The organism is Acinetobacter sp. WCHA39 (assembly GCF_002165385.1).
GTDB lineage: Bacteria > Pseudomonadota > Gammaproteobacteria > Pseudomonadales > Moraxellaceae > Acinetobacter.
Genome location: NZ_NHRP01000004.1, coordinates 115,344 through 168,594 on the forward strand (window position 1 = coordinate 115,344; position 53,251 = coordinate 168,594).

Genomic DNA, 53,251 nt, shown 5'->3' on the forward strand with positions numbered 1-53,251 from the left:
TTGATGAAATAAAGCAGTACGTTCAGGATGATGTAAATGGTGTAGCATGAAAAAAGCTAGATGCTCAGGGAAAGCTTTCTCTGTATCCTGAATCATTTCGAGCAGCATTCGTTCATTACGAATAATCAGCAACATATACAATTCATCTTTGCTCTGAAAGTGCTTATATAATGTGCCTTTAGCAAGATCTAATTCCGCCGCTAAAGCGTCCAAAGTCATGCCTGCTTCACCATTTTCTAATAGGAGTTGCTCAGCGATCTGAAAAATTAAGGCTTCTCGTGCTCTAAACTGAGCTTGGCGATCCATTTTCACGTGATAACTCTCTTTGCTAATACAACTAAACCGTTTACTTCAAACGAAGAAGATTCTCAAAATTCTGTGTGGTAATCATACCTATTTCTTCAACTGACTTGTTATATACATCCGCTAACGCCTTTGCAACATAAGGCACATATTTAGGCTCATTGGTTTTACCCCGATAAGGCATAGGTGCTAAATATGGGCTATCCGTTTCAATTAACAACCGATCAAGCGGCACTTGTTTAGCTACATCACGTAATTCTTGTGCATTTTTGAATGAAACAATACCAGAAAAAGAAATATAGTAACCACAATCTAAAACAGCCTTCGCTGTTTCCCAATCTTCGGTGAAACAATGCAAAATACCATGTGTGGACTGCTCTGCTCTTATAATATCGACGGTATCGTGTTTGGCTGATCGTGTATGCACAACCACAGGTTTTTTTACAATTTTTGATGCATGAATATGACGGGCAAAACATCGTTTCTGTTCTGCAATAAAATCTGTACTGTGATAATAATCTAAACCTGTTTCCCCTAATGCCCATACCTTATCAGACTGTGCTAGCTCTACGAGGTAGTCTGTTGTTGCTTGCGCCATAATATGATCATCCTCGCATGGATGAACACCTACAGAATAACCCACGTCATCATGTCGAGAGGCGATTTCAGCCAATTTAATATGATCATCTAAATCAACTGAGATGCCCATAAATTTTGAAACACCTGCAAGGCGAGCTTGGGCAAGCGCTTGATCTAAACTCCCATCGTAAGGACTCAGATCTAACATCGTTAAATGACAATGGGTATCAACAAACACGCTTATTTCCTATCACTTACATTGTAAAACTTGGGCGATCCATCGCTTTTGAACCAGCCAATAATTTCTCAGCTTCATTTTTGTAATACACACCTTTTTCACCAGCAAGCTGAATTGCAAAACCTTGTGGTTTAAAATGTGTTTGTTTATGCGAAATCCAAATCACCTTACCCGTTAATGGGATTTTTTGTGACTGCTCTGGTAAAGTCGCTAAAACAAAAACTTCCTGTCCCATTTTTACGGCTTGTTTCGTGGAAACAAATAAACCTCCACCTTGCACAAAAGGCATATAACTTGATTGCAAAGTTGCTTTATCAGGAATATTGACCTGTATAATTCCGCCCATCATTTGTGGTTGCATAACATTCCCCTGTCAAATACAAATAGTTTGAAATATCTATATTTTCATAGCATTAGTAAATTTTTAAGCATATTTGCATGCCTCTCAAATTCAATATTTTCTACCGTCAATTTAAAAAACTATAATTACTGCTATTTTAATTATAGGAAACAATCCGACAAACAACAAATAATGTTTGAGGAAAACTGTTCGAAAACAAACAAAAATGGTTTTTATTTAAACAAATATAGCCTTCGATGAATCACGATTTCAGAGGTGATCACCATAACGAAAGCAAATGCTTTTTGGCTATTACAAAATCAAGCATTCAATCAACATAAAAGATTTTAATTCCCTATCTAAACCACATGCATCAATTGAATAAACAACTGATCTAGTACCAACTGTGTTTGTACATTTTGCTCAACCATCAATTTTTTCTGTTGCAGGTCAGAATAAATTTGAAATAAGATTTCCAAGTCATAAAGCTGTGCAAGCTGTGTTAAATCTAAGTCTTTATTTCTCAAAGATTGATTTAATTTTATAGCGACTAAATCGGCCAATAAATATTCAAACATTGTCATAAATTCAGAGAAACTCAACTCTTTTGACCACTTGCTTGAATAACTTAAAGGCATATTTTTTTCTGAGACCAACTTAAACCAATCTTTCAAGAATAAATCTCTTTTATGCAACCAATCGCTCTGATTAATTTCAACGGCAGTCAATGGCATACCATTTGCGAGATTAAGCAACAAATCAATGTGTTCAGCTGAAATATTCGCTATTTGCTGCTGAATAAATTGTTGTGCATCTTGGGTATCTAGACGATCTAAAGCGAAATGCTGCAAACGGCTTCGAATCGTTGCTGGTAATTTCAAGTAATGATCGGCCAATAGAATCAGAATAACCCTTTCTCCAGGTTCCTCTAAAGTCTTTAACAATGCATTTGCGGATGCTATATTCAAAGCCTCCGCTGGCTCAATCACAACGACTCGCCATCCATCACCAGTCTGTTGAACAAATGGTAATAAATCACGAATCTTTTCGATTTTTATCTTGGCATTTTGCTTTTTATTTTCTTCATCTGTGGTGATATGGACATAGCGAGGATGTGTATTAGACTTCAACCAAAGACAACTTGTACATTCACCACAAGCTTGTTCGGCTTGTTTGTTTAAACATAATACCCATGCCACAAAACGCTCAGTAAATTGATGTTTCGCGCAGCCATGTTTACCATAAAAAAGTAAACCATGACCTATATCGGGAAAACGTGTTGTCAACAACACCCATGTCTGCTTGTGCCAAGGATAAACGGTTGTTGACTGCATACTCATCATAATTATTCAAATAAACTTACTGGTAGCGCATTTAAACGCTCTAGATCAGCTTGTGTATCTACACCCGGAGGCAGATTGGCTTCAGCAATATCGATCGCAATACGATGACCATTTTCTAATACGCGTAATTGTTCAAGACTTTCTAATTTTTCAAGATCGCCTTGTTCCCATGACACATATTCTTGCAACAATTTCACACGATATGCATATAAACCCAGATGACGAAAAGCACGATCATGCAGCTTTGGCTGCTGTAATTTTGCACCATCACGATCATAAGGAATAGTTGCTCGACTAAAATATAATGCTTCTTTACGATTACTCATCACGACTTTGACGATACTATCGCGCTGGAATTCATCTAATACGTGAATAGGCTCGCATAAAGTAGACATTGAGCAATGCGGTTGATCAACTAAAAGCTGAGTAACTTGTTGAACCAATTGAGCAGGAAGTAATGGTTCATCACCCTGTACATTGACAATAATATCGTTTTCTGCCCAGTCTTTTAGACGAGCAACTTCACTCAAACGATCTGTGCCTGACGGATGATCGGCACTGGTTAAAACCACATCAATTCCTTCCGAACGACACACTTCTGCAATACGCTCATCATCAGTCGCAACACATAAATCATCAAAACCTGCAACTTTCTTCGCTTGATCTACCACACGCAAAATCATTGGACGACCATGAATAAGCAAAAGTGGTTTTGCAGGTAAACGTGAACTCGCAAAACGAGCAGGAATAACAATATGTTTCATTTTAGAACTCTAAGAAAATTGGATACCGACTTGTTGCAATTGTTGTTTCAATAAATCATAACAGTCTGCAGATAAAACCGCTTCAACAGGCACAACCCAAATCGGAATATTAAATTCTGGGTATTGTTTCAATAAAACCTTAAGCTTTACCGCATCTTTTTCTGTGGTAATAATTGCATCTTGATTATTGAAGGTGAGATCATCGATCTGATAATCATAATGATCAGCAAACTCATGTGTTTGATATTGCTTCACATTCAATTGATTTAAAGTTTGATAAAATCGTTGTGGGAAGCCAATACCAACAACCACATTAAAATACTGATTTGGATCAAACACATTTAAATCTTTATTTAAATTTAACAGATATGGCTGACCAATCGCTAAATGCATATTCCTTTGTGATTGGGCAATTTTAGTATGTTCAATAACCGTACTTCTATTTAGGCGTGATTTAGGCTCACGTAGATACCCTTCAGGCAACAACTTTTCATTCCCCAAACCACGATTTTGATCTAGAACAATCCATTCAATTTGACGTGCTAATGCCCAATGCTGCAAACCATCATCGCTAATAATTAAATCGAGTTTTTCAGATTTCAATAATAATTCAATTGATGCTTGACGATTTGGCCCAACCGCCATGGGTACATGAGTAGATTGAACGATTAGGCACGGCTCATCACCAGCAATATCTGGTTCAGACAAAGCATTCACCAAAACTGGAAAAGGTCCTTTGCCACCATATCCTCGACTAATTACTCCAACACGAACACCTTGTTGCTGTAAATATTTAACGAGCTGAATTAATAAAGGTGTTTTCCCACTTCCTCCAACCGTAATATTACCAATAATCATCACAGGAATTGGGGCTGTGTATTTTTTCTTAAAACCAATCGTATATAAGGTTTTATTTAATTCAAAAACTAAGCGATACAATAATGATAAAGGACGCAACACGATCAACCACGACGCTTTTTTATTCCAAGCATCTTGTACGTGTTGCGCAATAGACATTATTAATTTTCCTCAAAATTACGTTGATGCAATTGATAATACACGCCATGTTTATCTAGCAACTCAGTATGTGTACCCTGCTCGATAATTTGTCCTTTGTCCATTACCACAATAAGATCTGCATTTTCAACTGTAGATAAACGGTGCGCAATCACTATCGTCGTACGGCCTTGCATCGCTTCATCAAAAGCTTGTTGGATGAAGTATTCAGACTCATTATCAAGCGCACTGGTTGCTTCATCTAAGATTAAAATTGGAGAATCTTTTAAGATTGCTCTGGCAATCGCAATACGTTGACGCTGACCGCCTGAAAGATTTAAACCTTGCGCACCAAGTATTGTGTCGTAACCCTGTGGCAAATTCATAATAAAGTCATGCGCAAAAGCAGCTTTTGCAGCTGCAACCACCTGCTCATCACTTGAATCCTGAAGCTGACCATAAGCAATATTGTCACGCACTGAACGATTGAATAGCACAACTTGTTGATTGACTGTCGCAATTTGTGAGCGAAGATAAGAAAGCTCTATCTCTTGTACAGGAATATCATCAAAATAAATTTGCCCTTCACTTAATTCTTGAAAACGCGGCAGCATATTTACTAATGAGGTTTTCCCTGCACCAGATCGACCAACCAAAGCAATGGTCTGACCTGCTTCAATATCTAGACAAAAATCCTTAATCGCATGCGTACCATCTGTATAACGCAGATTAGCATGATCAAATTTAATATTGCCTTTCAAAACCGGCTTAAGCTGACCATTATTTTCTTCTTCTGGCATGTCAAGCAGTTCAAATACCGAATGCGCTGCTGCCAAACCACGCTGAAGTTTCTCATTAATATCAGTTAAATTCTTCACTGGTTTAGAGATCAGACCCGCCGCAGTAATGTAGGAAACAAACTCTCCTGCTGAGGTGTCACCTAAAACCTGTGGGCGAAGCGCTAACCATAAAATAATTGCCATTGCCATAGACAATAGTAATTGTATGATCGGGCTATTAATATTCTGCACCACAACCATTTTTAGGCCACGACGAAGGTTTTCCTCAGAAGATTTGTAAAAACGTTGCTGCTCAAAAACCTCACCCGTAAAACTCTTAACCACCGAGTTTCCATTAATCGTTTCTTGTACCACATGGTTCACATCGCCCATCGTGTTTTGCACTTGAATTGACAACTTACGCATTTTCTTAGATGCGATTCTGACCAATATCCCAATGAAAGGCATGAAAACCACGATACATAGAGTCAAACGCCAGTTGGTATAGAGTAAATAACTCAACAAACCAATAACAATTAAACCATCTTTAACTAATGTTTGTAGAGATTCAGATGATGCTGCTGTGAGTTGTTCGACGTTATACATCAATTTTGCACTGATATGACCTGCACTGTTATCAAGATAATATTGCGCAGGTAAGCGCAGTAATTTAGCATAAACTTCTTGACGAATACTAAATACCAAACTACGTGAAATAACTGCTGAAAAGTATCCACCTAAGAACAAACCAAGGCCACGGAAAAACATAAGTAAGACAATTAAGGCCGGGAACCAATCTAAATTTTCGCGACTACCATTTTGGATTGCATCAATAATATATTTCAATAACTTTGCGACAGAAACCTCTGTCGCAGCGTTGATTCCAAAACCAAGTAAGACAAATAAGGCAACGCCCCAATAAGATTTTAAATATGATATTAAACGGACATAAACCTTAAAATCCTGATTCACTCAGTAAAACCTCTAGTTGGAACTTTGGTGCTAATATTGACATTAACAAAGCCGAGTTGACCTGCCACATCCATTACACGAATCACATCTTCATGTTTTGCTTTTGCATCAGCTGCAATAATAAACATAAAATCACGACGATCCTGTGCAGCCTGTTTAATCGCAGTACTGAGATCGGCACTATCTTTGGTCGATAATGCTTGACCATTCACAGAATAATGTCCCGTGGAGTCTACCATGATTTCAATTTTGTGATCGAATTGTTTAGGTGGAACACCTTGAGCATCTGGTAAAGTAAGATTTATACGGCTTTGCTGACTAAATGTGGTAGATAATAATAAAAACACCAAAATGAATAACATACAGTCAATCATTGGCGTCAAATTGATATGAATATCTTCAACTTGAGAACGTTTAAATTTCATAAAGTCACCTATGCTCAGCTTGCACGGCGATTTTCTTGCACATGAGGTGCTTTTTTGTAGAAAAGTGCAGCATGAAATAATGTTGATTGTTGTTCTAACTCAGCAATATATTCATGTACTACACGTTGAAAATAACGATAAGCAATCATTGCTGGAATCGCTATCAGCATACCTACAGCCGTAGTAATCAATGCTTTAGAGATACCAGGCATCATCATGCTTGCATTTCCAGCAGAACCGATATCAATCACTAAAAACGATTCAATAATACCAAGTACTGTTCCTAACAAACCAAGCAAGGGTGCAATCGCGCTCAATGTACCTAAAAAGTTAATATTTTTTTCTAGATAGCTGATTTCTTGCGAAGCTGTTGCTTCCATTTGTGCACGCGCAAACTGCTCACCTTGATCTTGATGATCATAACCAGCTTTTAAAATACGACCTAACGGACTTTTTACAACGTCTTTTTGCTCTAAATGTGAAATAACATTATCCACATTTGAGCCTTGAACCAGTAATGCTTGAGGTAAAACTTGTGACCGTCTTAAGCGAATATATCGCTCAATTGTAATAGCAACCGTAAAAATTGATGAGAGAATAAGCGGTAGCATTAACCAACCACCCGCTTTCACAAGTTCCCACATATTATTCCCCAATAATATTTAAAATATAAAAGGACGCACCTTAAATATTAGTTAGGTAAACAAATATTTAAAATTCCATCCAACTCATCCAATGAGTGATAATGAATGACCATTTTTCCTTTACCTTTTTGGTTATGGTCAATTTTAACATTTGCTCCAAAACGTTCCGATAGTTTCTGAGTCAATTGTTCAATATCAGGAGAAACCTGCACCTTTTCCTTTGCAGGCTTTGGTTCACTCCACTCACGTACTAACTGTTCAGTCTGACGCACTGATAATGCTTTTTCAATTACGATTTTAGCAACATCCATTTGCTCTTTTGCTTTTAGGGTCAGAATGGCACGAGCATGTCCCATATCAAGTTGACCTTGTTGCATTAAGTCCTTAATTGGATCAGCCAAACTTAATAACCGCAATAAGTTACTCACCGTAGTACGAGCCTTACCTACTGTATCTGCGATTTCTTGATGACTTAAACCAAATTCATCATGGAAACGCTGCAAAGCTACCGCTTGATCAATTGGATTGAGATCTTGTCGCTGAATGTTTTCAATTAACGCCAATGCGATTGCGACTTGGTCATTTAAGTCACGTACAATTGCTGGAATTTCAGCCAAACCTGCTAATTGGGCAGCACGCCAACGGCGTTCACCTGCAATAATCTCATAAGGGTGTTGTTCATCATCCACTGGACGAATCACAATCGGTTGCATTACGCCATGCTTCTCAATTGATGAAGCAAGTTCCTGTAAATCTTGTTCTTGAATAAAACGGCGTGGCTGATATTCGCCACGTTTCAGTAAATTGACATCAATTTGCTTGAGTTGACCATGATCCAAAGCCTGTGCTTCAAGTTGCAATTTCTCTTTTTGAATTGAACCCAATAGTGCATCTAAACCACGACCTTTAGCCAATCCGCGTTTTTTGATGCTCATACAGCACTTCCTTTTTTCACTTTACTTTTCTTCAACATTTCTGCAGCTAAATTCAAATATGCAACTGCACCTTTTGAGCTTTTTTCGAAATAAATCACTGGTAAGCCATGTGCTGGCGCTTCAGCCAAACGAATATTCCGAGGGATCACCGTTTCGTATAACTTTTTACCAAAATATTGCTCTAACTCAGCAGACACGTCACGGGTTAAAGCATTACGAGCATCATACATCGTACGTAACACCCCTACAATTTCCAAGTTTGGATTCAGGGCTTTTTGTATACGATCAATTGTTTGTGTCAAATCTGCCAAACCTTCCAAAGCATAATATTCACACTGCATCGGAATAATTACACCATTGACCGCAGCCAAAGCATTCACAGTTATCAAACTTAGGCTTGGTGCACAATCTACAATAATATAATCAAATGCTGAATCTACTTCTTGTAACGCATTTTTGAGAATAAACTCTCGCCCTTCTTGCTCGGCAATTGCTAACTCAACGCCAGCAAGTTCACGATTTGCACCTAAAACTTTATAACCAACGTCAGCTTTCTGAATTGCTGTTTCAATTGGCACTTCACCCAACAACACATCGGTAATCGAGTAAAGTAAGTCATTCTTTTGAACGCCAGACCCCATAGTGGCATTACCTTGAGAATCCATATCAACCAATAAGACACGTTTCTTCAAAATCGCCAAAGAAGCAGCAAGATTAACGGCTGTTGTGGTTTTTCCCACGCCACCTTTTTGGTTTGCAATCGCAATAATTTGAGCCATGATTACCCTTAATATTTTTTATTGAATTCGTTGAAGTAAAAGTAAATGACGTTGTTCATCTAATCGCGGCACACGCAACTCAATCACTTTGCATGAATACTGTTCTTTCATCTGTTCCATTTCATCAGTTGGAACCAAACCTTTCATTGCCGCAATAATACTCTGCTCATGCATATAGGGTTGCGCTGCCTCTACAAAATCAGTTAATGAAGCAAATGCACGACTAGTAATGACATCAAACTGACCAAGCTCATCAATCGTGTCTTCATTTTCTACACGTGTTTGAACTGCAACAACATTATCCAATTTTAAATCGGCAATAAATTGCTTAAGAAAACGAATTTTTTTTCCATTTGAATCTAATAATACACACGAGCGCTCTGGTTGACATAACGCAATGATCATGCCCGGCATTCCACCACCCGTGCCAACATCTAATAAACGTCCTTGTGGCAAATCATTTAAAATACTTAAGCTATCTAATAAATGTTTAACCAGCATTTCTTTCGGGTCACGAATCGCTGTCAGGTTATATGCTTTATTCCATAGCACGAGAGCATCTTGATATTTCAATAAGAGTGTTAGCGCTTCCTCACTTAGGTTTAAACCTAACGCTTGACTACCTTGCTTTAATTCTTGAAAAAAAGGATGCATAACAGTGCGACATCTCGATAAACTTGCCGTGCAGTATACCCATTTCTGATGCAAGGCACAGTAGGACTTGTTGAACGATTATGCAGTTAAACATTTTCAAACCTGATAAACTGCACAATCTATTCAGTTTTTTGTCTTTCCTTAGACAAATTTAAGGTAAATAAGACAATAACCTATTACGAAAACTTATTTTGCTTAATTTGTTGATCTAGCTGTTCCAAACGTTCAGGTGTGCCAACATCCACCCAAATCCCTTGTAATTTTTCAGCTGACACTTGTTGTTGTTGCATCGCTTGCTTTAACAATGGCGCTAGAGGTCTTTTACCATTTTCCAAACCATTAAACATCTGCGGAGCTAATACTGCAATACCACTATAAGTTAAGGCTTCACCTATTTGTCCCTGCTCAAAAGTATGGGCCAAATTATTAGACAAGATAAAATCACCTTTCTGGTGCTGCGGTGGATTTTCAACCAATACTAAGTGTGCTTGCTTATCTCCCAAATGGACATTTAATAATGACGAAAAATCCATCGTGGTCCAAACATCACCATTCACCAAAATAAAAGGTTCATCACCCAGTAATGGTAAAGCATTGATAATACCACCTGCAGTTTCAAGCCCTTCTCCCTCATGAGACCACAAAATCGTCACACCGAATTTTGAGCCATCTCCTAAAGTAGTTGCCAGTTTTTCACCCAACCAAGCGGTATTAATGACAATCTCTGTAACACCAATCTTTTGCAACTTTTCAATATGCCAAACAATCAGTGGCTTTCCACCTACTTCAAGCAAAGGTTTAGGTGTATGTAAGGTCAGAGGACGCATGCGATTCCCTAGCCCTGCAGCAAGAATCATCGCTTTCATTATGCTGCAACCTCGTAATCGCCATATTTCGCAATAAATTTAGGCATGACCACGTCACGAATAAACTGCATAAATTCATTCAGCTCACCATAGCCTTGGCTTTCTTCAAGCAAATACCACATTACTCGTGGTAAGTCTTTTAAGTACCCAGATTTACCATCACGCTCAAACAATCGAACGAAGATACCCAAAATCTTAAGGTGACGTTGAATCGCCATTAAATCAGCATCACGCTTGAACTGTTCAAAATTACGGTTTTCTTTTGCAGTTTCAGGCAACAGGTCATAGAACACTTTAAACCAACCATAGACACGGTCAGCGTTCCATTGCACATAGGCATCACGGGTAATCGAGATCAGGTCGTAGGTATCTGCACCAATCACTGCATCCTGAAAATCAATCACGCCAAGCTCTTGCTCATTGTCAATTTTCATGAGGTTACGACTATGAAAATCACGATGCACAATCACTTGTGGCTGATGCGTCGCCTCAACAGCTAAAAAGTCAAAAGCTTGTTCAATCGTTTCTAACTGTTGCTCTGTAGGCTGAATATCTAATGAAGGCAACATCCACTCTGTCAGCAAACGCATCTCTGTCATTAATTTTTCATAAGAGTATGCAGGCAGTTGTTCAAGACCGTCGATTTTTTGTAATTCAATCAACTGTTCAAAGCTTTGTGCATAGTATTGGTCAACAGTTTCATCTGTTAGTAAGGTTGAAAGAACAACATCACCAAAATCTTCCAATAGTAACAATCCCAAAGTTAGGTCTTTAGCAACGATATGCGGAACACGCACACCATTTTTGTCAAAAAACTCGTCAATACTTACAAATGGTGCACAATCTTCTTTTTCAGGTGGCGCATCCATCAGCATATATGTTTTGTTTTGTAACTTAATTCGCGCATAACGGCGAAAGCTTGCATCTCCAGCCAAATAATTGATCTCGAATTGATCAGATTGGAGAGTGGCTTGGAGCCAAGTTTGTATCAATTGTTCACGTTGTGTATTCATTTGCAATAAAATCTAAAACTAGCTGAGATTTTGAAAGCTTAAGTGTAGCCACTTATCAACTTTTTCTCTATGATGCGACAATAATTAATTGTGAATTAGCGTACTGGTTAATGAGACAATGAAACATCAGTTTAAATTTAATCCTTTAGCAACAGCTATTTTGACACTCTTGTGTGGCAGCTCGATCCAATCAGGTTTCGCAGCTCCAGCTGATGCTGTCTCTACGCTTGACAATAAACAGCTGAAAGCCACTATCCAAAAAAACCAAGATCAAGACAGTTATCCTGGTGAAAAATTTTTTCAGCAATATTATGTCGACAAATCTGCACCAGAAGCACAATTACGAGACAATCGTTATTTAAGCTCATCTTTTTGTCAGGGAACATGGGTTACACCAATTAATCCCGAAACAAAGGCAAGTAATTCCAATACAACGACTTCCGTGATTACCGCTGATTATGGGCATTACAACCCAACTGGCGATTCTGTTCTACAGGGCAATGTCGTGATTGATCAAGAAGGTCGCACCATTCGTGCAGATCAAGTTACGATTGATTCAACCCAGACACACGCCTCCGCTCAAGGTCGAGTACAGCTTGCTCAATCAGGCCTACTCACTCAAAGTGACGCAATAAATTATAATTTAAAAACTCAAACAGGTGATTTGAACAATAGTTTTTATATTTCTGAACAGCAACATGCTCACGGACATGCAAGTCAGATTAAACGACAGAATGAAAATTTAGTTGTATTGAAAGATGCAAGTTATACCGCTTGCCCTCCTGAACAAAAACCGGCTTGGAAAATCCAAGCTAAACAAATTGAACTTGACCAAGCAACTGGTCGTGGCGTAACTCGCGGAACAAAACTGTATGTAAAAGACGTGCCTGTTTTAGCCGTGCCATATTTCAATTTTCCAATTGATGACCGTCGTACCACTGGCTTATTAAGTCCAACTTTTGGTTATAGTAACGAAAGTGGCGTCCAACTGACTGCACCTGTATACCTTAACCTTGCACCAAATTATGATCTTACACTCACACCAAGTTATATGAGCAAACGCGGCGCAAAATTAGATGCCGAATTCCGTTATATGACTGAAAGTTTTGGTTCTGGACGTATTTGGGGTGGATATTTACCAAACGACAACTATTACGAAGATACAGATCGAAGTGATTTACATTTTCTTCATGATTGGAAAATCAATAACCAATGGTCAACTAACTTAGAGTACAACTACGCTTCCGATAAAGATTACTTCGCAGACTTCAATAACAACCCAAACACGCGAACAGATCTTAACTTACGTCGCGCATGGGAAATTAATTATCGCAATGGTATTCCTGGACTTAAGGCTCAATTAAAGGTTGAAGACTTTCAAACGCTAGATCAAAGTATCAAAGATGCAGATAAGCCTTATGCACGACTTCCACAGTTTTTATTAAATTATGTAGGTGGGAACCCTCAAGGCTTACAATATGAGTTTAATAACGACACTGCTTATTTTAAGAAATCGATCACTGATGGCTCTGCGTTAGAGTCAAGTGGTACACGTATTTATAATCAATTTGCCGTTCGCTATAACTACCTAACTCCATCGTGGTTTTATGCAATTCCAGAAATATCTGTAAGAAGCATTAATACTTTTTATGATCAAGACTCTAAAGAAGGTCGCGATCTTTCTATATCTGATGATTTAGAAAAATCAGTTGCGGTACCTCAATTTAGTTTTGCAACAGGCGTTACTTTTGAAAAAGAAGGTAAATATTTGCAGAGTATTTCCCCTCGTGCGTTTTATGCCTATTCTCCTTATAAAAAACAAGATGATCATCCTAACTTTGATTCCACCACCGCATCAATTAATTACGATCAACTTTTCAACCCTTATCGATTCTATGGACACGACCGCTTAGATGATAATAACTTCTTGTCTCTGGGTGTAACTTATAGCCTATTAGATACAGAGGGCTTAGAACGTATTAAAGCAAGTATTGGGCAAAGCTATTATTTTAGTGATCGACGTGTCACATTAAATCAGCAACCAGATGAGTTTGACACACAGCGCCATACTGGTCCAATTGTAAGTGTTTCAAGTCAATTGAATCAAAACTTTACCATAGCTGCAAATTCTGCTTGGATGTCAAATGGCGACAATGCTCAACGTGACTTCCAAGCCTACTATGCTGGAGAAAAAGGCAACTTATACAATGTAGGTTATTTCTATCGTAGCAATATTCAAGATCGTCAAAGTTCATACGACCAAGCTGTTGCATCGTTTATACAACCAATAAAAGATAATTGGCGTATTATGGGTCACGCTCAATATGACTTAGATAATAGTTTAATGCGAGAATACTTACTTGGTGTGAATTATGAATCTTGCTGTTGGGCAATTTCAGTTTATGGCAGATCTTACTACAATGATTTAGATGATCCAAACTCACCAGATGTTCATAGAAAACGTGCTGTTATGGCTGAGGTTACACTTAAAGGTCTAGGTGCACTCAACAATAAACTCGCCTCTCTTCTTGAAAATAGAGTTTTAGGTTTCAACAAAATTAATCAATCTTGGACACAACGTTAATGAAGATAAAATCTTTCCAACATATCTTTAAAGCGACTGTTCTCGCTACACTTATTTCTTCATCAATGCAAAGCTTTGCGCAACCTACGGATGAGGTTGTTGCAATAGTTGATAGTAGTGTCATTCTTAAAAGTGATTTAGAACAAGGGATTGCAGAAACAGAACATCAGTTAAAAGCACAAAATAAAACTGTGCCGCCCCAACAGTATTTACAGATGCAAGTGCTTGATCAGCTCATTATCCGTCAAGCCCAATTAGAACAGGTCAAACGTTTTGGCATTAAAGCTGATGAAAAGAGTTTAAATGCTGCAGTCTTAAAAATTGCAAATCAATCAGGTGCCAATACACTAGAAGCATTCCAACAAAAATTGGACGCGATTGCACCAGATACTTATGAAAATTTACGCAATAGGATTGCGGAAGATTTAGCAATTGGTCGCTTACGCCAACAACAAGTCATGTCTCGTATTAAAATCAGTGATCATGATGTTGAAAACTTTTTAAATTCACCAGAAGGCCAAGCTGCGCTTGGCACACAAGTCCATGTGATTCACATGCGTATTTCTGGTGAAAATAGCGAAGAAGTTAAAAAAGTTGCACAAGAAGTCAAACAAGCACTTGCAACTAATGATGATCCTAAAGCGATTAGTACCAAGCTTGCGACCAGTGCAATCAAGGTTGATGGTGCTGATATGGGATTCAGAGCACTATCAGACATTCCTACTGAACTTGCAGCACGCATAACACCATTACAAACGGGTCAGACCACAGAACTGATCAATGTCCGCGATGGCGTTCATGTTTTAAAACTTTTAGAACGCAAACAAAATGATCAAAAAGCACTTGTATCACAATATAAAACTCGACATATTTTGATTCAACCATCTGAAGTTGTCAGCTTAGATCGTGCAAAACAAATGATTGATAGTCTTTATAATCGTGCGACGGCGGGCGAAGATTTTGCGACCCTCGCTGCAACCTATTCAAATGATACAGGTTCAGCACGTGATGGTGGCAGTTTAGGCTGGGTAAGTCCAGGTGTTATGGTGCCTGAGTTTGAACAAGTCATGAAAGAAACATCAGTTGGGCAAATCAGTAAACCTTTCCAAAGTCAGTTTGGTTGGCACATTTTACAAGTGACTGATACTCGACAACAAGATATGACTAAAGAAGTGCAAGAACGTATGGCTCGTCAAATTTTAGGTGAGCGTTTGTTTGATACTGAAGTAGACGGTTGGATGCGTGAACTTCGAGCTAATGCTTATGTTGAAATTAAGGATGCAAATCTAGACACGAAAGCACCGAAATAATCCAAGTTAAAACTGCCGGCGATCGCCGGCAGTTTTATTTTAAATATATTCAAAATAAAAATAGCGGCAATTGCCGCTATTTTTATATTACAAATTAATTATTTGTAACGATCAACCATTTTCTCTAAAGAAATTGGGCGGATCTTATCTGCATTACCTGATGTACCAAATGAATTATAACGATCTACACAGATTTGCTTCATCGCTTCAACTGTTTCACCAAAGAATTTACGCGGATCAAATTCGCTTGGTTTTTCAGCCATCATACGACGCATCGCACCTGTAGATGCTAAACGCAAATCGGTGTCAATATTAATCTTACGTACGCCATGTTTGATTGCTTCCACGAGCTGCTCAACAGGAACACCGTAAGTTTCCTTAATATCACCACCATACTGGTTAATCACAGCCAACCACTCTTGTGGTACAGAGCTTGAACCATGCATTACAAGATGCGTATTTGGTAACGCAGCATGAATTTCTTTAATGCGATCAATTGCCAAGATATCGCCTGTAGGTGGACGAGTAAACTTGTACGCACCATGTGAAGTACCAACAGCAATTGCCAAAGCATCTACATTCGTATCAGCGACAAATTGAGTTGCTTCTTCAACAGAAGTGAGTAATTGAGAATGATCCAGCACACCTTCAGCACCAACACCATCTTCTTCACCAGCCATACCAGTTTCAAGGCTACCTAAGCAACCAATCTCACCTTCAACCGAAACACCACACGCATGTGCCATTGCGACAACACGACGAGTAACATCAACATTATAGTCATATGATGTTGGAGTCTTACCATCAGCACCCAATGAACCATCCATCATCACAGAGCTAAAGCCCAATTGAATAGAACGTTGACAGACATCAGGACTCGTCCCGTGATCTTGGTGCATTACCACAGGAATATGTGGCCATTCTTCAATAGCTGCCAAAATCAAATGACGTAAGAAAGGTGCACCTGCATATTTACGTGCACCTGCCGAAGCTTGCACAATAACAGGTGAATTCGTTGCATCAGCAGCGAGCATAATTGCACGCATTTGTTCTAAATTGTTTACGTTAAACGCTGGTACGCCGTAGTTATGTTCTGCAGCGTGATCCAAGAGCTGGCGCATTGAGATGAGTGCCATAATATCCTCCCAGGTAATGCGCCATATTCTACATGTTGATTTACTTCAATTCAGCAACTAATCACTGGATTTCCGAAAAAATCATGAATCATTTGTGTAATTTAGCAAATGAGGGGCTTTCAAAATAAAAAAAGACTGAATTAAGAAATAATTTAGTCTTTTTTAAATGCTATCTAAATATCAGAAAATATTGTTTAGGCTTAACAATATCCATCTAAACGTGTTAAAGGCAACTTTTTACCAATTGCTTTTTCAATTTCTGGCAAATAGAAAGCATCATCTTCCGATAAGAAACTAATACTCACACCTTGAGCACCAGCACGACCTGTACGACCAATGCGATGTACATAATCATCAGACTGCTCTGGCAAAGTAAAATTCACCACATGCGATACGCCGTCAACATGAATGCCACGACCAGCAACGTCTGTTGCGATCATAATGTTGTGCTTACCTTGTTTGAATTGGTCGAGCATCTTCAAGCGTTTATCCTGAGCGATTTCACCAGATAACATACCGACTTTATAACCATCACGCTTTAAGTGATCATATAAACGACGAACCTGATCTCGACGATTTGCGAAAATCATAACTTTATCAATTGGTTCATCACGCAAAATTTCTTGCAATAATTTGTACTTATCTTGTTTCGCAACCACATAAACTCGCTGCTCCACATCATTATTGGTTTTTTGCTCAGGCTCAATCTCAACCGTTACAGGTTCAAAGAGCCACTGACGAGCAAGATTAAGCACATCATAGCTAAAAGTTGCAGAAAACATTAAAGTTTGACGTTGTTCTTTGAAGGGTGAATAACGCACAATCCGTTTTACCGATGGAATAAAACCCATATCTAATAAACGATCGGCTTCATCAATCACAAGGAATTCGATCTTATCCAACCAAACTTCTTTTTGCTCGACAAAATCAATTAAACGGCCAGGCGTTGCAACGATAATATCAACAAAATTACTATCCAACATTTTCTTTTGCTTATCAAAATCCACACCACCAAGTAGAGTGACAAGATGTAAGTTTGAAAATTTTGTTAAAGCTTGTGCATCACTCTCAATCTGTAGTGCTAACTCACGTGTAGGAGCCAGAATCAGCGCACGTGGTTCGCCACGAAAACGTTTTTCTTGTAGCGGATTATTTAATAGATCATTGATCACACTAATCAAAAAGGCTGCTGTTTTACCTGTACCAGTTTGCGCTCGACCAATGGCATCATGCCCTGCTAATGTATATTTCAAAACCTTTTGTTGAATTGGGGTCATTTGTGTAAAACCCAAAGCATCAATTGCCTTCTTCAACTGCGGATGTAAATTTAAGGTTTCAAAACCAGATGTCATATATGCTCTCGAACCATCAATGATCAAAAGAAAGTGGTCATTATAAACAAAAACGCCCCAAATAACATTGGAGCGTTTTTATATTGCGTTAAAGCAACAAATTAGTCTAAAGGCTGAACGTTTTCAGCTTGGAAACCTTTTTGTCCTTGAACTACGCTGAATTCAACGCGTTGGCCGTCACGTAAAGAACGGTGACCGTCACCCATAATTGCGCGGAAATGAACAAATACGTCATCACCACCATTACGTTGAATAAAACCAAAGCCTTTAGTGTCATTAAACCACTTTACTACGCCTTGTTCACGAGCTGTCATAAGTCAATCCTCAGATATTGAAAGATAAGGACCTTCCGGTGTTGCAAACAGCAGAGCCAACAAGGTTTTAAAATATTTATAATTTCAAAGCTTGTAATCATTCTGTAAAACTATCAACAATTTCCGGTTACATCCATTTGTTATAGGTTTTTTAACGATCTTATCGTATAGCATACATCCTAAAACGCATCGAGCTTAACATGGGTTCATGATAATTAATAGATTTATTTTGAGTTATTTCCAATGTTTCTATCTGTTTTTTTCAATAATTTAGCAGTTTTCAAGCGCTTTTTTTAGTATAAAAATGCACTGCTTTATTGCCATAAAACGAGAAACAATTTTAGATAAAATTAATCAGAAAAGAAAATCAAAGCGATTCATTTGCATTCAACGCTATTGAGCTAGTTATTAGGTTTAAAAAACATTCACAACCATTTTTAAGATTAAAAGCTCAAAAGAGAAAAACCGAATTAATATAACTTCCCAAATAATTTAGAGTAAATCCTCAGTAATCACCATATAAATTTGTTAAAATTATATCGAACTCAATTTATTAAAACTTTATGACCCAAATATCCGCATGCCCTGAAGTGATTGATGCACTTGGGCAACCCTGTCCAATGCCACTATTGATGTTGAAACGTGCTCTAAAAAAAGCTGAAGGATCTAAACAGTATTTATTGAAATCATCTGATCCACATAGTGAAATTGATGTAACACGATATTGCCAAATCCAGCAACTTCAATGCCAGACACAAAAAATTTCAGAGAATGAGTTTCACTATTTAATTGAATCTATGTAATTCTTTGATAAACTCTAGCTAAAGATAAACTAGATAACTTTACATTTTTATACTCAAATTTCCTTAGTGATGAAGAACATTCGCATTAAGATGAAATTGTTGACTTAAATACCATCCTATAAGGAGACTCCATGACTACTGACAGCAGCAATCAATTGATGCCCCTGTCATTGTCTGCGCCAGGTGTAAATCTTGGTGCATATATCAGTACTGTCAATCAAATTCCAATTCTAACGGCCGAGCAAGAAAAAGAACTTGCTGAACGTTATTATTATGACCAAGATCTTGATGCTGCCAAACTATTGGTAATGTCACACCTACGTTTTGTCGTACATATTGCACGTAGCTATGCAGGTTACGGATTGCCACAAGGCGATCTTATTCAAGAAGGTAACCTTGGATTAATGAAAGCGGTCAAACGCTTCGATCCAAATATGGGTGTTCGCTTAGTTTCTTTTGCAGTGCACTGGATTAAAGCTGAAATTCATGAATATGTGATTCGTAACTGGCGTATTGTCAAAATCGCAACGACCAAAGCACAACGTAAATTATTCTTTAATTTACGTAGTCTTAAAAAATCAAGCAAACGACTCACATTAGAAGAAGCGAAATCAATTGCCAATGATTTGAATGTGACACCAGAGCAAGTGCTCGAAATGGAAGGTCGCCTAACCGCTTATGATGCTGCTTTTGAAGCTCAAGGTGATGATGATGACGATACCCCACATACAGCTCCTGCACTTTATCTTGAAGATAATCGATACGACCCAGCTCGACTGATTGAAGAAGAAGATTATGAAGAGCAAAGTAGTTCTGCCTTACACGAGGCAATGGAACAGCTTGATGATCGCTCTCGTAATATCTTGCAACGTCGTTGGTTAGATGATGATAAATCGACTTTGCATGAACTGGCTGCAGAATATAACGTTTCAGCAGAACGTATTAGACAGCTTGAAAAGAATGCAATGGAAAAAATCAAAACTGCCATGTCTGCAAGCTAAAATCGAATCAAACACAAGGGCTTTAATGCCCTTTTGTTTTATCTGGCTTTGTTTAAGCACCCGAATATGTTAAGTTTGTTCATCAAATTTCCAGTTCCATTATCATTATGTGGATAGCTATTTCGGCGCTTAATCTTGCACTTGCAGTTATGTTGGGTGCTTTTGGTGCTCATGGACTCAAATCTTTTGCAACCCTAGAACAACTCGCTTGGTGGGGTACAGCAACTCAATACTTTTTCTATCATGCAATTGGTTTGCTTATCTTAGGCGTCCTGCATAAAACCACAGCAACATTTCCAATAAAAATTCCTTTTATTTTGATCCAAATTGGTATCATCTTTTTCTGCGGTTCGTTGTACATTATGGCGCTCGGACTACCGCGTATTTTAGGTGCGATTACACCGATTGGCGGTGCGTTTATGATAGCGGGCTGGCTGTTACTCGCATGGCAAGCAATCAAGCATGCGAAATAAGGATTAATCATGCACATCTATTTAAATGGCGAGTCAATCGACACGTCTTGTGAAAACCTACAGCAATTGATTCAGAATTTAGCCTTAGAAGGCAAACGTTTTGCTGTAGAGAAGAACCAACAGATTATTCCGAAAAGTAGACTTGAGCAAACGACAATTGCTCCTGAAGATCGTATTGAAATTATTCAAGCTGTTGGTGGCGGCTAATCGGCTAAAAATGGAGTAAGCCCATGCAAGATTCCCCTTTAATTATTGGTTCTCGTACTTTCCAATCCCGTTTATTGGTCGGAACTGGTAAATATAAAGATCTCAATGAAACTGATTTAGCCATTCAAGCCAGTGGTGCTGAAATTGTCACAGTGGCAATTCGTCGTGTCAACATCGGTCAGCATGCCGATCAACCAAATCTACTTTCTGTGATTCCACCTGAGAAATACACAATCCTGCCAAATACCGCAGGTTGCTTTGATGCAGATAGCGCGATTCGGACTTGTATGCTAGCTCGTGAACTGCTTGATGGTCACAATTTGGTGAAGTTAGAAGTCCTTGGTGATGAAAAAACTTTATATCCAAATGTCACTGCAACGCTTAAAGCAGCGCAAACCTTGATTGATGATGGCTTTGAAATCATGGTCTATACCTCAGACGATCCTATTGTTGCGCAAGAACTTGAAAGTATGGGCTGTGTTGCCATCATGCCTTTAGGTAGCTTGATCGGTTCTGGTCTTGGTATTTTGAATCCACATACTATTTCCATCATCAAAGAAAATGCCAAAGTCCCTGTTTTAGTGGATGCAGGTGTGGGTACTGCCAGTGATGCTGCAATTGCAATGGAATTGGGTTGCGACGGCGTATTAATGAATACAGCGATTGCGGCTGCTCAAAATCCAATTTTAATGGCTTCAGCGATGAAGAAAGCGGTTGAAGCAGGTCGTGAAGCATTTTTAGCAGGTCGTATGCCACGTAAGCGTATGGCCAATGCAAGCTCACCTGAAACAGGATATTTTTTCAAGTAAGACAAAGAAGGGACTAAATAAGTCCCTTCTCGATTTGTATTAATCACTATTTGCTTAATGCAATAATTATATGGATAAGACCAAATTCTTTAAAAACCACTCATTTGTACAATAATTTTTGAGATAAAATGATTTATTGTTCCTAGAATTATCAATAAGTTATCAATCTAAATTTTAAGCACTAGATAGAAGAATACTGACTTTTTACTTATAGTTTTTTAGTAAAACCATAGAGATAAGATCTTTTTTTACACAAAAAGATTCTGTATTTTTAAATAAAATACTTTTAAAAACATTATTTTAATTTTTATGGTATTTCTAAAGTAATTCGTTCATCAAAAAAATTTAAAAAAATACAGTGCTTAGGTATAGAATACGGCGCTTGTTTAACCTTAAACCACATATAGGTTTATAAGGCTTTTATATGTTTAATGTATTGTCTCGCTTGAGCTTAGTCAGCAAAATTATTATTGCTATTTTTTTAGGGATTGGCGTAGCTTTGCTTTTTCCTAACTTTACACCTTATTTGAGTTTATTAGGTGAATTGTTTATTAAAGCATTAAAGTCGGTTGCCCCGATTCTTGTTTTTGTTTTAGTGCTTGCTTCGATTGCTAATTTCAAAGTTGGGCAAAACTCAAACTTAAAACCTGTTATGATTTTGTATGTGGTTGGAATGCTACTCGCAGCATTTAGTGCTGTTGTAGCAAGTATTGCCTTCCCAAGTCAGCTATTTCTTAATTTATCAACTCAACCAGCTCTACAAGCACCCGGTAGTTTGGCTGAAATTTTAAAGAACTTATTATTAAGCTTTATTGCCAATCCTGTACAAGCGATTAGTGAAGCAAACTTTATTGGTATTTTGGCCTGGGCAATCGGCTTAGGTTTAGCATTACGTCATAGTTCTGAGACTACGAAACAAGTGCTTACTGATGTAGCTGATGCAGTGAATAAAATTATTCACACCGTGATTGGTTTTGCCCCCGTGGGAATTTTTGGCTTAGTCGCAGTCACTTTTGCGGATGCAGGTTTAGCAACCTTATCTAGCTATGCACATTTGTTAATTGTACTAATTGGAACAATGCTTTTTGTTGCATTAGTGATTAATCCAATCCTAGTCGCATTGACGATGCGAGCAAACCCTTACCCATTAGTGTTCAAATGTTTAAAAGAAAGTGGAATCACAGCATTTTTCACGCGTAGTTCTGCTGCCAATATTCCTGTGAATCTAGATTTAGCACGACGCTTAGGTGTAAACGAAGCAACCGCAAGTGTATCTATTCCACTTGGAGCAACAGTCAACATGGCAGGTGCAGCGGTTACAATTACAGTATTAACGCTTGCTACTGTTCATACATTAGATATTCATGTTGATTTAAGCACGATGATTATCCTTTCAGTCGTTGCGACCGTTTCAGCATGTGGTGCATCAGGTGTTGCAGGTGGGTCATTACTGCTTATCCCTGTTGCTTGTAGTTTATTTGGTATACCATCTGAAATTGCGATGCAAGTAGTTGCGATTGGTATGATTATCAGTGTATTACAGGATTCGACTGAAACTGCGCTGAATTCGTCAACTGACGTTTTATTTACTGCTGCTGTAGATTTCCGAAACCGAAAAAACTAGTAGATTGTTATGCCCTTACAGCGTTTACCAAACTGGATTCAACTTGGTGCTTTTTTACTCGCACTAAATGCTGGTATGGTTAACGTATTGGGGCTATTTACTGTTCTACATCAATCAGTTTCACACATGACTGGCAACGTCAGCATGCTGGCAATGAGTTTGCTACAATGGCAACCAGAGCATTTTATTTATCTCAGTTTAGTAGTTTTATGCTTCGTGATTGGATCGTTTTACAGCGGTCTCATTCTTGGGGATAGCAATGTCTCTTTTGGTCATCATTACGGTTTCCCACTTAGTTTAGTTGCTGCATTTCTATTTTTAACTTGGCTTTTGTTACCTTACTTCCCGCGTTATGGTTTGTTGTGGGCATGTGTCGCCATGGGCGTACAAAATGCGATGGTCAGTCACTATAAAGGTGCAATTATCCGTACAACACATTTATCAGGCGTTTTAACGGATATTGGTTTAACCTTAGGTTATAAAGTTCGTGGTCTAAAAATAGAAAATAGGCGTATTTTTTTACACTTGCTGATCTTTCTAGGATTTTTTATCGGTGGGCTTATTGCGAGTTTGCTTTATCCTTATTTAAAATTACAAACTTTTCTAATACCAGCAAGTTTAAGTCTGACCATGAGTATAGCTTACTGGGTAATTTACTTTCGCTCTTCATCAAACTCGAATTCGGATTGAATTATGGTTAAAAATGCATTACAAGCTCAGTTACTCAAAGCGGGTTTGGTCGACAATAAAAAAGCCAAAAAATTAACTAAACAGGTGCAACATGAGCAACGCACTGGACAACATGATGATGCCTCATTAAAAGCTGAAATCGATCGAGTGAATCAAGAGAAATTAGCCAAAGACCAAGCACTGAATTTAGAAAAACAAAAGGTTTTAGAAGAAAAGGCCCTTAAAGCTTCAATTATTCAAATGATCAAGCAACATAAAATTTTGCAAACAGAGGGTGATGTTACCTATCAATTCATTGATGAGGGGAAAATCAAAAAGGTTTATCTTTCACAACAAGTTTATAATGCGTTAGTGACGGGTTCTTTAGTTATTGCTAAAGATCAAGATAAATATGCTTATCTCCCTAAAGCTCTTGCAGAAAAAATTGATCAGAAAATGCAAGGATTTATTCTGGTTAACAATAATACTGAGAAAAATGATCAAGCAACTGATGAAGAAGATCCATACGCGGCTTATGTCATTCCAGATGATTTAATGTGGTAAATCACACCTCATTAATGTAATACAATCTTACAGATCGTATTCAAAATGTGATCAACTCATCATAGTATCTTTTAACACCTTACAATTAACAAAGTGAAAATTGTAAGGTGTTTTGATTTGAATTATTTAAGTTTTATTAGCGAAATTAGAAGTGAATTAAGCCAATACCCTTGGTTAGAAATGCTCATTTCATTCGGAATTTTGATTTTTCTAGCGGCTTTAGCAAATTTTATTGCCAAAAGAATTATTGTACGTGGTATCCGCCATATCATTAGTAAGCTTAAGTCACCCCATCAATCAATTTTTGCCCAACACAGCGTTACACGTCGATTTGCAAATATCGTTCCTGCGATAGTCATCATGAATGGGATCAGTGCAGTTCCCCATCTTCCATTAAAAGTAATTACATTAATACAAATGGGAGCGCAGGCATTTATTTTTCTCACGCTTGCTTTATCAATTAGTGAAGCACTGAATATTTTTAACTTAGTGTATCAACGCAATCCAAAATCGAGAAATAAACCCATTAAAGGTTATTTACAGCTGATCAAACTGATTTTATTCGTTGTCTGTGGTCTTATGATTTTAGGTACTTTTCTTAAAAAAGATGTGTTTACTTTACTCGCAGGCTTCGGTGCAATGGCAGCAGTTCTCATGCTGGTCTTCCAAAATACGATCCTCTCTTTAGTCGCAAGTGTACAAATTGCCTCTTATGATATGGTTCGCATTGGAGACTGGATTGAGATGCCCTCTTTAAATGCGGATGGCGATGTGATTGATATATCTCTGCATACAGTGACCGTACAAAATTTCGATAAAACACTGACCACCATTCCGACCAACAAACTTGTCACTGATACATTTAGAAACTGGCGTGGTATGAGTAATTCAGGCTGCCGTCGTATTAAACGTTCGATATTTCTTGATCAAAGTAGTGTTCACTTTATGACTGATAGTGAACAGCGAAAATTAAAAGACTTTTTACTTTTAGACCATTATCTTGATGCAAAACAAGATGAAATTAATAAGTTTAATGATCATTTAAGCAATCAATCAGAATGCAACCAACGTCGTTTAACCAATGTGGGAACATTCCGTGCTTATGTAGAGTTCTATTTACGCCAACATCAAGGTATTGCGCAGAATCAAACTATTTTAGTTCGTCAACTACAACCCACTAGTGAAGGTCTACCTTTAGAAATTTATGCATTTACAAATACGACAGCATGGGCATCTTACGAAGCAATTCAATCTGATATTTTCGATCATTTAATTGCAATTATTCCTGAATTTGGTTTGAGAATTTATCAAGCACCGTCAGGATATGATTTTAAAAACTATTTACCTGTTAAAGATGTTCAAATCTAATATGAACTAAGCTTTAAGGCTTTACATTTTTTAATACTAAAGCCTTAGAGTATTCAAATAGAAAAACCTTTAAACCTAATTTCCCAAAATTTTCTATTAAACCTTAAAATGTGTAGATAATGCAGTTTTATTCTTATCGGTTGAGTGTCTAAAAAATTTTTGCAATAAACAAACATAAGGAATCAGAAAGTACACATGCGCTTTATCTATGGTTGAATAAGCCACACCTAATTAATGTTTCTGTTTAAAGGCTTCTAGGGTTAACCAGCCGTTTGCGGAATGCCTTTTGACCCGATTGTAATAAATCTCAATATAGTCAAACAAGACAGCATTCGGCTCTTTTCGAGTGGCAAACGCATTACCATGTATCACATGACCTTTCAATGTATGATAAAAGCTTTCTGTCACTGCATTATCCCAACATGAGCAGTGCACTGCGCAAGGCTGCGTGACATACTTTGAATACAGTTATTCGTTAAAAAAGCATTTAGCCATTTTTACATCTCCAAAGTTAGCATGAAGTTAGCTTTAGAGGGACTATGTGTACATTATTTTGGCTAGGGTCACTTATGGATTGGCATCTTGGTTAATCATTCTATATATGCAAATAAGAGTATATAAGCCGTTCAAACAGAATGTGTATCTCCCTTTACAACCTAGATAACGAAGTTATTCAATCTTCATAATACATCGCACGCTTCTTTGAAAATTTCTCAAGTTGCTTCAGAAAACCTTCAAAGTAATTCTTCTCCTTATCTTCAGTACGGTAGCCTGCATATAATGTGCGTCTCAATCCTTGCGGCGACACACAGTCTAAACGACGGCTGACAACCCATCCCTTTTGTTCATATTCATTAACGACCCAATCAGGTAAAGCAGCAATACCACGCCCACTGGCAACCAACTGAATTAACATCTGCGTTAAATCAGTCGTTCGAATATGCTTAGGTTGAATATTTGCTGGAATGAATAAATGCGCCATGATATCTAAACGATGTTTATCAACTGGATAAGTAATCAACGTTTGTTCAGCCAAATCTTCAACTAGGATTATTTCTTTACGCACTAATGGATGTGTCGTTGAGAGTACTAACCGTGACTCGTACTCAAAAATCGGAAAGTATTCAATCCCTTTGAGTGCAATTGGATCAGCAGTGATCAATAAATCAAACTCGGCATTTTGCAATAATTCATGCGGATTAGACTCAAAACCCGCTGCAAAATCTAAATCGACATCTGGATATTGCTGGCGATATTGATTTAATAAAGGCATCAGCCAGTCAAAACAACTATGACATTCAGATGAAAAAATAATTCTCCCCGTTTGTCCATGCACGATACGAGTAATATCCGTTTGTGCTATCTGAACCTGAGGCAACACATCATCTGCTAGTCGAAGCAAACGCTCGCCGACATTGGAAAAACTTACTGGACGACTACGGCGATTAACAACTTCCACACCATACCAATGATCAAGTTCTTTTAATTGATGCGAAATTGCTGAAGGAGTTAGGCATAGATCTGTCGCAGCCGCAACCAATGAACCATGCTCACGTAGTGCAATTAATGTTTTTAAATGACGAAGTTCTAACACAATGATTACCACAATTGAATTTAATTCATCCTATCATGTTATTCATGAGTTTGTCTCACTATGAATTTTATTTTATTATTGTTTATGCTTCCATACCATCTCGATTCGATTTAACTCAGGGCTATAAGCTGGAATAAAATACAGATTCGTCGAAAAGTTAGTTTTAAGTAGCTCTCTGTAATCAGCCATCTTTTTACTTCTATGAATCGAGGCATTATCAACAATAACAACTAATGGAAGGTTATGCGTCTGTTTTACTTGTTGAGTTATTCCAGTTAAATAGTCATAAAACCAAGTGCTTGTAACTGACTCTTGTAAGCAACTTGTCACCAGTTTCCCCGTTAAAAGCAAACACCCCATGACATTAACTCGTTTTAATCTTATTGCATCAACCGCATGAACATCACCTATCTTTGTCCACGCATAGCGGTTATCAGGTGTAGATGAAAACCCTGTTGCATCTACATAACCTAATATAATTTCACCACGTGCCGTTTTCTCTCGTAATTCTTCAATCTGCTGTGTTGCTTGTTCAAATGCAATCGGATCTCTTTTTTTTAAGCTATGAAGGGTATGCTTGAAGACCATACCTGAATCACGTAAAAACTTACGAATGGTTTCAACAGACACGGACACTTCGTATTCTTCATGTAGTTTGACTCGGATTTGTTCTGTATTTATTATCCCGAGTTTATTTCTTAATAAACTTAGAAATGCAAAAATGTCGATTTAATGATTCAAACCAATAAAGGGACAATTAAACGCCCTGTATATACGCCTACTCAACAATCAACGCTTTATCAAAATTTTGCGCGTTTAATTGAAACTTTACCAAGAAGCTAATTTTTAATAAATTATATAAAATTCAGTTATTTATCCTTAAATTTAATAACTGAGTTTTATTATTCAATTATCATAATTTTAAATAAATGTGAATTAGTTTAAATTCATATTATAGAGTTATAAATCACCTTATAAGTACTGTATTTTATTTAAATTAATTTAATTAATTCATATATTTAACTGAAAAATAATGGATAAACTGTAAATTTAAGAATCAATTAAATAAATAATATTATTTTTTTCTATGATGTTTATTTAATACCATGTAAAATTCGTGCCAAAATTGCATGATGGAATGCAAATAATGCTCAGCTCATATTAGCAGAGAGCGAATGCGAGGCTTGTATGTCAAAAAAAGAAGATATTATTAACACAGCATTAAAACTTTTTAACTCGCATAGCTACAATTCGATTGGGGTTGATCGAATTATTAGTGAGTCAGGCGTTGCAAAAATGACATTCTATAAATATTTTCCATCGAAGGAAAAGCTTATTGAGGAATGTTTACTTCAACGTAATATTAACCTTCAAATCTCATTGAATGAAACATTAGCTCAATGTGATCAATCAAATTATTTAGAGCAAATTGAATCGATATTCAAATGGTACAATGCCTGGTTCCAAAGCGAAGACTTTAACGGCTGTATGTTCCAAAAAGCACTTGAAGAAGTGATTAAAATTTACCCTTCAACTCTTGAACCTGCGACACAATATAAAATATGGCTAACAGCCTTGATCCAAAACTTACTGACTCATTTAGATATTCGAAGCCCGACACACTTAGCTACATTAATCGTAAGTATTTTAGATGGAATGACCATCCAAGCGCATGTAAATAAAAACTCTGTTGAAATGAGTGAGTATTGGACTCGCGTAGAACATTTAATTAATTTTGAAAAGCAAATAACATCATAAAATTCTCAGAAAGCTGAGTTAAAACAAATAATATGAAATTGAAAGTATAAAAAAATAAAGCGTGATTTATAGTTATTATTGTGGCTCACGCTTGCGTCTGAGTTGGAAAAAGAATAATAAAAATATTACCCTCTGGCGGTCGTACAAATTGCACATCCCGATCCTTCTTATCAAGACAGATCTTTCTGTCTTGTTCTTTATTATATACATTTTTCCTGAAAGTACAAATAAAATTTTAAAAATTTTTATATTTATTAATTAAATTAATTACATAATTTTATTATTTATAAAATTTTAACAATTTCTAACATTGCTCAAAATATCTAAACTCTCAAATTTTAAAGTCTAAGCGTTATTAATGACAAATATAAGTTTCACTGATATAGATATTCACAAAAAACCATTGTATTTTTCAAGTTTTAATACATTTTTATGTTTTTCTCACCTTATACTAAGTTCGGCTTGAATGTAGTGAGAAAAGTATGCAAAAGGATATAGAGATCAACGTGATGAGAGAGTCTGCAAGCTCTATTGTCAATGTACTTAAGTCTTTGGCAAACACAGATCGCTTAATTATTTTATGTCATTTAGCCAAACAAGAATTAAATGTGTCTCAAATTGAAGAAGCTACTCATATCCTACAACCTACACTGTCACAACAGCTTATGATGTTAAGAAAAAGTAATGTAGTTTCTACACGTCGGGATGGAAAGCAAATCTTTTATTCAATTAGTGACCCTAAGTTACAGGTTGTTTTAACAACGCTTTATGAAAATTATTGTCCTAATATCTGAATTTTACTAGAAAGATTATTAGAGAATTATTGAAATTCTTAATTCTCTAAAAAAGGTTAAATTTTAAGTTCTCTTTCGCCCTTTGCTCAAAATTCTGTTGAAAATATTCAGTTTGATACAGCGGTTCTGTCTGATAAAAATGTGCTAGAACTTGTTTTCTTTTAATCAAATAAATATCTGGATATACCCAAGCATATTCCTGCTGAATCTGCTGTTCATATTCCGTAAAACGCTCAGCTGAAGCTGCTAGAATCGCCAAATCAATATCCAGTAAAAACTGTAAATCTAGTTCATTCGTTGCTTCATGCTTTTGCGTGACAAGAATCCATCGCTTAATCTTTTGAACAATATCAAATGATAAATCTTGAGCCAAATACTGCTCGAACAGCTCAGCACTTTTAAGTTCATTATCTTTGGCTTGTGGGTCATAAACTGCATCATGGAACCAGAGCGCCAATGCTACAGCATCCGCATCAATTAAATCAGCTCGAATCGAGTCAACTAGAACTAGACATTCATACAAATGTTGCAGCGTATGATAAGCCCGCTGCTTTTCACTGTAGGCAGCAATCAACTTATTAAAAACTTTCTGCGGCTCTGAAAAATGATAATGCTGATGCAGCTCAAACCATGATTTTTCTAATGTAGATAAATACTGCGGCATTGCTCATCCTCATTGGATTTCTTTATTCAGCCACTTTGCCAGTGATTCAGCATCTTTACGTTCTAGAAAAAGCTGATACAAGATACAGGAGCCAAACTCATGTTTTAGTTCTTGCTGGCGTACAGGATGATTACCAAATCGAAAACGTCTGGTTCCATCACGATCTAAAGGTAGCGCATATACCCCATAACTCCGCGGTTCTGTCAATTGCCCTTTAATCCGAACTTGATCAGACGATATCGCGTGTTTTAATAAATGTTCTTTGGTTAACATCCCACCCTGCCCAAGGTAAATCTAAGCTGCGTGTTGCTCATCTCGCTTAAAGACCAATTCTTTATTCGATGAACTTTCAGCATCAAAGTAATACCCTTCACTATCAAATGCTTTTAATTGTTCTACTTGGCTTAATTTATTTTCAATCAAGTATCTCGCCATCAGGCCACGCGCTTTTTTCGCATAGAAACTAATAACTTTATACTTTCCGTTCTTCTGATCCAAGAATACAGGCTTGATAATTTCTGCCTGAATTTTCTTTTCATTCAAAGATTTATAATATTCGTCAGAGGCCAAATTTACCAACACTTTTGCATCAATTTCAGCTAAATCCTGGTTAATTTGATCGGTGATCATACTGCCCCAAAATTCATATAGATTATGACCACGGCTATTCTTTAGTTTAGTTCCCATTTCCAAACGGTATGGCATCATCAAATCCAACGGGCGCAATAAGCCATAAAGACCAGATAACATACGCAAATGCTGCTGGGCAAAATCAATCTCTCGGTCTTTTAGGTGATAGGCATCTAAACCTGTGTACACATCGCCTTTAAATGCAAATAATGCCTGACGTGCATTAGAAAAATCAAAATCTGCATTCCAGTCACGAAAGCGCTCTACATTTAAGTTAGCTATTTTCTCACTCACCGTCATCAATGATGCGATTTCACTCGCAGAAAGCTTGCGACAAACATCAATTAATTGTTGAGATTGCGCCAACAAACGAGGCTGAGTATATGCATCAGTCGGTAATGTAGTTTCATAATCTAGTGTTTTCGCTGGAGAAATTAAAGCAAGCATAATCAATCAGAATAAATTTATCTTGGTGAAACTATATCAGTTGATAATTTTTAATGCCAATTCGTGTTCTCGTTCAGTTTTATCGGTAAAATAGTGGATTCTTCCATTATCCATTGCGTATCTTATGTCTGAACAAGTATTCATCCAAGGTCCTGTTGGTCAAATTGAAATGTTTGTAGATCAACCCCAAGGTGAAATCACAGGTTTTGCTGTCGTCTGCCATCCGCACCCTTTGCAAGGTGGTACACCGCATCATAAAGTTCCTGTACTACTGGCTCAGATTTTTAATGAGATGGGATGCGTGGTTTACCGTCCTAGCTTCCGTGGCTTAGCTGGCAGTGAAGGTACACATGATCAAGGTCATGGTGAAACAGATGACATTATGGCAGTGATTGAATATGCCCGTGAGAAGCATGCAGGTTTAACCTTCTATGCAGGTGGTTTTAGCTTTGGTTCACATGTACTGGCAAAATGCCAAGCACAACTCAGCGAAGAATTACGTCCGAAGCAATTAGTGTTATGTGGCTTGCCAACAGGCTCAGTGATTGACTTACGCCACTACACAACCCCAGCAATTGATGGCAATATCTTATTTGTACATGGCGAACAAGATGACATCACCTTGCTTTCAGATATGATTGCTTGGGCAAAACCACAAAAACATCCGATCACGATTTTGCCAGGTGCAAACCATTTCTTTACTGGCTATCTAAAACAGTTACGCCAAGTGATTGCTCACTTTTTAAAACTGTAGACTTAAATAGAAAAACAGGACATTGACAGTGAAAAAGGATTTTTACATCATCAATCTAAAAAAAACACTTTATATTGCACATGAATTGCACAAACGAGGATTTGAATCTTTATATGTTGAACCCTCTCTATCTCCTTCTGGTTGTTATTGGAGATGTTCTTTTTTGAATAGCCATAAAAATGCATCTACCATTATTATTTCTAGCTGGATTCAAAAAAATAGAGATATCCGCAAAACAGAAATCACTCAAGATATTACTGAACTGACTGAGCTATTTATTCAACAACATCAAGAGTTTTTAAACCAATGCAAAAATAAGAATTCTGTCTATATTGAGTGGTATCAAAATATGCTTAATGGTTTAACTATTGAAGAGCTGCCTTATGCATATTCAGATTTCCACCATGAAAGCAATTATTGGATGACAACAAAAGATCAAAAAATACCCATTTTCAAATAATAAAATCAAATATTAACCATTGAAACATATAATAAAATATTCATTCGATTACTAAAAGAAATACTCCTAACGCCCCATTTCTGCTTTATCAATATCGATAAAATGAGCATTTGGATTTTTTAATAATGAAATTAAATAAAAAACAGGGACTTTTTTAAAGCAAACAATTGAATATTGGCAACAACAAGGCACGATTACGCCCGATTTTGCCAATGATTTAAATCAAAGTTTTTCGATTCGACCTTTTGACTGGGAACGTTTGGCAAAATACTCATTCTGGATTTTCATGATTTACGCCGTGATTGCGATTGCTGCAATGACAGCCGATAAGTTCTTAATGGAACTGATCGAAAAAATCTTTATTGACTCTAAAATCATCCCTTGTCTGATTTTTGCTGCAGTTGCGCTGGCCAATGTAGGCCAACACTACGGTAAGCCTGTGCTATTCATAATTAACACACCGCAAATGTATAAACACGGCTTTGAGTTTTATCAAGCAGAAAATAGTGTTTGGCTAACAATACATGTACCAACACAATATTTATCACTGATTGATCAGACCAAGACAGGATGATCGGTCTGATCTCAGGATTAATTCGTTACTTCACACTTTCTAGTGCAGTCACCAGTAACTTCCAGCATTTATCTACAGTATCTACTTTCACACGCTCACCTGGTGCATGCGCCCCTTGAATATCAGGGCCAAACGACACCATCTGTAAATCAGGATAATGTTCCGCAATAATGCCACACTCCAAACCTGCATGAATGACTTTTAGATTAGGTTCAATATCAAATGCAGATTGATAAGCCTGTTGTAAGCACTTTAATGCAGCCGATTCTGGATTCGGTGTCCAACCTGATACTAAAGGCGTTAATTCAGATTGAATTTCAAAACTGGCAAAGTGCTGTTGAATCTTTTGAGCAAATGCTACTGCTTCTTGATTCACCATCGAACGAACCATAATTAAGGTTTTCGCTTCATCTTTGGTCAATTTGACCACACCAATATTATTCGAAGTCTCAACCACATCAGCTAAAGCGCTACTCCACTGGGCAATCCCGTATGGACAACTTGCCAATGCTTGCAACCAAGCTTGCTGTTGCTGCAATGTTATAACTTCATTTATCGGGTTAGCATTTTGCTGTAAGATGATCTGTAGCTGATCATCAATGTTCTGTAACTTTTGTTGCCATTCAGTTTGTGCCACAGCAACGGCATTTTCCAACGCGGGTAATTGCTCTGCTTTAATTGCAATAGTTGCCACAGCTTCACGCGGGATGGCATTGCGTGCCGATCCACCGACAAACTCAACCAGTCGGCCATTGGATGGTGCCAAATAATCATTGAGGAAATGGGCTAGAATGACATTGGCATTCCCACGACCTAAATGAATATCAACCCCAGAGTGACCACCTTTCAAAGCTGATACCAGTAAATCTACAAAGATTAAATCACTTGGTGCTGTTTCATATTCAAGTGTCTGTCCCACTTCTAGGTCAATACTGCCCGCGCAGCCAAGATACAACTCGCCCCATTCTTCGGTATCAATATTAAATAACCACTGTCCAGTTAACACGCCTGACTCAAGTAAACGAGCGCCACTCATTCCTGCTTCTTCATCAATAGTTAGCAGAACTTCGATTGGCCCGTGCGTGATATCGCTGGATTCTAACACAGCCAGCGCAAGTGCAACGCCAATCCCATTATCTGCACCTAATGTGGTATTTTCAGCAATCAGCCAACCATCTTTTAAGACTGGTTGAATTGGATCTTTAAAAAAATCATGCTGGGTACCACGATTGGCTTGTGTCACCATATCCAGATGACCTTGCAAAATCACACCAGCAGCCTGTTCTTTACCCGTAGTTGCCGCTTTTCGAATAATTAGGTTACCAATGTTATCGACATAGGTTTCCAAATTGCGCTGTTCTGCCCAATCTTTTAAATGCTGTCTTAATCGTTGTTCATGTTTAGATGGTCGAGGAATTGTACATAAGGTCTCAAAATGTCGCCAAACTACTTGTGGAGATAATTTAGAAAAATCGACCTGTATCATGCACCAATACTCTCAAATAAAGTGTTTAAACAAATATACACCATACACCTAAATGGCGATGCTTAAATCACTTTATTTAAGATTTTATTGACAAAATCGTCTTAGCTTTTCCATACAAATTGAGAAAAGCTATGCTCTGCTTTTAAGCTATTTTCTACGGCTTGAGCCAACTGTCGGATAATACTTTGCGTTTCGATTCGTTCAAACCAAGCTTATTTTTGCTGTGAATTGGCAGAGATTTCACAGAGAATAATGTTCTAATTGTTTATAGAGTAGCGCTGCAACATATTCTTGCGTGATATAGCATTCATTTGGTGGATGATAATTACCCCATGTTTAGGGCAATCTGCTATAAATTGCAATGTTTTCATGGTATTCCCTCTATTTTTATTTTTTTAGCTGGATCGCAGCATAAAATCGACTCGTACGGTAAGAATGATTATATATACAATTTTCTTTAATTGATTAGACGATTGTCTTACTTATTTTACTAAATTGATAAATTTAGACCTAATTAGATATGTATATGGCCAAACTCATCATTTTCATTATTTATACGTTTTATGTTTGCACCTAACAACTTATTTTTATGTATAAACAAATAAAAAATGCAGCATTTAGCTATTCTAAATGCTGCATTTCTCAATTCGTTTACTGATTTACGACTTGTAAATCTAAACCTGCTGAGTTTGCTAGCTCAGTAAAGGTTGGAAAACTAGTTGCAACCGTTTCCGTACCATGAATCGTGATGTTACCAGAAGTACGTAAACCTGCGATACTGAAACTCATGGCAATACGATGGTCATGGTGAGATTCAATTTCACCACCAGCAAAGATTGCCGACCAGTCACCTGACTTGCCTTTACCTTCAATGATGATACCATCTTCTGTTGGCGTACAATCAATGCCCATGATTTTCAAGCCATCAGCCATGACTTGAATACGGTCAGACTCTTTGACACGAAGTTCAGCTGCACCCGTTAATACGGTTTGACCTTCTGCACATGCAGCCGCAATGAATAATACTGGGAATTCATCAATTGCTAAAGGTACTTGATCTTCAGGCATATGAATGCCCTTCAATGTTCTTGAACCTTTGATATGAATATCTGCAATCGGTTCACCGCCTGCAATACGTTCATTCTCAACAGTCAGATCAGCGCCCATTTGCTTGAGAATTTCGATCACGCCAGTACGGGTTGGGTTGATGCCCACTGCTTCAAGGACAACATCTGCACCTTCTGTAATAGCCGCACCCACCATAAAGAATGCCGCAGATGAAATATCCGAAGGCACTTGAATATCTGTACCAACTAATTTACCACCACCCACAAGCGAGATTTTATTTCCTTCAGTTTTAACATCATAACCGAAAGCACGCAGCATACGTTCAGTATGATCACGGGTCGGTTCAGGTTCCGTCACTGAAGTTTCACCAGCAGCCCATAAGCCTGCCAATAAAATTCCTGATTTCACCTGAGCTGATGCCATTGGTAAATCGTATTGAATCCCTTTAAGGACTTGACTACCCGTGATACTCACTGGTGGCGTACCTTTTTCACCTGTGGTTTGGATTTGTGCACCCATTTCACGAAGTGGCTTAGCAATACGCTCCATTGGACGTTTCGACAATGACGCATCACCTGTCATCACCGAGTCAAATTTTTGTGCAGACAACATACCTGATAGCAAACGCATACTAGTACCAGAGTTACCCATATACAACGCGCTCGCTGGTGCTTTTAAGCCTTGCATACCCACGCCATGAATCGTGACTTCACCATTCTTAGGCCCTTCAATGCTCACACCCATATCACGGAAAGCCTGCAAAGTTGCAAGTGCATCTTCGCCTTCCAAAAAACCTGTTACATGAGTTGTGCCTTCTGCAATCGCACCAAACATGATTGAGCGATGTGACACAGACTTGTCACCCGGTACGGTGAATTTACCTGTAAATGTTTTCTTTCCCGGTAAAATGGTAAATTGCTGTGTCACCTTGTTTTTCTCCATCAAAGGTTTTTTGGCCAACATATGGTTAAAGTGCTGACGTGCTGCTTGAGCATGCCCGAGCAGTCCCATCAACGCTTGCGAATCTTCCTGTGCAATCAATTTCTTTAAAATCGACAATTGCTGTTCAAAACCCTCTACAGCATTCAAGATTGCAGTTTTATTGGCAAAGAAAATGTCATGCCACATCTGAGGATCACTTGCTGCGATACGTGAGAAATCACGAAAACCACCTGCAGCATAGCGAAAAATATCTAAATTATCTTCACGGTTTGCAAGTTGCTCAACCAAATTAAATGCCATTAAATGTGGTAAGTGGCTTGTATGTGCAAGCACTTCATCATGCTTCTTCACATCCATGCATATAACTTCTGCTTTTGCAGCAGACCATAGTTGAATCAACTTCTCAACAGCCCAATCTGCACTAGTCGGTAGTGGCGTCAAAATCACTTTATGATTGGCAAATAAATCAACTTTACCCGCATGCACACCTGTATGTTCTGCACCTGCAATTGGATGTCCTGGTACAAAACCTATAGGTAAATTTTCACCAAAGACCGCTTTAGCAGCTTCAACCACATTACCTTTAGTACTACCAACATCTGTGATAATGACATTTTCAGTTAGGTAAGGTTTGATCTGTTCAAGTACTTTTTGCGTCGCTCTGACAGGTAAGGCTAAAACAATTAAATCTGCATCTTGAACAGCTTCTTCAGGTGTTGCATAACCGTATTGAATAAGCCCTAGTGTTTTGGCATCTTCTAATGTTTTTTTTGAGCGTGTTGACGCAACAATTTGACCAGCAAGCTGTTCTGCCACAATCACACGAGCAAGACTCGACCCTATCAGCCCAAGCCCAATAAATGCAACTTTCTTAAATAATGGTTGAGACATAAAACATTTTTGCCTATCTGAAAATCTCTCTAACCTCTCTTTCAAAAAAGATCGGAAAGTATCTCCCTTTAAAAAGGGAGACTGGAACGGATTTAAAATAAATTGAACTATAAAACAGCGATAGGATATGAACCCAATACTCGCAATTCTTTTACATTAGGTCGAATTTCATCCAATGCTGCGGCTACATTTTCTTGATCAATATGCCCTTCCAAATCAATGAAGAAAACATAAGCCCATTTCTCAGGAAGCGCTGGACGAGTTTCAATACTAGTCAAACTAATTTTATGTTTGGCAAATGGCGCAAGGATTTCCAATAAAGCACCCGCACGATCATGTGCAGAAATCAGTAAAGACGTTTTATCATTACCACTTTGTGGAATTTTCTCGCGACCAATCACAAGGAAACGAGTCGTATTTTCAGGGTTATCTTCAATGTTGCTATGTAATATCTCTAAGTTATACATACTTGCAGCAATATCTGAAGCAATAGCGGCAGAATGCCACTCATTACGAATACGGCGAGCAGCTTCCGCATTTGAATTAAGCGCTACACGCTCTACACCTGGATAATGCGCATCTAACCATTTGCGACATTGAGCAAGGGTTTGTTGATGTGCATAAATCTGTTTAATGCTGTCTTTACGAGTATTTTCAGATACGAGAAATTGATGATGAATGCGAAGTTCTACTTCACCAATCACATTTAAAGTAGATGATTTAAAGCAATCTAAAGTGTGGTTTACGATACCTTCTGATGAATTCTCAACTGGAACAACACCATAATGCGCACCACCAGCTTCAACTTCACGGAACACTTCATCAATCGTTGGCAATGGGCGCACAACTGCATCTTTACCAAAATGTTTTAGCACAGCTGAATGCGTATATGTACCTTCAGGACCTAGAAATGCAATGCTTTGAGGTGCTTCAAGTGCTAAACAAGCGGACATGATTTCACGAAATAAACGTGCCATCGTCGCATCAGACAATGGACCTTGATTACGTTCCATGACTTTACGTAACACCTGAGCTTCACGTTCTGGACGATAAAACAGCGGATTTTCTTCGGATGCAAACTTCGCTTTGGCTACCGCTTCTGCAAGCGTTGCACGGCGATTAAGTAACTCTTGGATTTGTTGATCAACACTATCAATATCGTTACGAATTTGTTCTAAATTAAGTGAATTCGATGTGTTTTGTCCATCGTTTACCATTGGAATGCAGCCTCAGCAAAATCATCTATAAGAATGGATTACAATTCATCTGTGAATTGATTATCCGAGCTAGTATAACAACACTTTAAACTATTAAACACGCTGAGTTTTAACTCTTTTTATTACCAAACTTTATTGATAATGATTTTCATTATATTTTGCTAGCAAAATTTTAATGTTCGCAAATAAATTATGATTAAACAATTTGGTATTTTGACTTTTTCTCTGCTCATTGGCACAACATTGTCTTTTGCACAACCAATGCTGATGACCACAGTGGGTACACATGAACATGGTCGAAGTCCAACACCAGACGCTGAATCCTTGCAGAAGCAGAATAACTTCTATCAAAACTTTAATCAGCAACGTTCAAAGCATTTCTTGTTCTGGAATTACCAACATCCAGCAGAGCAGCATTTAACTAATCTCTATGCCAGTTTACCCAAAGGGATTATGTTGGCAGGTTGTATAGATCATAAAAGTTGTTCCGCATTATTTGATAATCCAGTCACTCCTTGATCTTAAAAACATCACTCCAACTAAAAAGACTGAATCAAATTTATTGATTCAGTCTGAAATCATCTGCTAAATAGAGATGATTTTTGTGCTTAAGACTTACCAATCAATCCACGTGCAACGATTTCTTTCATAATTTCGTTGGTACCACCATAAATACGTTGGATACGCGCATCAACGAAGAAACGTGAAATTGGATATTCTGTCATATAGCCATAGCCACCAAATAATTGAAGTAAATTATCGGCTACTTTCATTTGCATATCGGTACTAAAGCTCTTTAATGCCGCTGCGGTTTCTACATCCAACTTGCCTTCATTATACAAAGCAACGTTTTGGTTATAGAAAGCTGCTGTTGCTAATTCATCAATTTTTGCTTGAGCTAAGACAAAACGTGTGTTCTGGAAGTTAGCAATTGCTTGACCAAATGCTTGGCGTTCTTTTACATAAGCTGTTGCTAAATCAATTGCACCACGGATTGCACCCAAAGAGGTCGCTGCGATTGCAGTACGCTCACGTGGTAATTCCTGCATCAAGTAAGCAAAACCTGAACCTGCATTGCCCAATAACTGGTCTTTAGGTACTTTCACATTATCAAAGAAAAGTTCAGAGGTATCTTGTGAATGCAGACCAATTTTATCTAAGTTCGTGCCCTTTTTAAAGCCTTCCAAATGTGTATCAACCAATAATAAAGACACACCTTTAGCACGTGCTTGTGGATCAGTTTTGACTGCTAGAACAACAACGTCAGCATGCTGACCATTTGAAATAAAAGTTTTTGAACCGTTTAACACATAATGATCATCTTGCAAAATTGCATTAGTACGCATTGCCTGTAAATCAGAACCAGCTCCTGGCTCAGTCATACCAATCGCACCAACAACTTCGCCAGAAACCATTTTTGGCAACCAGTACTGCTTTTGTTCTTCAGTTCCGATATGTTGAATATACGGTGCCGCAATTTCAGAATGACAAGAAATCGCTGTTGATAATGCGCAATAACCCGCACGTGCAGATTCTTCAACTAACATTAATGAATAATGGGTTGGTACACCATAACCACCATATTCTTCTGGTACATCTACACAGAGAAAGCCATTTTCACCCAATGAAGACCAAACTGAACGTGGCATAATGCCTTCGCGTTCCCACTGATCATAATGAGGTGCAATTTGCTCGCTCATAAAACGTTTAAAGTTATCACGGAAGAGTTCCAAATCTGCATCGTAAGCTAACATCATTATTTCCTTTCGCTTTCATTGTTTTTAAAAATTCGATTTGCAGCCATGCTAATGATTTTTAGATTGGATGTCATGTTCCGTTTGCATCAAATCACTAGACTGATTCGGTCAATAATTTTGTTTGCACTCTCATAAGCAAACGCTAATTGTTTATTGATTAGACAGCTCCTCATATTTTTTTACGCTAAATACGTCACTTTTATGTCATATTCCTTTTATTGTTGGCGAAGATTTCTCATACGATCATGAATACAAAACGAAATATTTATAAAACTGTAGAACACCCCTTTGCTCAGTATGTTCGTATCTTGGGTAAAGGGAAAACAGGTTCTCGTTCGCTCAGTTATGAAGAAGCCTATCAAGCATTTAGCATGATTTTAAAAGATGAAGTCTTGGATGTTCAGTTGGGTGCATTCTTAATGCTTTTACGTGTTAAGGAAGAATCTGTCGATGAATTGGCTGGTTTTGTTCAAGCAACACGTGATCAACTCAATTTTCAGCCACTTGATGTCGATCTTGACTGGTCATCATATGCAGGCAAGCGTAAGCACTATCCGTGGTTTTTATTGGCGGCATTAACACTGGCTCATCATGGCTATAGAATTGTGATGCACGGCGCATCGGGTCATACCATTAACCGTGTTTATACGGAACAAGTTTTACAATACTTAGGCTATTCTATTTGTGAGAATGAGCAAGATGTCCGTAAACAACTTGAACAACATAATTTTGCATTTTTGCCACTTGAAGCCATTTCACCAATTCTGAGTGAATTGATTTCACTCCGCAATGTGATGGGCTTACGTTCTCCAATTCACACCCTTGCCCGTTTGATTAATCCGTTTAACGCCAAAGCGACTTTACAGGCAATTTTCCACCCTGCTTATCGGACTTCTCATCAACACACCGCTTTTCGTTTAGGCTATCAAAATAGTGCTGTGATCAAAGGTGAAGGTGGTGAGTTTGAGCGTAATCCTGATGCCAAAACCTTAATTTGTGGGATTAAAAATGGTGAGCTATATGAACATGAGCTACCAAAATTAACACCTGACCGTAGTCCGATTGAAGAAGAACTTGATCTTGCAGTATTTAAAGCAGTTTGGCTCGGTGAGCAAAAGCATGAATATGGCGAAATGGCAGTGATCGAAACCATGGGAATCGCTTTGTATACGATGGGTGCTGTGAATAGTTATGATGAAGCAATGATTAAAGCGAAAGCGCTTTGGAACAATCGTTTTTAAACCAAAAAATAAATAAGGTGATTTTTTAAATCACCTTTTCTACAAAACTATATCTTTTTGATCCTAAAAATAAAATATATAAAGAGCAACCATTAAATTATTCGTTAAAGTAATCAGTATTTTATTTAAAGACATTACGTCAATAATAGACAGCGTAATAAAAAACGATGACTTTATTAAAATCATCGCTTTAAATACTACTTGTAGAAATTAATCAAACAAACCTTATCGGCTTAAATTCAGGCTCATTTTTGTGATGATCATCATCACACTCTTCACCTTCTTCTTTCGTACCTCGGTCGATATAACCACTACGCTGTTCTTTCGGTAAATTTTCCATTTCCCATGCATACACGGCTTGCATACAAATTTCACGTTGCTCTTTGGTCAATGCAATACCATTTGGCCATTTACCAATTTCAACAGCAGTTTTCAGACGCTCAACAATTTCAGGATTTAAAATAGCGAGCATTTGTTCAATATTCATGAGTCATCCTGTTGAAAAGATTCAAAATCTTGATTCCAGCCCAGTTTAGTACGGCAAGCCATATAAAAATCATAACCAGGTGGATGTAATAAGCTTAGTTTAAACGGATGTTTACGAATATGCACCGTATCACCTACATTTAATGCAACACTATGTTGTCCATCCGCACTCACCATCGGTAAGACACGATTTTCACGGATGGTGATCTTAATCTCACTTTGCCCACCGACAACGATTGGACGAGATGATAATGTATGTGGATGCATTGGTACGAGTGCGATCGCATCCATACTTGGGTGTAGGATTGGTCCACCGCCTGAAAGCGAATAAGCGGTCGAGCCTGTTGGTGTTGAGACAATTAAACCATCACTGTGCTGACGATAAACATATTGCCCATCAATACTCAGCTCAAAATCAATCATATGAACCGATTTACCTGAGTGTAACACCACATCATTCAAGGCAATTGCATCATAAATGGTTTCGTTATTGGTGCGAACTTCCATTTCTAGCAAGAAACGTCGATCGAGTTGAAATTGACCTTGTAGTACCTGATCCAGTTTAAAAATTGCTTCTGCCGGCTTAATATCAGTTAAGAATCCGAGTCGACCACGGTTAATCCCAATAACGGGTGTATTGTATCTGACTAAAGCACGTGCCGCATGAAGTAAAGAACCGTCGCCACCCACAACGATCACCAAATCCACTACTTCACCTAATAAATTACGGCTCACGGTCTGACCATAACTATAAGGTACAAGTTTGGCTGTTTCCTGATCAAAAACGGGATTTAAGCCTAAAGTGATCAAATGATCATGAATTAAACATAACGTTTCTACTACAGAATTCTTATCTGGTCGCCCAATTAGACCAATATTTCGAAAGGATTTATGTGAAATTTGCACGAATAACTCAGCTCCACCGCGACTATTGACTATCATATCATTAACAATCAAATTTTCGTTGATGATTGATTAAAAAGTATAAAAATGTCCATTCGTTGTTTTTTTATACGATTAATGTCAACACCTTCTGAAAGTTTTTATTGCATGTTGCTATTTATTCACAGTTTTATGATTGCAAAATGACAATAAGCTATCGCATCATTACTCACATTGTTTCGGTTTTAACGCAAGTCTATGAAGTGTGAACGTGGTATTGGTTTTCTAGCACTAATTTTTTCAATTTTAGTGATTGGTGTGTTTATTGCCTTTAGTATCTATCTGATCCGTTTGGATAATATTATTCGCAATAAATTTGAAGGTCAGCGTTGGGATATTCCTGCCAAGGTATTTGCTCGTCCATTAGAAATCTATGCGAATGCACCCATTACTCAAGATAATTTTGTCCAAGAATTAAAATTACTGGGCTATAAAAATACCACGAACTATGAAAAGTCAGGAAGTTACATCATTCAAGGCAACCAAATGTATGTTCATACACGTGGTTTTGACTATGGTGATAGTAATGAACCTGAACAGGTGCTTGAGATTGCTTTCAATCAAGGTCAAGTCGGTGAAATTCGTTCCACTAAACCTTCGAGCACAGGCATTGCTCGTTTAGAACCTCTATTAATTGGTGGTATCTATCCACAACATAATGAAGACCGTGTCCTCATTAAGCTAAATAAAGTACCAAAAACACTAATTGAAGCATTAATTTCAACAGAAGACCGAAATTTTTATCACCATCATGGTGTTTCTATTCGAGGTACAGCACGTGCCTTAGTCAGTAATGCAACCGGTGGTCGACGTCAAGGTGGCTCGACATTAACCCAACAATTAGTTAAAAATTTCTATCTTTCACCAGAAAAAACGCTCAAACGTAAAGTCAATGAAGCGCTTATGGCGTTGTTGATTGAGCTACATTACAGCAAAGATGAAATTCTAGAAGCCTATTTAAATGAAGTAAATTTAGGTCAAAATGGTAATTACTCAATTAACGGTTATGGCTTAGCTTCACAATTCTATTTTGGTTTACCTCTGAGTGAATTGAATATTTCCCAACAAGCCTTTTTGGTTGGTTTAGTACAGGGTCCAACTTTATATAATCCTTGGCGTAATCCTGAAGCGGCTAAAAGGCGCCGTGATGTTGTATTAAACAATATGATGGTGATGGGCTATTTATCTGAAACAGAATATCAAGATGAAATCTCACGTCCTTTAAATATTGTGAGTAAACCAACTTTAGGGCCTGCAAAATTCCCAGATTTCCTTGATATCGTACGTCGCCAATTACGTACAGAATATCAAGAAAGTGATATTACCAATCAAGGCTTGAAAATTTTCACAACGCTTGACCCGATTGCACAGACCCAAGTTCAAAATGCTTTTAAAGACTCTGTTGAACGTTTAGCAAAAGCAAATCCAGCACGTTTGAAAAACTTACAAGGTGCTGTGCTTGTAGCCCATCCTGAGAATGGTGAATTGGTTGCTGCTGTTGGTTCAACCCAAGATTTTACTGGCTTTAACCGTACACTAGACGCTAAACGTCAAGTCGGTTCGTTGTTAAAACCAATTATTTATCTAAATGCGATCGAATCTGGACGTTATACGTGGGCGAGTCCGATTGAAGATAGTGCCGTTAATATTCCAGTTGATGGTGATAAAAGTTGGACACCAAAAAATTATAGTGGTGGTGAACACGGTGTTGTTTCTATGCAACAAGCCTTGGCAAATTCATACAACCTATCTGCTGTTCGTTTAGGAAATGAATTTGGATTATCAACATTTTCAAATAAGCTAAAACAATTTGGTGTCAGTTCGAATATTCCAGCTTATCCGTCTATCTATTTGGGTGCAGTAAATATGTCCCCAATGGAAGTACTTGGCATTTATGGCAACTTTGCAACAGGTGGTTTCAAATATCCTCCTCGCTCTATTCGTACTGTTGTTGATGCAAAAGGACATTTGCTTGAACGTTATAGCTTAAATGTTCAACAAACGATTGATCCTGCTGCTGCCTATATTTTGAACTATGGTTTGCAACAAGTTATGCGTTCAGGTACTGGACGATCAGCTTATGGCAGCTTACCTGAAACCTTAAATTTAGCTGGTAAATCTGGTACTACTAATGATACACGCGATTCATGGTTCGCTGGTTATTCAGGCAATCATGTCGCTGTCGTCTGGTTAGGTCTGGACGATAATAAAGTTACTGGTCTCACAGGTTCTTCAGGCGCATTACCTGTCTGGACCAATGTAATGAAACAGCTTCGCCAAGAACCCGTCAATCTTCGTCAAACTGACAATGTAGAATGGCAATGGATAGATAGCGCAACAGGTGATTTATCGGCGCAAGGCTGCGATGGCGCAATGTATATTCCCCTACTTCGACAAACTGTACCTCGTCGTGCAACTCTCTGCGGTCAATCACATTATGAAGTTGAACCAACCAATATTCCATCCGAGGAAGACACTCAGGGGGATCATTACGGTGATGGCACTACTAATACCAATTATATTCGAGAAAGTGAAAATCAAATGGACACCGATTTATCCAATCATAATTCTACACGTGTGATTTCGAGCGGTAGTTATAGCGGTGAAAACTAAGTTACAAGGATGATTGGACATGATGAAGAAAATAACGATTGTGATTGGTATATTGCTGCTTGCAGGTTGTAATTCAGCACCGCCTCCAAATAAAAAAGTGGTAATTAAATTGGGAGAACCACCAAGTACGTCAAACACGCAGAAAAAGAAAATTACTCCGCCCGCGTCGAGTGTAAAAATTACGCCGTATGAGCAGAAAGAAATAAAGCGTCAAAACGTACCAGTGGTTGTACCTCAGCAAAAAGTACAACAAAAGTTCAATGATGGGAGTCAATTACCAGCATTTAGAACATTAATGCAAAAAACCCAAGTCGCTTATAAGCAACAGCAACTTGCGGAAGCAGAACGTTATGCTCTTCAAGCTCAACGTATTGCTCCCCAAGCGACCGAAACTTATTTGTATTTAGCATTGATTGCAGACCAACGCAAACAATATGCAAATGCGGAAGCTTTGGCACGTCGAGGTTTAAGCTATGCGCAAAGTAACTCGATGAAAAAACAACTTTGGTTTATTGTGCTCCGAGCAAGCGAAGCACGTAATCATCCAGTAAAAGCTCAAGAAGCTAAAAAAGCCATTCAAGCGTTATAACAAGTTTGATCAATTAATTGAACTAAATTGACGAATCCCTGCAAGCCCATAAGCATGATGTTTTTGGGCTTGTTCTAAATCTTCAGGTGCTACGCCACCTAAAGCAAAAACTGGAATATCACACTTCTGAGCTAATGCAGCAAAATCATTCCAACCCAATACTTTTACATTTGGATGTGTTTCAGTCGCTTTCACAGGACTCAAAAATACGGCATCACAACCTATATGCTGTGCATGTTGTAATGAAACAGCATCATGACAGGCTGCAATAAAACGTTTACCAACAATCAATTCACCTTTTTTAAGTGCCATTAATTGTGATTGTTTAAGATGAATTGTCTTCACTCTAGACTGTAGAACCATGTTCATATTTTGATAAATATCAGTATTTATTATAATTTTTTGTAATTGTTCATCAGTTAAAACCTCTAACTGCTGTTCAATCTGTTCAATTTCAGCTGTTTGGATGCGCCAATACATTTGAAAGTTATGATGTGGTAATGCATCAATTTGATCACTGATCTTAATCAAATGAGACCAGATTAAGCGTTCCAGAATTACAACATTTGCCTTCGGAAAGTTTAAACTCGCTAGTTGATCGCGTTGATACCAAGTCCAAGGTTGATGAATTTGATTGAGCATTTCCTCAGGTACGTGTGCATGAAAAAGATGTAAATTAACAATAACATCTTCATATTCATGACGAATAATATCAAAAGGATGCCACTCTTTTAAACCAATGCCGACTTCCTCATAAATCTCTCTACGACAAGCTTGTTCAGGTGATTCCCCTAATTCGACTTTTCCACCAGGAAATTCATGTTTATTACCTTGATGTTGATCTGCTTGTCGCCAACCCACTAACACTTTAGATTTATGCAGTAAAATTGCAATCGCAACATCAACTATAGCTTTTGCCATAACAGTCTAATATCTCTATTTTTTTCACAACAATTTTAATGAATTTAACAACGATTTCACATATTAAAAACATCAATAATCAATGAATTTGTAAATTCTTGAAATTTACGTTGACAGGTCTATTCGATAATGATTATCATTTAAATCATTAAAAAACACACCACGGAGCATAACAAATGAACGCACCATTTAACCTATTTACACGTAGTACAGATGCAGCTCAATCATTGCCAATGTTGCATTCCAATAATCTTTTTGCCTTAGGTCGGGAAATACGCATAATGCATGCGGGTGAAGAATACCGCTTGCGTTTAACGCGTAATAATCGTCTGATTTTAACGAAGTAATATAATAACAACCGCATAATAATAAACGTGGAAATAGCAGTATGTCAGCGCGTACTGCTTTTTTGTTTGATCAAACAAGTGGGACCACCTCTTTAAAACAAATGAAGATGAGGTGAATATGAAGATCAATAATTTGCTTAACTTAAAGGAACAACACGCAATACCTCTTCTAACGTGGTTGCACCTTCAATGACTTTGCGTGCACCTGCAATCCGCAGTGGCTCAACACCTTCTTTCTTGGATTGTGCTTTCAGATCATTCAGTGTGCCATGAGCACTAATAATAGACTTCAACTCTAAACTTACTGGCATAAATTCATAAATACCTACACGACCTTTATAACCTGTATGGCGACATGCTTCACATCCAACTGCTTTATACATCGTCGTTGGCATATCCATCATATAATCAAAAGTAAGATGCTCCCACTCTTGTTCATTAATTGCCGTTTCTTGCTTACAAAGTGGGCAGAGTCGGCGCACCAAACGTTGTGCTAGAACACCTAAAATCGTTGCTGCAGTTAAGAATGGTTGTACGCCTAAATCATGCAAACGGGTCAGACTTGAAGGTGCATCATTAGTATGCAAAGTCGAAAGAACCAAATGTCCAGTTAATGCTGCTTGAATGGCCATATTCGCGGTGTCATGATCACGAATCTCCCCCACCATGATAATATCAGGATCTTGACGCATCAGTGCACGAACACCATCGGCGAAACCAAGTTCGATATTTGGATTCACCTGCATCTGGTTAAAACTTGGTTCCAACATTTCAATCGGATCTTCAATGGTACAGACATTCACTTGTTCAGTTGCTAATTGCTTTAAAGACGAATATAGCGTTGTGGTTTTACCTGAACCTGTTGGCCCCGTCACCAAGATAATACCGTGGCTATGCTGTGTCAGTTGCTGCCAACTGTGTAATAAATGGCCTTCAAATCCTAATTGCTGAAAACTACGCACTAATACTTCAGGATCAAAAATACGCATGACCAACTTTTCACCAAAAGCAGTTGGCAACGTAGAAAGACGTAATTCCGTTTCTTGACCTTTCGGTGTACGTGTTTTTAAACGTCCATCTTGTGGCTTACGCTTTTCCGCAACATTCATACGACCTAAGATTTTAATACGGGAAATCACTGCTGTAAGCGTATTGGCTGGCATGTTATAAATAGTATGTAACACACCATCAATACGGAAACGTACCTTGCCTTTGTCTTTGCGAGGCTCCAAATGAATATCACTTGCACCCTGCTCAAACGCGAATTGCAATACCCAATCAACCAGTTTCACAATATGCTGGTCATTGGCATCAGGGTTTTGTGTATCGCCTAATTGCAGTAAAGCTTCGACCCCCTTATTGTCACGGTCAAAAGCACTTGTGCCTTGAGAAGAGCTCACCGCTCGACTAACTTGATAATATTCAATCAAATAACGTTGTAGCTGTTCTGGATTTAATAGTACAGCTTCAACTTTTTTTGGGCTCAAACTTCTTTCTAAATTATTTTTCCATTCCATCATAAACGGCTGATCTGTACCGATTAAAATGCGATCAGAGTGAACTTCTACTGCCAAAATATGATTTCGAGCTGCAAACTCTTGAGACATAACACTGGTTAATGCCGTCACATCAGCCTTTAGAGGATCAATGACAAACAAAGGAACATGCGATTTTTCAGCTAACCATAGACATAGACGATTGAGTGTTAAAATGGTTTCTTGATTTAATTGATCTTTCAGATTAAATTTTGCAACCCACTGTAAAGGATGCCACTTCAATTCATCTTTTTGACGATGTGTTGTTTGTACTAATAATTTATCCCGTTCAGTGATTCGTCCATCTTTTTGTAATTGTTCTAAGCACCAAAAAATATCGATTTGAAAATTAAACGTCATTGTTATACCCCAAGTTATTTCTATAATATAACAGAGATTTGTTGAAATCTCCCAGATCATTTCATGACTCAAGAATGATTAAATGCACTTTAAAAAACATATAGATAACTTAGCCATAAAAGTAAAAAGGGTTAAGATAGAGCGATGCATTTATGCAATTTTAAAGTATATAAATTCAACTAAATTTTGCCTAAACAATAACGATGATCCTCTAAGCGAAAGGATATGACATGACTGATTTACTTGATTTATCAATACAAAATACGGCTTTAAATCAGTTAATGATGATCTTTGCTGTATCGCTCGGTTGTGGATTATTGATCGGTTTAGAACGAGAACAAAGCAAAGCTAAACATAAGACCAAAACCTTTGCTGGTTTTAGAACGTTTGCAATTAGCTCTCTTTTAGGAACACTGTGCTTTTTATTTAATTTAGTAATAGGAATTACGGGGGCAATTTTAATTGGTGCTATAAGTATTGCATCACTTAAAAATCAACCCGATGATCCTGGTGTGACGACTGAACTTGCACTCATAATGACCTATTTCATTGGTGCTGTTTGCATATGGAATATCAATTTAGCTGCTGGGCTTGCAGTGACGCTGACCATTCTACTTTTTGCGAAACAATCACTTCACGGGCTCGCAAACCAGTGGATTAATGAAAGTGAATTAAGGGATGGCGTGCTACTACTGGCTTTAACACTGATTGCACTGCCCTTAGTACCTAACCAAGCTTTTTGGGGACCTGTATTAAATCCCTATACAATTTTGAAATTATTAAGCCTCATACTATTTGTACAAGCATTAGCACATTTTGCCAAAAGACTTCTATCATCAAAAAATGCAATCGTCTTTTCTGCTTTGGCATCTGGTTTTGTCTCAAGCACAGCAACTATCGCAAATCTGGGTATGGAAGTTCGTAACAACGGTGCGAACCCTCATGTAAATGCTGGTGCTGCCTTGATGTCCTGCGTATCTACGCTTATTCAAATGCTCATTATTGTTGCAAGCATTAGCTTGGCTTGGTTCAAAATCATATTTTTGCCAACTATCATTTCAACCATCGTTCTATCTATTTGGGCTTTATATTTGATGCGGACATCTATTGGCGATGGTGAAACAATCGCAACCAATGATAACAGCCGCATGTTCAGCGTCAAAAATGCCATCATTATTACTTTTGCCTTATCAGCAATTCAAGCAGCGGTATATGCTCTCAACCTTTGGCTTGGTAGTTCAGGTCTGATTTTAGGTACATTAATCGCATCTCTTTTTGAAATACATGCGGCAATTGCTGCAATCGTTGTCCAAGCAGAGCCTGATAGCGTTCAGGCAACAACACTTATGATTGCATTAATGATCGGACTTGCTGCTCATGCTTTAGCGAAAAGTATCAACGCTGCGCTAACAGGAGGATATAAATTTGCTCTTGCTTTTATTCCAGCCCAAATCATACATATGACTGTGTTAATTATCATGTTCTGGATGCAACAACACTAATATCAATGCTAATTGAGAGTTTCAAGCTTTAATATGTTGATCTTTTCATCGTCAACATTAAAACTCACATCGAACGTGGAAAACTTCATTTTATAAATTCGACTCGCATCATCATGATAAGCAGGCCGTGGATCTAAAGATAAAACTTGTTCTAACTCGTCAAAGATTCTCGGCTGAGTGTCATTCTCTTGAATGAACTTGTGCTTAATCGATTGTGCTAATTCGCTCCATAGAACACGCTTTCGAATCGGCTCATCTTGCGCATAGCCACTGACCGAATCCATCACAGCATCTGAATAATGGATATAAGGTTTAATATCCAAAATTGGAGTTTTATTGAGTAAATCACTTCCCATCACAAACATTCGAACACTCTTAGCACATTTTTCAACACGTAAAAAGCGAACGACCGACAGACCTATAGGAGATGGACGATACATACTCCTCGTTGCAAATACTCCAATTTTTTGATTACCACCTAATCTAGGTGGACGTACTTGTGGACGAAATTTAGACATTTGATTCAAGGAGTTATCAGTATTTTTATTATCATGGAATTGCCACAATAACCATAAATGACTGAAGTCTTCAATTCCCTCAAATGCCGAAACATCATTATAAGGTTCTGACAACTCTATATAGGACTCCACCTGCACCAAATTTGGCTGTCTTGGGATACCAAATTTCTCCTGATAAGGAGAATGCATATAACCGATGATCGGCATGATCACAGAATTGCTCATCACTTTTTCTTATAAACACAATTAAATATATTCAGTTTATAGAGAATGATTTTAGATTAGAATAGCAATCTGTTTCTTTTAACTGTGATCGAGACCTTTAATGGCTGCTTTTAACGTTGAACGCATTACTCATGTTCACCACTGGAATGACACGCTTTTCAGTTTTAAAACCACGCGCGATACAAGCTTACGTTTTAAAAATGGTCAGTTTGTGATGATCGGACTTGAAGTGAATGGTAAGCCTTTAATGCGTGCGTATTCGATTGCGAGTGCGAATTATGAAGAAGAACTCGAATTCTTCTCAATTAAAGTACAAGATGGTCCACTCACTTCTATCTTACAAAAAGTACAAGTGGGCGACGAAATCCTTATTTCTAAAAAACCTACAGGTACTCTTGTACATGATGATTTATTGCCAGGTAAAAACCTATATCTGTTATCTTCAGGTACAGGACTAGCACCATTCTTGGCTTTATTACGTGATCCTGAAACATATGAAAAATTTGAAAAAGTGATCATGGTTCACGGTACGCGTTATGTATCAGAGCTTGCATACCAAGATTTAATCTTAAATGAACTACCAAACCATGAGTTCTTTGAAGAATTGGGTATCAAAGATAAATTAATCTACTATCCAACAGTGACTCGTGAACCTTTCCACACCCAAGGTCGCGTTACAACCGCAATTGAATCTGGTCAATTATTTGAAAAAATTGGTTTGCCACGTTTCAATCGTGAAACTGACCGTGCAATGCTTTGTGGTAGCCCTGCTTTCCTAAAAGACGTGGCTGCTTTACTTGACCAACATGGTTTAGTTGAATCCCCTCGTATGGGTGTAATGGGTGATTATGTTATTGAACGTGCATTTGTTGAAAAATAAACGTCAATAACGATATAAAAGAAACCGAGGTGATCCCTCGGTTTCTTTTTATCTCTCTGTACACGACAAATTTCATAGGGCCCTTGTCCTATCAGGCTTTTTCTTCCTTAAAATTGCGAGCACTTTCTTAAATTCTTCTTTTTTTCCAAAACCAATCAAACGTAGAATAGCCATCTGAACATAGTCCAAACCGTAGCGAAATCAACTTACTG

Annotated in this window: 51 protein-coding genes and 6 pseudogenes (1 of these 57 running past the window's edge); 23 read left to right on the plus strand and 34 right to left on the minus strand. The window is 37.8% G+C overall.

Annotated elements, in window-relative coordinates; all coding sequences use genetic code 11:
• The 14 genes from CDG56_RS03380 to CDG56_RS03445 all read right to left on the minus strand — a co-directional run.
• On the minus strand, positions 1 to 306 hold the 5' portion of the coding sequence (locus tag CDG56_RS03380; RefSeq protein ID WP_034601445.1) for a TetR/AcrR family transcriptional regulator. 306 nt of this gene lie to the left of the window's left edge; the window shows 306 of its 612 coding nt (coding positions 1–306); the start codon lies at positions 304 to 306; its stop codon lies beyond the left edge, outside the window.
• A gap of 40 nt (positions 307 to 346) precedes the next feature.
• On the minus strand, positions 347 to 1,120 hold the full coding sequence (locus tag CDG56_RS03385; RefSeq protein ID WP_087546933.1) for a TatD family hydrolase: 774 nt from the start codon (positions 1,118 to 1,120) through the stop codon (positions 347 to 349).
• A gap of 16 nt (positions 1,121 to 1,136) precedes the next feature.
• Positions 1,137 to 1,481, minus strand: a complete 345-nt coding sequence (locus CDG56_RS03390; protein ID WP_004662384.1) for a PilZ domain-containing protein — start codon at positions 1,479 to 1,481, stop codon at positions 1,137 to 1,139.
• Positions 1,482 to 1,819: 338 nt separating this feature from the next.
• Positions 1,820 to 2,803, minus strand: a complete 984-nt coding sequence (locus CDG56_RS03395) for a DNA polymerase III subunit delta' (protein ID WP_087546934.1) — start codon at positions 2,801 to 2,803, stop codon at positions 1,820 to 1,822.
• 2 nt (positions 2,804 to 2,805) lie between these two features.
• Positions 2,806 to 3,567: a 3-deoxy-manno-octulosonate cytidylyltransferase gene (gene kdsB, locus CDG56_RS03400; protein ID WP_087546935.1), complete on the minus strand. Its 762-nt coding sequence runs from the start codon at positions 3,565 to 3,567 to the stop codon at positions 2,806 to 2,808.
• Positions 3,568 to 3,576: 9 nt separating this feature from the next.
• The gene (lpxK, locus tag CDG56_RS03405; RefSeq protein ID WP_087546936.1) at positions 3,577 to 4,584 is read right to left on the minus strand and encodes a tetraacyldisaccharide 4'-kinase; all 1,008 of its coding nucleotides are present in this window, start codon (positions 4,582 to 4,584) and stop codon (positions 3,577 to 3,579) included.
• A gap of 2 nt (positions 4,585 to 4,586) precedes the next feature.
• A complete protein-coding gene (gene msbA, locus CDG56_RS03410) occupies positions 4,587 to 6,314 on the minus strand; it encodes a lipid A export permease/ATP-binding protein MsbA (protein WP_087546937.1) in 1,728 nt (575 codons plus the stop codon).
• A complete protein-coding gene (locus tag CDG56_RS03415; RefSeq protein ID WP_005159883.1) occupies positions 6,311 to 6,739 on the minus strand; it encodes an ExbD/TolR family protein in 429 nt (142 codons plus the stop codon). The genes msbA and CDG56_RS03415 overlap by 4 nt, the downstream gene beginning before the upstream one ends.
• Positions 6,740 to 6,753: 14 nt before the next feature.
• Positions 6,754 to 7,383: a MotA/TolQ/ExbB proton channel family protein gene (locus CDG56_RS03420; RefSeq protein WP_087546938.1), complete on the minus strand. Its 630-nt coding sequence runs from the start codon at positions 7,381 to 7,383 to the stop codon at positions 6,754 to 6,756.
• A 47-nt stretch (positions 7,384 to 7,430) separates the two neighbouring features.
• On the minus strand, positions 7,431 to 8,318 hold the full coding sequence (locus CDG56_RS03425) for a ParB/RepB/Spo0J family partition protein (protein WP_087535851.1): 888 nt from the start codon (positions 8,316 to 8,318) through the stop codon (positions 7,431 to 7,433).
• The gene (locus CDG56_RS03430; protein WP_005159877.1) at positions 8,315 to 9,097 is read right to left on the minus strand and encodes a ParA family protein; all 783 of its coding nucleotides are present in this window, start codon (positions 9,095 to 9,097) and stop codon (positions 8,315 to 8,317) included. Before CDG56_RS03430 ends, CDG56_RS03425 begins: the two co-directional genes overlap by 4 nt.
• An 18-nt stretch (positions 9,098 to 9,115) precedes the next feature.
• Positions 9,116 to 9,751, minus strand: a complete 636-nt coding sequence (gene rsmG, locus CDG56_RS03435) for a 16S rRNA (guanine(527)-N(7))-methyltransferase RsmG (protein WP_087546939.1) — start codon at positions 9,749 to 9,751, stop codon at positions 9,116 to 9,118.
• A gap of 176 nt (positions 9,752 to 9,927) precedes the next feature.
• Positions 9,928 to 10,617, minus strand: a complete 690-nt coding sequence (gene murU / locus CDG56_RS03440; protein ID WP_087535853.1) for an N-acetylmuramate alpha-1-phosphate uridylyltransferase MurU — start codon at positions 10,615 to 10,617, stop codon at positions 9,928 to 9,930.
• Entirely contained in the window at positions 10,617 to 11,630 is a 1,014-nt protein-coding gene (locus CDG56_RS03445) for an aminoglycoside phosphotransferase family protein (protein ID WP_087546940.1), read from the minus strand. The genes murU and CDG56_RS03445 overlap by 1 nt, the downstream gene beginning before the upstream one ends.
• Positions 11,631 to 11,748: 118 nt before the next feature.
• Here CDG56_RS03445 and CDG56_RS03450 point away from each other — a divergent pair, with 118 nt between their 5' ends.
• Together CDG56_RS03450 and CDG56_RS03455 are read left to right on the plus strand one after the other, a co-directional pair.
• Positions 11,749 to 14,214, plus strand: a complete 2,466-nt coding sequence (locus tag CDG56_RS03450) for an LPS-assembly protein LptD (RefSeq protein ID WP_087546941.1) — start codon at positions 11,749 to 11,751, stop codon at positions 14,212 to 14,214.
• Complete coding sequence (locus CDG56_RS03455) at positions 14,214 to 15,524, plus strand: peptidylprolyl isomerase (RefSeq protein ID WP_087535856.1); 1,311 nt, start codon at positions 14,214 to 14,216, stop codon at positions 15,522 to 15,524. The genes CDG56_RS03450 and CDG56_RS03455 overlap by 1 nt, the downstream gene beginning before the upstream one ends.
• A 98-nt stretch (positions 15,525 to 15,622) precedes the next feature.
• On the opposite strand, the gene fba is transcribed toward CDG56_RS03455, so the two are convergent.
• The 3 genes from fba to CDG56_RS03470 form a co-directional block, all read right to left on the minus strand.
• Complete coding sequence (fba, locus tag CDG56_RS03460; protein ID WP_004662410.1) at positions 15,623 to 16,660, minus strand: class II fructose-bisphosphate aldolase; 1,038 nt, start codon at positions 16,658 to 16,660, stop codon at positions 15,623 to 15,625.
• A gap of 200 nt (positions 16,661 to 16,860) precedes the next feature.
• Positions 16,861 to 18,012: an ATP-dependent RNA helicase RhlB gene (gene rhlB / locus CDG56_RS03465; RefSeq protein WP_005159857.1), complete on the minus strand. Its 1,152-nt coding sequence runs from the start codon at positions 18,010 to 18,012 to the stop codon at positions 16,861 to 16,863.
• A 101-nt stretch (positions 18,013 to 18,113) separates the two neighbouring features.
• On the minus strand, positions 18,114 to 18,326 hold the full coding sequence (locus CDG56_RS03470; protein ID WP_004653893.1) for a cold-shock protein: 213 nt from the start codon (positions 18,324 to 18,326) through the stop codon (positions 18,114 to 18,116).
• Between the two features lie 563 nt (positions 18,327 to 18,889).
• On the opposite strand from CDG56_RS03470, the gene CDG56_RS03475 reads away from it, so the two are divergent.
• The 9 genes from CDG56_RS03475 (at position 18,890) to CDG56_RS03515 (ending at position 25,844) form a co-directional block, all read left to right on the plus strand.
• The gene (locus CDG56_RS03475) at positions 18,890 to 19,129 is read left to right on the plus strand and encodes a sulfurtransferase TusA family protein (RefSeq protein ID WP_005159855.1); all 240 of its coding nucleotides are present in this window, start codon (positions 18,890 to 18,892) and stop codon (positions 19,127 to 19,129) included.
• A 131-nt stretch (positions 19,130 to 19,260) separates the two neighbouring features.
• A complete protein-coding gene (gene rpoH / locus CDG56_RS03480; protein ID WP_004662417.1) occupies positions 19,261 to 20,130 on the plus strand; it encodes an RNA polymerase sigma factor RpoH in 870 nt (289 codons plus the stop codon).
• 107 nt (positions 20,131 to 20,237) lie between these two features.
• Complete coding sequence (locus CDG56_RS03485) at positions 20,238 to 20,603, plus strand: DUF423 domain-containing protein (RefSeq protein ID WP_005159854.1); 366 nt, start codon at positions 20,238 to 20,240, stop codon at positions 20,601 to 20,603.
• Between the two features lie 9 nt (positions 20,604 to 20,612).
• Positions 20,613 to 20,810, plus strand: a complete 198-nt coding sequence (thiS, locus tag CDG56_RS03490) for a sulfur carrier protein ThiS (RefSeq protein ID WP_005159852.1) — start codon at positions 20,613 to 20,615, stop codon at positions 20,808 to 20,810.
• A 23-nt stretch (positions 20,811 to 20,833) separates the two neighbouring features.
• Positions 20,834 to 21,619: a thiazole synthase gene (locus CDG56_RS03495; protein WP_004639328.1), complete on the plus strand. Its 786-nt coding sequence runs from the start codon at positions 20,834 to 20,836 to the stop codon at positions 21,617 to 21,619.
• A 424-nt stretch (positions 21,620 to 22,043) separates the two neighbouring features.
• The gene (sstT, locus tag CDG56_RS03500; protein WP_087546942.1) at positions 22,044 to 23,243 is read left to right on the plus strand and encodes a serine/threonine transporter SstT; all 1,200 of its coding nucleotides are present in this window, start codon (positions 22,044 to 22,046) and stop codon (positions 23,241 to 23,243) included.
• 9 nt (positions 23,244 to 23,252) lie between these two features.
• Complete coding sequence (locus tag CDG56_RS03505; protein WP_087535861.1) at positions 23,253 to 23,933, plus strand: YoaK family protein; 681 nt, start codon at positions 23,253 to 23,255, stop codon at positions 23,931 to 23,933.
• A 3-nt stretch (positions 23,934 to 23,936) separates the two neighbouring features.
• Positions 23,937 to 24,476 carry a DUF2058 domain-containing protein gene (locus CDG56_RS03510; protein WP_004662427.1) on the plus strand — a complete coding sequence of 180 codons (540 nt, stop codon included), beginning with the start codon at positions 23,937 to 23,939 and terminating at the stop codon, positions 24,474 to 24,476.
• A 117-nt stretch (positions 24,477 to 24,593) separates the two neighbouring features.
• The gene (locus CDG56_RS03515) at positions 24,594 to 25,844 is read left to right on the plus strand and encodes a mechanosensitive ion channel family protein (RefSeq protein ID WP_087546943.1); all 1,251 of its coding nucleotides are present in this window, start codon (positions 24,594 to 24,596) and stop codon (positions 25,842 to 25,844) included.
• Positions 25,845 to 26,075: 231 nt separating this feature from the next.
• On the opposite strand, the pseudogene CDG56_RS03520 reads toward CDG56_RS03515, so the two are convergent.
• The 3 genes and pseudogenes from CDG56_RS03520 to CDG56_RS03530 all read right to left on the minus strand — a co-directional run.
• A pseudogene (locus tag CDG56_RS03520) lies at positions 26,076 to 26,323 on the minus strand (IS3 family transposase); the annotation flags it as partial.
• A 194-nt stretch (positions 26,324 to 26,517) separates the two neighbouring features.
• On the minus strand, positions 26,518 to 27,438 hold the full coding sequence (locus tag CDG56_RS03525) for a LysR family transcriptional regulator (protein ID WP_162620833.1): 921 nt from the start codon (positions 27,436 to 27,438) through the stop codon (positions 26,518 to 26,520).
• An 87-nt stretch (positions 27,439 to 27,525) separates the two neighbouring features.
• Positions 27,526 to 28,074: pseudogene (locus CDG56_RS03530) on the minus strand (IS630 family transposase); the annotation flags it as partial.
• A 552-nt stretch (positions 28,075 to 28,626) separates the two neighbouring features.
• Here CDG56_RS03530 and CDG56_RS03535 point away from each other — a divergent pair.
• The gene (locus tag CDG56_RS03535) at positions 28,627 to 29,196 is read left to right on the plus strand and encodes a TetR/AcrR family transcriptional regulator (protein ID WP_087545325.1); all 570 of its coding nucleotides are present in this window, start codon (positions 28,627 to 28,629) and stop codon (positions 29,194 to 29,196) included.
• 482 nt (positions 29,197 to 29,678) lie between these two features.
• On the plus strand, positions 29,679 to 29,990 hold the full coding sequence (locus CDG56_RS03540; protein WP_005215950.1) for an ArsR/SmtB family transcription factor: 312 nt from the start codon (positions 29,679 to 29,681) through the stop codon (positions 29,988 to 29,990).
• Positions 29,991 to 30,036: 46 nt separating this feature from the next.
• Here the strand turns inward: CDG56_RS03540 and CDG56_RS03545 are convergent, their stop codons facing one another.
• From CDG56_RS03545 to yaaA, 3 genes are read right to left on the minus strand one after another with little or no spacing between them, the layout of a single operon-like run.
• Positions 30,037 to 30,654: a metal-dependent hydrolase gene (locus tag CDG56_RS03545; RefSeq protein ID WP_087546945.1), complete on the minus strand. Its 618-nt coding sequence runs from the start codon at positions 30,652 to 30,654 to the stop codon at positions 30,037 to 30,039.
• Between the two features lie 9 nt (positions 30,655 to 30,663).
• Positions 30,664 to 30,927 (minus strand): hypothetical protein, encoded by a 264-nt coding sequence (locus CDG56_RS03550; RefSeq protein ID WP_087546946.1) that lies wholly within the window; start codon positions 30,925 to 30,927, stop codon positions 30,664 to 30,666.
• Between the two features lie 21 nt (positions 30,928 to 30,948).
• Positions 30,949 to 31,731 carry a peroxide stress protein YaaA gene (yaaA, locus tag CDG56_RS03555; protein WP_087546947.1) on the minus strand — a complete coding sequence of 261 codons (783 nt, stop codon included), beginning with the start codon at positions 31,729 to 31,731 and terminating at the stop codon, positions 30,949 to 30,951.
• Positions 31,732 to 31,855: 124 nt separating this feature from the next.
• On the opposite strand from yaaA, the gene CDG56_RS03560 reads away from it, so the two are divergent.
• From CDG56_RS03560 to CDG56_RS17015, 3 genes and pseudogenes are all read left to right on the plus strand, one after another.
• Positions 31,856 to 32,485, plus strand: a complete 630-nt coding sequence (locus CDG56_RS03560) for an alpha/beta hydrolase (RefSeq protein ID WP_087546948.1) — start codon at positions 31,856 to 31,858, stop codon at positions 32,483 to 32,485.
• 28 nt (positions 32,486 to 32,513) lie between these two features.
• Positions 32,514 to 32,945: a hypothetical protein gene (locus CDG56_RS03565; RefSeq protein WP_087546949.1), complete on the plus strand. Its 432-nt coding sequence runs from the start codon at positions 32,514 to 32,516 to the stop codon at positions 32,943 to 32,945.
• A 125-nt stretch (positions 32,946 to 33,070) separates the two neighbouring features.
• Positions 33,071 to 33,375: pseudogene (locus tag CDG56_RS17015) on the plus strand (DUF2157 domain-containing protein); the annotation flags it as partial.
• Positions 33,376 to 33,544: 169 nt separating this feature from the next.
• Here the strand turns inward: CDG56_RS17015 and pepD are convergent.
• From pepD to pheA, 4 genes and pseudogenes are all read right to left on the minus strand, one after another.
• Positions 33,545 to 35,005 (minus strand): beta-Ala-His dipeptidase, encoded by a 1,461-nt coding sequence (pepD, locus tag CDG56_RS03580; RefSeq protein WP_087546950.1) that lies wholly within the window; start codon positions 35,003 to 35,005, stop codon positions 33,545 to 33,547.
• A 101-nt stretch (positions 35,006 to 35,106) separates the two neighbouring features.
• Positions 35,107 to 35,376: pseudogene (locus CDG56_RS03585) on the minus strand (hypothetical protein).
• A 280-nt stretch (positions 35,377 to 35,656) separates the two neighbouring features.
• Positions 35,657 to 37,906: a bifunctional prephenate dehydrogenase/3-phosphoshikimate 1-carboxyvinyltransferase gene (locus CDG56_RS03590; RefSeq protein ID WP_087546951.1), complete on the minus strand. Its 2,250-nt coding sequence runs from the start codon at positions 37,904 to 37,906 to the stop codon at positions 35,657 to 35,659.
• Positions 37,907 to 38,013: 107 nt separating this feature from the next.
• Complete coding sequence (pheA, locus tag CDG56_RS03595) at positions 38,014 to 39,123, minus strand: prephenate dehydratase (protein WP_087546952.1); 1,110 nt, start codon at positions 39,121 to 39,123, stop codon at positions 38,014 to 38,016.
• A gap of 261 nt (positions 39,124 to 39,384) precedes the next feature.
• Here pheA and CDG56_RS03600 point away from each other — a divergent pair.
• Positions 39,385 to 39,642: pseudogene (locus CDG56_RS03600) on the plus strand (alpha/beta hydrolase); the annotation flags it as partial.
• Between the two features lie 89 nt (positions 39,643 to 39,731).
• Here CDG56_RS03600 and CDG56_RS03605 read toward each other — a convergent pair.
• Entirely contained in the window at positions 39,732 to 40,877 is a 1,146-nt protein-coding gene (locus CDG56_RS03605) for an acyl-CoA dehydrogenase family protein (RefSeq protein ID WP_087546953.1), read from the minus strand.
• Positions 40,878 to 41,125: 248 nt separating this feature from the next.
• Here CDG56_RS03605 and CDG56_RS03610 point away from each other — a divergent pair, with 248 nt between their 5' ends.
• Positions 41,126 to 42,121 (plus strand): glycosyl transferase family protein, encoded by a 996-nt coding sequence (locus CDG56_RS03610; RefSeq protein ID WP_087546954.1) that lies wholly within the window; start codon positions 41,126 to 41,128, stop codon positions 42,119 to 42,121.
• Positions 42,122 to 42,335: 214 nt separating this feature from the next.
• Here CDG56_RS03610 and CDG56_RS03615 read toward each other — a convergent pair whose 3' ends face one another.
• Positions 42,336 to 42,608, minus strand: a complete 273-nt coding sequence (locus tag CDG56_RS03615) for a YeaC family protein (RefSeq protein ID WP_005159772.1) — start codon at positions 42,606 to 42,608, stop codon at positions 42,336 to 42,338.
• The gene (locus CDG56_RS03620) at positions 42,605 to 43,513 is read right to left on the minus strand and encodes an NAD(+) kinase (RefSeq protein WP_034601775.1); all 909 of its coding nucleotides are present in this window, start codon (positions 43,511 to 43,513) and stop codon (positions 42,605 to 42,607) included. Before CDG56_RS03620 ends, CDG56_RS03615 begins: the two co-directional genes overlap by 4 nt.
• A 234-nt stretch (positions 43,514 to 43,747) precedes the next feature.
• Between CDG56_RS03620 and mrcB the strand changes: the two genes are divergently transcribed.
• Both mrcB and CDG56_RS03635 read left to right on the plus strand, forming a co-directional pair.
• Entirely contained in the window at positions 43,748 to 46,162 is a 2,415-nt protein-coding gene (gene mrcB / locus CDG56_RS03630; protein ID WP_087546955.1) for a penicillin-binding protein 1B, read from the plus strand.
• A 19-nt stretch (positions 46,163 to 46,181) separates the two neighbouring features.
• Complete coding sequence (locus tag CDG56_RS03635) at positions 46,182 to 46,751, plus strand: tetratricopeptide repeat protein (RefSeq protein WP_087546956.1); 570 nt, start codon at positions 46,182 to 46,184, stop codon at positions 46,749 to 46,751.
• Between the two features lie 9 nt (positions 46,752 to 46,760).
• On the opposite strand, the gene CDG56_RS03640 is transcribed toward CDG56_RS03635, so the two are convergent.
• Positions 46,761 to 47,672: a thiamine phosphate synthase gene (locus tag CDG56_RS03640; RefSeq protein ID WP_087545305.1), complete on the minus strand. Its 912-nt coding sequence runs from the start codon at positions 47,670 to 47,672 to the stop codon at positions 46,761 to 46,763.
• A gap of 176 nt (positions 47,673 to 47,848) precedes the next feature.
• Between CDG56_RS03640 and hemP the strand changes: the two genes are divergently transcribed.
• A complete protein-coding gene (gene hemP, locus CDG56_RS03645; protein ID WP_004661888.1) occupies positions 47,849 to 48,019 on the plus strand; it encodes a hemin uptake protein HemP in 171 nt (56 codons plus the stop codon).
• A gap of 137 nt (positions 48,020 to 48,156) precedes the next feature.
• Here hemP and CDG56_RS03650 read toward each other — a convergent pair whose 3' ends face one another.
• Positions 48,157 to 49,914, minus strand: a complete 1,758-nt coding sequence (locus CDG56_RS03650) for a GspE/PulE family protein (protein WP_087546957.1) — start codon at positions 49,912 to 49,914, stop codon at positions 48,157 to 48,159.
• Between the two features lie 281 nt (positions 49,915 to 50,195).
• On the opposite strand from CDG56_RS03650, the gene CDG56_RS03655 reads away from it, so the two are divergent.
• Positions 50,196 to 51,416 carry an MgtC/SapB family protein gene (locus CDG56_RS03655; protein WP_413772780.1) on the plus strand — a complete coding sequence of 407 codons (1,221 nt, stop codon included), beginning with the start codon at positions 50,196 to 50,198 and terminating at the stop codon, positions 51,414 to 51,416.
• 8 nt (positions 51,417 to 51,424) lie between these two features.
• Here CDG56_RS03655 and tsaA read toward each other — a convergent pair whose 3' ends face one another.
• Positions 51,425 to 52,141, minus strand: a complete 717-nt coding sequence (gene tsaA, locus CDG56_RS03660) for a tRNA (N6-threonylcarbamoyladenosine(37)-N6)-methyltransferase TrmO (protein WP_087546962.1) — start codon at positions 52,139 to 52,141, stop codon at positions 51,425 to 51,427.
• A gap of 118 nt (positions 52,142 to 52,259) precedes the next feature.
• Here tsaA and CDG56_RS03665 point away from each other — a divergent pair, with 118 nt between their 5' ends.
• On the plus strand, positions 52,260 to 53,039 hold the full coding sequence (locus CDG56_RS03665) for a ferredoxin--NADP reductase (protein ID WP_005159755.1): 780 nt from the start codon (positions 52,260 to 52,262) through the stop codon (positions 53,037 to 53,039).
• Positions 53,040 to 53,111: 72 nt separating this feature from the next.
• Here the strand turns inward: CDG56_RS03665 and CDG56_RS03670 are convergent.
• Positions 53,112 to 53,240, minus strand: a pseudogene (locus CDG56_RS03670) (IS4 family transposase); the annotation flags it as partial.
• Between the last annotated feature and the right edge of the window lie 11 nt (positions 53,241 to 53,251).

Coding starts and splice junctions, on each gene's coding strand:
- CDG56_RS03390 (WP_004662384.1), bottom strand. CDS start 1,481: ATGCAACCACAAATGATGGGCGGAATTATACAGGTCAATATTCCTGAT.
- CDG56_RS03395 (WP_087546934.1), bottom strand. CDS start 2,803: ATGATGAGTATGCAGTCAACAACCGTTTATCCTTGGCACAAGCAGACA.
- kdsB (WP_087546935.1), bottom strand. CDS start 3,567: ATGAAACATATTGTTATTCCTGCTCGTTTTGCGAGTTCACGTTTACCT.
- lpxK (WP_087546936.1), bottom strand. CDS start 4,584: ATGTCTATTGCGCAACACGTACAAGATGCTTGGAATAAAAAAGCGTCG.
- CDG56_RS03415 (WP_005159883.1), bottom strand. CDS start 6,739: ATGAAATTTAAACGTTCTCAAGTTGAAGATATTCATATCAATTTGACG.
- CDG56_RS03420 (WP_087546938.1), bottom strand. CDS start 7,383: ATGTGGGAACTTGTGAAAGCGGGTGGTTGGTTAATGCTACCGCTTATT.
- CDG56_RS03425 (WP_087535851.1), bottom strand. CDS start 8,318: ATGAGCATCAAAAAACGCGGATTGGCTAAAGGTCGTGGTTTAGATGCA.
- CDG56_RS03430 (WP_005159877.1), bottom strand. CDS start 9,097: ATGGCTCAAATTATTGCGATTGCAAACCAAAAAGGTGGCGTGGGAAAA.
- rsmG (WP_087546939.1), bottom strand. CDS start 9,751: ATGCATCCTTTTTTTCAAGAATTAAAGCAAGGTAGTCAAGCGTTAGGT.
- murU (WP_087535853.1), bottom strand. CDS start 10,617: ATGAAAGCGATGATTCTTGCTGCAGGGCTAGGGAATCGCATGCGTCCT.
- CDG56_RS03445 (WP_087546940.1), bottom strand. CDS start 11,630: ATGAATACACAACGTGAACAATTGATACAAACTTGGCTCCAAGCCACT.
- CDG56_RS03450 (WP_087546941.1), top strand. CDS start 11,749: ATGAAACATCAGTTTAAATTTAATCCTTTAGCAACAGCTATTTTGACA.
- CDG56_RS03455 (WP_087535856.1), top strand. CDS start 14,214: ATGAAGATAAAATCTTTCCAACATATCTTTAAAGCGACTGTTCTCGCT.
- fba (WP_004662410.1), bottom strand. CDS start 16,660: ATGGCACTCATCTCAATGCGCCAGCTCTTGGATCACGCTGCAGAACAT.
- rhlB (WP_005159857.1), bottom strand. CDS start 18,012: ATGACATCTGGTTTTGAAACCTTAAATTTACATCCGCAGTTGAAGAAG.
- CDG56_RS03470 (WP_004653893.1), bottom strand. CDS start 18,326: ATGACAGCTCGTGAACAAGGCGTAGTAAAGTGGTTTAATGACACTAAA.
- CDG56_RS03475 (WP_005159855.1), top strand. CDS start 18,890: ATGACCCAAATATCCGCATGCCCTGAAGTGATTGATGCACTTGGGCAA.
- rpoH (WP_004662417.1), top strand. CDS start 19,261: ATGACTACTGACAGCAGCAATCAATTGATGCCCCTGTCATTGTCTGCG.
- CDG56_RS03485 (WP_005159854.1), top strand. CDS start 20,238: ATGTGGATAGCTATTTCGGCGCTTAATCTTGCACTTGCAGTTATGTTG.
- thiS (WP_005159852.1), top strand. CDS start 20,613: ATGCACATCTATTTAAATGGCGAGTCAATCGACACGTCTTGTGAAAAC.
- CDG56_RS03495 (WP_004639328.1), top strand. CDS start 20,834: ATGCAAGATTCCCCTTTAATTATTGGTTCTCGTACTTTCCAATCCCGT.
- sstT (WP_087546942.1), top strand. CDS start 22,044: ATGTTTAATGTATTGTCTCGCTTGAGCTTAGTCAGCAAAATTATTATT.
- CDG56_RS03505 (WP_087535861.1), top strand. CDS start 23,253: ATGCCCTTACAGCGTTTACCAAACTGGATTCAACTTGGTGCTTTTTTA.
- CDG56_RS03510 (WP_004662427.1), top strand. CDS start 23,937: ATGGTTAAAAATGCATTACAAGCTCAGTTACTCAAAGCGGGTTTGGTC.
- CDG56_RS03535 (WP_087545325.1), top strand. CDS start 28,627: ATGTCAAAAAAAGAAGATATTATTAACACAGCATTAAAACTTTTTAAC.
- CDG56_RS03540 (WP_005215950.1), top strand. CDS start 29,679: ATGCAAAAGGATATAGAGATCAACGTGATGAGAGAGTCTGCAAGCTCT.
- CDG56_RS03545 (WP_087546945.1), bottom strand. CDS start 30,654: ATGCCGCAGTATTTATCTACATTAGAAAAATCATGGTTTGAGCTGCAT.
- CDG56_RS03550 (WP_087546946.1), bottom strand. CDS start 30,927: ATGTTAACCAAAGAACATTTATTAAAACACGCGATATCGTCTGATCAA.
- yaaA (WP_087546947.1), bottom strand. CDS start 31,731: ATGCTTGCTTTAATTTCTCCAGCGAAAACACTAGATTATGAAACTACA.
- CDG56_RS03560 (WP_087546948.1), top strand. CDS start 31,856: ATGTCTGAACAAGTATTCATCCAAGGTCCTGTTGGTCAAATTGAAATG.
- pepD (WP_087546950.1), bottom strand. CDS start 35,005: ATGATACAGGTCGATTTTTCTAAATTATCTCCACAAGTAGTTTGGCGA.
- CDG56_RS03590 (WP_087546951.1), bottom strand. CDS start 37,906: ATGTCTCAACCATTATTTAAGAAAGTTGCATTTATTGGGCTTGGGCTG.
- pheA (WP_087546952.1), bottom strand. CDS start 39,123: ATGGTAAACGATGGACAAAACACATCGAATTCACTTAATTTAGAACAA.
- CDG56_RS03605 (WP_087546953.1), bottom strand. CDS start 40,877: ATGTTAGCTTACGATGCAGATTTGGAACTCTTCCGTGATAACTTTAAA.
- CDG56_RS03610 (WP_087546954.1), top strand. CDS start 41,126: ATGAATACAAAACGAAATATTTATAAAACTGTAGAACACCCCTTTGCT.
- CDG56_RS03615 (WP_005159772.1), bottom strand. CDS start 42,608: ATGAATATTGAACAAATGCTCGCTATTTTAAATCCTGAAATTGTTGAG.
- mrcB (WP_087546955.1), top strand. CDS start 43,748: ATGAAGTGTGAACGTGGTATTGGTTTTCTAGCACTAATTTTTTCAATT.
- CDG56_RS03635 (WP_087546956.1), top strand. CDS start 46,182: ATGATGAAGAAAATAACGATTGTGATTGGTATATTGCTGCTTGCAGGT.
- CDG56_RS03640 (WP_087545305.1), bottom strand. CDS start 47,672: ATGGCAAAAGCTATAGTTGATGTTGCGATTGCAATTTTACTGCATAAA.
- hemP (WP_004661888.1), top strand. CDS start 47,849: ATGAACGCACCATTTAACCTATTTACACGTAGTACAGATGCAGCTCAA.
- CDG56_RS03650 (WP_087546957.1), bottom strand. CDS start 49,914: ATGACGTTTAATTTTCAAATCGATATTTTTTGGTGCTTAGAACAATTA.
- CDG56_RS03655 (WP_413772780.1), top strand. CDS start 50,196: ATGATGATCTTTGCTGTATCGCTCGGTTGTGGATTATTGATCGGTTTA.
- tsaA (WP_087546962.1), bottom strand. CDS start 52,141: ATGCCGATCATCGGTTATATGCATTCTCCTTATCAGGAGAAATTTGGT.
- CDG56_RS03665 (WP_005159755.1), top strand. CDS start 52,260: ATGGCTGCTTTTAACGTTGAACGCATTACTCATGTTCACCACTGGAAT.